Origin of the sequence: Sphaerotilus uruguayifluvii (assembly GCF_013294065.1) — a bacterium.
Lineage (GTDB): Bacteria > Pseudomonadota > Gammaproteobacteria > Burkholderiales > Burkholderiaceae_C > Sphaerotilus > Sphaerotilus uruguayifluvii.
Genome location: NZ_JABSNM010000005.1, coordinates 167,427 through 220,717 on the forward strand (window position 1 = coordinate 167,427; position 53,291 = coordinate 220,717).

Annotated in this window: 55 protein-coding genes (1 of these 55 only partly in view); 16 read left to right on the forward strand and 39 right to left on the reverse strand. The window is 71.7% G+C overall.

Annotated elements, in window-relative coordinates:
* The 5 genes from HNQ01_RS07660 to HNQ01_RS07680 all read right to left on the reverse strand — a co-directional run.
* Positions 1-609 carry the 5' portion of a branched-chain amino acid ABC transporter permease gene (locus HNQ01_RS07660; RefSeq protein WP_173804771.1) on the reverse strand. 429 nt of this gene lie to the left of the window's left edge, so 609 of the gene's 1,038 nt are visible here — the first part of the coding sequence; the start codon lies at positions 607-609; its stop codon lies beyond the left edge, outside the window.
* A 51-nt stretch (positions 610-660) separates the two neighbouring features.
* A complete protein-coding gene (locus HNQ01_RS07665) occupies positions 661-1,824 on the reverse strand; it encodes an ABC transporter substrate-binding protein (protein ID WP_173804772.1) in 1,164 nt (387 codons plus the stop codon).
* A 151-nt stretch (positions 1,825-1,975) separates the two neighbouring features.
* Positions 1,976-2,746, reverse strand: a complete 771-nt coding sequence (locus HNQ01_RS07670; RefSeq protein WP_173804773.1) for an SDR family NAD(P)-dependent oxidoreductase — start codon at positions 2,744-2,746, stop codon at positions 1,976-1,978.
* Positions 2,747-2,792: 46 nt separating this feature from the next.
* A complete protein-coding gene (locus HNQ01_RS07675; protein ID WP_173804774.1) occupies positions 2,793-4,685 on the reverse strand; it encodes a feruloyl-CoA synthase in 1,893 nt (630 codons plus the stop codon).
* Positions 4,686-4,690: 5 nt separating this feature from the next.
* Complete coding sequence (locus tag HNQ01_RS07680) at positions 4,691-5,515, reverse strand: crotonase/enoyl-CoA hydratase family protein (protein WP_173804775.1); 825 nt, start codon at positions 5,513-5,515, stop codon at positions 4,691-4,693.
* 71 nt (positions 5,516-5,586) lie between these two features.
* On the opposite strand from HNQ01_RS07680, the gene HNQ01_RS07685 reads away from it, so the two are divergent.
* From HNQ01_RS07685 to HNQ01_RS07695, 3 genes are all read left to right on the forward strand, one after another.
* On the forward strand, positions 5,587-5,748 hold the full coding sequence (locus tag HNQ01_RS07685; protein ID WP_173804776.1) for a hypothetical protein: 162 nt from the start codon (positions 5,587-5,589) through the stop codon (positions 5,746-5,748).
* Positions 5,735-6,625 carry an amidohydrolase family protein gene (locus tag HNQ01_RS07690; RefSeq protein WP_173804777.1) on the forward strand — a complete coding sequence of 297 codons (891 nt, stop codon included), beginning with the start codon at positions 5,735-5,737 and terminating at the stop codon, positions 6,623-6,625. Before HNQ01_RS07685 ends, HNQ01_RS07690 begins: the two co-directional genes overlap by 14 nt.
* Before the next feature lie 210 nt (positions 6,626-6,835).
* Complete coding sequence (locus HNQ01_RS07695; RefSeq protein WP_173804778.1) at positions 6,836-7,144, forward strand: c-type cytochrome; 309 nt, start codon at positions 6,836-6,838, stop codon at positions 7,142-7,144.
* Positions 7,145-7,379: 235 nt separating this feature from the next.
* Here HNQ01_RS07695 and HNQ01_RS07700 read toward each other — a convergent pair whose 3' ends face one another.
* The 5 genes from HNQ01_RS07700 to xseB all read right to left on the reverse strand — a co-directional run bounded on the left by HNQ01_RS07700 (position 7,380) and on the right by xseB (position 12,752).
* On the reverse strand, positions 7,380-8,150 hold the full coding sequence (locus HNQ01_RS07700; RefSeq protein ID WP_173804779.1) for a ferredoxin--NADP reductase: 771 nt from the start codon (positions 8,148-8,150) through the stop codon (positions 7,380-7,382).
* 257 nt (positions 8,151-8,407) lie between these two features.
* Positions 8,408-9,544 (reverse strand): trypsin-like serine peptidase, encoded by a 1,137-nt coding sequence (locus HNQ01_RS07705; RefSeq protein ID WP_173804780.1) that lies wholly within the window; start codon positions 9,542-9,544, stop codon positions 8,408-8,410.
* Positions 9,545-9,663: 119 nt separating this feature from the next.
* Positions 9,664-11,589 carry a 1-deoxy-D-xylulose-5-phosphate synthase gene (gene dxs, locus HNQ01_RS07710; protein ID WP_173804781.1) on the reverse strand — a complete coding sequence of 642 codons (1,926 nt, stop codon included), beginning with the start codon at positions 11,587-11,589 and terminating at the stop codon, positions 9,664-9,666.
* A 21-nt stretch (positions 11,590-11,610) separates the two neighbouring features.
* Positions 11,611-12,513, reverse strand: a complete 903-nt coding sequence (locus tag HNQ01_RS07715; protein WP_173804782.1) for a polyprenyl synthetase family protein — start codon at positions 12,511-12,513, stop codon at positions 11,611-11,613.
* On the reverse strand, positions 12,510-12,752 hold the full coding sequence (xseB, locus tag HNQ01_RS07720; protein ID WP_173804783.1) for an exodeoxyribonuclease VII small subunit: 243 nt from the start codon (positions 12,750-12,752) through the stop codon (positions 12,510-12,512). The genes HNQ01_RS07715 and xseB overlap by 4 nt, the downstream gene beginning before the upstream one ends.
* A 344-nt stretch (positions 12,753-13,096) precedes the next feature.
* Between xseB and HNQ01_RS07725 the strand changes: the two genes are divergently transcribed.
* From HNQ01_RS07725 to HNQ01_RS07740, 4 genes are all read left to right on the forward strand, one after another.
* Entirely contained in the window at positions 13,097-14,218 is a 1,122-nt protein-coding gene (locus tag HNQ01_RS07725; RefSeq protein WP_173804784.1) for an aromatic ring-hydroxylating oxygenase subunit alpha, read from the forward strand.
* 87 nt (positions 14,219-14,305) lie between these two features.
* The gene (locus HNQ01_RS07730; RefSeq protein ID WP_173804785.1) at positions 14,306-15,217 is read left to right on the forward strand and encodes a DMT family transporter; all 912 of its coding nucleotides are present in this window, start codon (positions 14,306-14,308) and stop codon (positions 15,215-15,217) included.
* A gap of 16 nt (positions 15,218-15,233) precedes the next feature.
* On the forward strand, positions 15,234-16,091 hold the full coding sequence (locus HNQ01_RS07735; protein ID WP_173804786.1) for a sulfurtransferase: 858 nt from the start codon (positions 15,234-15,236) through the stop codon (positions 16,089-16,091).
* A 105-nt stretch (positions 16,092-16,196) separates the two neighbouring features.
* Positions 16,197-16,631, forward strand: coding sequence for a universal stress protein (locus HNQ01_RS07740; RefSeq protein WP_173804787.1), 435 nt, complete (start codon positions 16,197-16,199; stop codon positions 16,629-16,631).
* A gap of 17 nt (positions 16,632-16,648) precedes the next feature.
* Here HNQ01_RS07740 and HNQ01_RS07745 read toward each other — a convergent pair whose 3' ends face one another.
* From HNQ01_RS07745 to HNQ01_RS07755, 3 genes are all read right to left on the reverse strand, one after another.
* Positions 16,649-17,461 (reverse strand): TIGR00266 family protein, encoded by an 813-nt coding sequence (locus HNQ01_RS07745; RefSeq protein WP_173804878.1) that lies wholly within the window; start codon positions 17,459-17,461, stop codon positions 16,649-16,651.
* A gap of 107 nt (positions 17,462-17,568) precedes the next feature.
* On the reverse strand, positions 17,569-18,285 hold the full coding sequence (locus HNQ01_RS07750; protein WP_173804788.1) for a hypothetical protein: 717 nt from the start codon (positions 18,283-18,285) through the stop codon (positions 17,569-17,571).
* A 20-nt stretch (positions 18,286-18,305) separates the two neighbouring features.
* Positions 18,306-19,661, reverse strand: a complete 1,356-nt coding sequence (locus tag HNQ01_RS07755; RefSeq protein WP_173804789.1) for a M48 family metalloprotease — start codon at positions 19,659-19,661, stop codon at positions 18,306-18,308.
* Positions 19,662-19,755: 94 nt separating this feature from the next.
* On the opposite strand from HNQ01_RS07755, the gene HNQ01_RS07760 reads away from it, so the two are divergent.
* Positions 19,756-20,565 carry an SDR family NAD(P)-dependent oxidoreductase gene (locus HNQ01_RS07760; protein WP_173804790.1) on the forward strand — a complete coding sequence of 270 codons (810 nt, stop codon included), beginning with the start codon at positions 19,756-19,758 and terminating at the stop codon, positions 20,563-20,565.
* A 3-nt stretch (positions 20,566-20,568) separates the two neighbouring features.
* On the opposite strand, the gene HNQ01_RS07765 is transcribed toward HNQ01_RS07760, so the two are convergent.
* Together HNQ01_RS07765 and HNQ01_RS07770 are read right to left on the reverse strand one after the other, a co-directional pair.
* A complete protein-coding gene (locus tag HNQ01_RS07765; protein ID WP_173804791.1) occupies positions 20,569-21,339 on the reverse strand; it encodes a BPSS1780 family membrane protein in 771 nt (256 codons plus the stop codon).
* A gap of 22 nt (positions 21,340-21,361) precedes the next feature.
* Positions 21,362-22,333 (reverse strand): homoserine kinase, encoded by a 972-nt coding sequence (locus HNQ01_RS07770; RefSeq protein WP_173804792.1) that lies wholly within the window; start codon positions 22,331-22,333, stop codon positions 21,362-21,364.
* A gap of 103 nt (positions 22,334-22,436) precedes the next feature.
* On the opposite strand from HNQ01_RS07770, the gene polA reads away from it, so the two are divergent.
* On the forward strand, positions 22,437-25,271 hold the full coding sequence (polA, locus tag HNQ01_RS07775) for a DNA polymerase I (RefSeq protein ID WP_173804793.1): 2,835 nt from the start codon (positions 22,437-22,439) through the stop codon (positions 25,269-25,271).
* 37 nt (positions 25,272-25,308) lie between these two features.
* Here polA and HNQ01_RS07780 read toward each other — a convergent pair whose 3' ends face one another.
* A complete protein-coding gene (locus HNQ01_RS07780; RefSeq protein ID WP_173804794.1) occupies positions 25,309-26,094 on the reverse strand; it encodes a ParA family protein in 786 nt (261 codons plus the stop codon).
* A gap of 242 nt (positions 26,095-26,336) precedes the next feature.
* Here HNQ01_RS07780 and HNQ01_RS07785 point away from each other — a divergent pair, with 242 nt between their 5' ends.
* From HNQ01_RS07785 to HNQ01_RS07795, 3 genes are all read left to right on the forward strand, one after another.
* Positions 26,337-26,837, forward strand: coding sequence for a hypothetical protein (locus HNQ01_RS07785; protein WP_173804795.1), 501 nt, complete (start codon positions 26,337-26,339; stop codon positions 26,835-26,837).
* 146 nt (positions 26,838-26,983) lie between these two features.
* Positions 26,984-27,370: a hypothetical protein gene (locus HNQ01_RS07790; RefSeq protein WP_173804796.1), complete on the forward strand. Its 387-nt coding sequence runs from the start codon at positions 26,984-26,986 to the stop codon at positions 27,368-27,370.
* A 42-nt stretch (positions 27,371-27,412) separates the two neighbouring features.
* A complete protein-coding gene (locus tag HNQ01_RS07795; RefSeq protein WP_173804797.1) occupies positions 27,413-28,042 on the forward strand; it encodes a hypothetical protein in 630 nt (209 codons plus the stop codon).
* 31 nt (positions 28,043-28,073) lie between these two features.
* Here the strand turns inward: HNQ01_RS07795 and HNQ01_RS07800 are convergent, their stop codons facing one another.
* The 9 genes from HNQ01_RS07800 to HNQ01_RS07840 form a co-directional block, all read right to left on the reverse strand.
* Complete coding sequence (locus tag HNQ01_RS07800) at positions 28,074-29,303, reverse strand: MFS transporter (protein WP_173804798.1); 1,230 nt, start codon at positions 29,301-29,303, stop codon at positions 28,074-28,076.
* Positions 29,300-30,022, reverse strand: a complete 723-nt coding sequence (locus tag HNQ01_RS07805; protein WP_173804799.1) for an urease accessory protein UreF — start codon at positions 30,020-30,022, stop codon at positions 29,300-29,302. The genes HNQ01_RS07800 and HNQ01_RS07805 overlap by 4 nt, the downstream gene beginning before the upstream one ends.
* Before the next feature lie 12 nt (positions 30,023-30,034).
* Positions 30,035-30,685 (reverse strand): urease accessory protein UreE, encoded by a 651-nt coding sequence (gene ureE, locus HNQ01_RS07810; protein ID WP_173804879.1) that lies wholly within the window; start codon positions 30,683-30,685, stop codon positions 30,035-30,037.
* A 51-nt stretch (positions 30,686-30,736) separates the two neighbouring features.
* The gene (locus HNQ01_RS07815) at positions 30,737-31,045 is read right to left on the reverse strand and encodes a hypothetical protein (protein WP_173804800.1); all 309 of its coding nucleotides are present in this window, start codon (positions 31,043-31,045) and stop codon (positions 30,737-30,739) included.
* Between the two features lie 201 nt (positions 31,046-31,246).
* Positions 31,247-31,642 carry a c-type cytochrome gene (locus HNQ01_RS07820; protein ID WP_286180577.1) on the reverse strand — a complete coding sequence of 132 codons (396 nt, stop codon included), beginning with the start codon at positions 31,640-31,642 and terminating at the stop codon, positions 31,247-31,249.
* A 107-nt stretch (positions 31,643-31,749) separates the two neighbouring features.
* Positions 31,750-33,489, reverse strand: coding sequence for an urease subunit alpha (gene ureC / locus HNQ01_RS07825; RefSeq protein ID WP_173804801.1), 1,740 nt, complete (start codon positions 33,487-33,489; stop codon positions 31,750-31,752).
* Position 33,490: 1 nt separating this feature from the next.
* Positions 33,491-33,796 (reverse strand): urease subunit beta, encoded by a 306-nt coding sequence (locus HNQ01_RS07830; RefSeq protein WP_173804802.1) that lies wholly within the window; start codon positions 33,794-33,796, stop codon positions 33,491-33,493.
* Positions 33,797-33,821: 25 nt separating this feature from the next.
* Positions 33,822-33,998: a hypothetical protein gene (locus tag HNQ01_RS07835; protein WP_173804803.1), complete on the reverse strand. Its 177-nt coding sequence runs from the start codon at positions 33,996-33,998 to the stop codon at positions 33,822-33,824.
* A gap of 62 nt (positions 33,999-34,060) precedes the next feature.
* Entirely contained in the window at positions 34,061-34,363 is a 303-nt protein-coding gene (locus HNQ01_RS07840) for an urease subunit gamma (RefSeq protein ID WP_173804804.1), read from the reverse strand.
* 80 nt (positions 34,364-34,443) lie between these two features.
* On the opposite strand from HNQ01_RS07840, the gene HNQ01_RS07845 reads away from it, so the two are divergent.
* The 4 genes from HNQ01_RS07845 (at position 34,444) to HNQ01_RS07860 (ending at position 40,799) form a co-directional block, all read left to right on the forward strand.
* A complete protein-coding gene (locus tag HNQ01_RS07845; RefSeq protein WP_173804805.1) occupies positions 34,444-37,965 on the forward strand; it encodes a hybrid sensor histidine kinase/response regulator in 3,522 nt (1,173 codons plus the stop codon).
* Complete coding sequence (locus HNQ01_RS07850) at positions 37,949-38,902, forward strand: response regulator transcription factor (protein WP_173804806.1); 954 nt, start codon at positions 37,949-37,951, stop codon at positions 38,900-38,902. Before HNQ01_RS07845 ends, HNQ01_RS07850 begins: the two co-directional genes overlap by 17 nt.
* 157 nt (positions 38,903-39,059) lie before the next feature.
* Positions 39,060-39,767: a hypothetical protein gene (locus HNQ01_RS07855; RefSeq protein ID WP_173804807.1), complete on the forward strand. Its 708-nt coding sequence runs from the start codon at positions 39,060-39,062 to the stop codon at positions 39,765-39,767.
* Positions 39,768-40,088: 321 nt separating this feature from the next.
* Entirely contained in the window at positions 40,089-40,799 is a 711-nt protein-coding gene (locus HNQ01_RS07860; protein WP_173804808.1) for a PEP-CTERM sorting domain-containing protein, read from the forward strand.
* A 100-nt stretch (positions 40,800-40,899) separates the two neighbouring features.
* Here the strand turns inward: HNQ01_RS07860 and HNQ01_RS07865 are convergent, their stop codons facing one another.
* The 14 genes from HNQ01_RS07865 to cpaB all read right to left on the reverse strand — a co-directional run bounded on the left by HNQ01_RS07865 (position 40,900) and on the right by cpaB (position 53,256).
* A complete protein-coding gene (locus HNQ01_RS07865) occupies positions 40,900-41,292 on the reverse strand; it encodes a DUF2177 family protein (RefSeq protein ID WP_173804809.1) in 393 nt (130 codons plus the stop codon).
* A 13-nt stretch (positions 41,293-41,305) separates the two neighbouring features.
* Positions 41,306-42,184 (reverse strand): UTP--glucose-1-phosphate uridylyltransferase GalU, encoded by an 879-nt coding sequence (galU, locus tag HNQ01_RS07870; RefSeq protein ID WP_173804810.1) that lies wholly within the window; start codon positions 42,182-42,184, stop codon positions 41,306-41,308.
* Positions 42,185-42,293: 109 nt separating this feature from the next.
* A complete protein-coding gene (locus HNQ01_RS07875) occupies positions 42,294-42,896 on the reverse strand; it encodes a response regulator transcription factor (protein WP_173804811.1) in 603 nt (200 codons plus the stop codon).
* Complete coding sequence (locus tag HNQ01_RS07880; RefSeq protein ID WP_173804812.1) at positions 42,884-43,765, reverse strand: LytR C-terminal domain-containing protein; 882 nt, start codon at positions 43,763-43,765, stop codon at positions 42,884-42,886. Before HNQ01_RS07880 ends, HNQ01_RS07875 begins: the two co-directional genes overlap by 13 nt.
* Before the next feature lie 21 nt (positions 43,766-43,786).
* The gene (locus tag HNQ01_RS07885) at positions 43,787-44,728 is read right to left on the reverse strand and encodes a type II secretion system F family protein (RefSeq protein WP_173804813.1); all 942 of its coding nucleotides are present in this window, start codon (positions 44,726-44,728) and stop codon (positions 43,787-43,789) included.
* Between the two features lie 45 nt (positions 44,729-44,773).
* Positions 44,774-45,745: a type II secretion system F family protein gene (locus tag HNQ01_RS07890; RefSeq protein WP_173804814.1), complete on the reverse strand. Its 972-nt coding sequence runs from the start codon at positions 45,743-45,745 to the stop codon at positions 44,774-44,776.
* Between the two features lie 25 nt (positions 45,746-45,770).
* A complete protein-coding gene (locus HNQ01_RS07895; RefSeq protein WP_173804815.1) occupies positions 45,771-47,135 on the reverse strand; it encodes a TadA family conjugal transfer-associated ATPase in 1,365 nt (454 codons plus the stop codon).
* A 23-nt stretch (positions 47,136-47,158) separates the two neighbouring features.
* Entirely contained in the window at positions 47,159-48,364 is a 1,206-nt protein-coding gene (locus HNQ01_RS07900) for a CpaE/TadZ family protein (protein WP_173804816.1), read from the reverse strand.
* Positions 48,361-48,804, reverse strand: a complete 444-nt coding sequence (locus HNQ01_RS07905; protein ID WP_173804817.1) for a TadE/TadG family type IV pilus assembly protein — start codon at positions 48,802-48,804, stop codon at positions 48,361-48,363. The genes HNQ01_RS07900 and HNQ01_RS07905 overlap by 4 nt, the downstream gene beginning before the upstream one ends.
* Positions 48,804-49,280 carry a TadE/TadG family type IV pilus assembly protein gene (locus HNQ01_RS07910; protein ID WP_286180580.1) on the reverse strand — a complete coding sequence of 159 codons (477 nt, stop codon included), beginning with the start codon at positions 49,278-49,280 and terminating at the stop codon, positions 48,804-48,806. The genes HNQ01_RS07905 and HNQ01_RS07910 overlap by 1 nt, the downstream gene beginning before the upstream one ends.
* Positions 49,281-49,294: 14 nt before the next feature.
* On the reverse strand, positions 49,295-50,587 hold the full coding sequence (locus HNQ01_RS07915; protein ID WP_173804819.1) for a pilus assembly protein TadG-related protein: 1,293 nt from the start codon (positions 50,585-50,587) through the stop codon (positions 49,295-49,297).
* Between the two features lie 10 nt (positions 50,588-50,597).
* A complete protein-coding gene (locus tag HNQ01_RS07920) occupies positions 50,598-50,894 on the reverse strand; it encodes a hypothetical protein (protein WP_173804820.1) in 297 nt (98 codons plus the stop codon).
* Complete coding sequence (locus HNQ01_RS07925) at positions 50,891-52,384, reverse strand: type II and III secretion system protein family protein (protein WP_173804821.1); 1,494 nt, start codon at positions 52,382-52,384, stop codon at positions 50,891-50,893. The genes HNQ01_RS07920 and HNQ01_RS07925 overlap by 4 nt, the downstream gene beginning before the upstream one ends.
* Positions 52,375-53,256 (reverse strand): Flp pilus assembly protein CpaB, encoded by an 882-nt coding sequence (gene cpaB, locus HNQ01_RS07930; protein ID WP_217427453.1) that lies wholly within the window; start codon positions 53,254-53,256, stop codon positions 52,375-52,377. The genes HNQ01_RS07925 and cpaB overlap by 10 nt, the downstream gene beginning before the upstream one ends.
* Positions 53,257-53,291: the final 35 nt, after the last annotated feature.

Here is a 53,291-nt window from a genome sequence, read left to right on the forward strand (position 1 = left end):
GAAGATGATGACCGTCTGCCCCGAGAGCATCAGCGGCCCGGCGGCGAAGCGCTCGTCCCAGAAGCTCGGGTTGCGGAAGCCCTCGGCGCCGAAGAACAGCAGCCCCAGGCCGATCAGCGCGAAATGCACGCCCACCGAGACGATCAGCAGCACCAGCACGGTGGCGTCGGCCAGCGACTCGTAGGCGAGCCGGTAGGTCAGCCCGCCCAGCGGCGTGACGATGGCCAGCGTCAGCAGCGCCTGCGCCACCAGCGGCAGCTGCATCGGCGCGACGACGACGGCCAGCGCCGACACCGCCACCGGCACCGCCAGCGTCAGGGCCGCCTCGCGCAGCAGCAGCGCGGTGGCGCGGCGCTGGCGCAGGCCCTGCACCAGGCCGGTCAGCGCCGCCAGTCCCGCCATGATCAGCAGCAGCCAGACGGTGCCGGGCACCCGGCCGGCCTGCAGCAGCGCCAGCGTGAGCGCCCCGAAGGCGACGAACTCGCCCTGCGGGATGAAGATCACCCGGGTGACGGCGAAGAGCAGCACCGTCGCGGTGGCCAGCAGCGCGTAGACCGCGCCGTTGGTCACCCCGTCGAGTGCGAGGATGCTTGCGATCGAGAGGTCCATGGGTTCGTCTCGTGCGGGCCCGGGCCGGCGGCGGCGCGGGCGGGGCGGTTGTTACTCGACCTTCCAGTCGCCGTTGACCACCTTCAGGATCACGCCGGTCTCGGTGGTGAAGCCCCAGTGGTTGTCCTTCGCGTAGTTCAGGACGCCGTGCGAGACGACGGTGCGGCCCATCGTCTCGGTGGCCTCCTTCAGCGCGGCGCGGAATTCCGGCGTGCCGGGCCTGCCCTTCTTCAGCGCGACCGGGACGATCTTCTCGAGCACCAGCGCGGCGTCGTAGGCGTGGCCGGCGAACTGGTTGCGCGAGTTCGGGCCGTAGACCTTCTCGTACTTCTGCACGAAGTCGAGCGCGACCTTCTTCGACGGATGGCTGTCGGGCAGCTGATCGCCGATCACCGCAGGGCCGGAGACGACGAAGGCGCCCTCGACGTCCTTGCCGCCGACGCGCATCAGGTCGCGGGTGGCCGCGGCGTGGGTCTGGTAGATCCTGCCCTTGTAGCCGCGCTCGACGACGGCCTTGTGCGGCATGGCCGCGCCCGAGCCCGAGGCCACGATCAGCATCGCGTCGGGGTTGGCGGCCGTCAGCTTGAGGGCCTGCGCGGTCACGCTGGTGTCGGAGCGGGCGAAGCGCTCGGTGGCCACCACCTTGATCTCGGGCGCGATCTTCGCGGCCTCGGCCTGGAAGTCCTTCAGCCAGCTCTCGCCGTAGGCGTCGGTGTAGCCGAGAAAGCCGACGGTCTTCACGCCGAGCTTCTTCATGTGCGTCAGCAGCGCATGCGACATCACCGCGTTGGACTGCGGCAGCCGGAAGGCCCAGGCGTCCTTGCCGGCCTGCAGCACCGCCGGCGAGAACATGAAGTGCGGCGTGCTGGCGGCCGCGACGGTGTCGGCCATCGCGATGGCCACCGGCGTGGCGGCCGAGCCCATGACGATGTCGGCCTTGTCCTGGGTGACGAAGCGCTGCGCGTTCTGCACGCCCTTGGTCGGGTCGGTGGCGTCATCGAGCACGATGACGTTGAGCTTCTCGCCGGCGATCGAGGTCGGCCACAGCTTGATGGCATTGCCCATCGGAATGCCCAGGCCGCTGGCCGGCCCGGTCAGCGGCAGCGACACGCCGATGGTGATGTCGGCCATCGCGGCGCCCGACATCGCCCACAGCGCCGCGCTGGCGAGCAGGGTCTTCAGGAGCGGCTTGCTTGCGTTCTTTTGCGTCGTCATGTCTTCCTCCGGGGTCCGGTGAGGTGGGTGGCACTGTGCCGTTGAGCGAAATCAAGGACCATGCGGATATTCCCGACCGTCCGGTCGGTCTATGTGACGCCTCCGCGAAGCGTCGGGTCGCGTCCGGGTCGGCTGCGTCCGAGGCGGGCGATCAGCGCGGCGCCAGCCGCAGCGCGCCGTCGAGGCGGATGACCTCGCCGTTGAGGTGGCCGTTGGCGACGATGTGGGCCGCCAGCATCGCGAACTCGGCCGGGTCGCCCAGCCGCTTCGGGAAGGGAATCGCCGCGGCCAGCGACTGCTGCACCGCCTCGGGCAGCTCGTTCATCAGCGGCGTGGCGAACAGGCCCGGCGCGATCGTGCAAACCCGGATGCCCCACTGCGCCAGGTCGCGCGCCAGCGGCAGCGTCATGCCGACCACGCCGCCCTTGCTGGCCGCGTAGGCCTCCTGGCCGACCTGGCCGTCGAAGGCCGCGACCGAGGCGGTGTTGACGATGACGCCGCGCTCGCCGGCGGCGCCCTCCAGCGGCTCGAGCCGGGCGATGCGCGCGGCCGCCAGCCGGACCATGTTGTAGGTGCCCAGCAGGTTGACGCGCACCACGCGCTCGAAGTCCTCCAGCGGCGCGGGCGAGCCGTCGCGCTGGATCACCCGCTTGGCGGTGCCGATGCCGGCGATGTTCATCAGCATGCGCGCGGGACCCAGCGCGGCCTCGGCGGCATCGAGCGCGGCCGAGACGCTGGCGCTGTCGGTGATGTCGCAGCGCAGCGCCAGGCCGCCGATCTCGGCGGCCACCGCCTCGGCGCCGGCGGCGTTGACGTCGAGCACCGCGACCTTCGCGCCCTGGCGGGCCAGTTCGCGGGCGACCGCGGCGCCGAGGCCGGAGCCGCCGCCGGTGACGAGGGCGGTGTGTCCTGGGATCTGCATGGGAGGGGGTCTTTCGTGGGGCCCCGCCTGCGCGGGGATGACGGAATCAGCGGCGCGGCAGGATCAGGAAGGGATCGCTCTCGCGGCCTTCGTACATCGCCTCGACCAGCGCGTCGCGGTGCTGCAGCACGGCGCGCTGGTTGATCGAGCCCTTGTCGGTGACCTCGCCCTTGTCGATCGAGGGCGGCTCGGCCAGCACATGCAGCCGCGCCGGCCGGTTGGCGCTGCCGGTGCCCTCGCGCCAGAGCCGGTCGGCGAGCTGCTGGAAGAATCCGCGCACCGCGGGCAGGTGCAGCAGCTCCGGCACCGGCAGCGTCGCCGCGGCCGGCTCGCCCAGCTCGGCGGCGAGCCGGCGGCACTCGTCGATGCGGGGGAAGACCAGCAGGCCGATCTCGTCGCGGTTCAGCCCGGTGACGACGACGTCCTGCACGCAGGGCGCGCCGGCCAGCGTGACGCGGGCGCGCAGCGGGCCGACGCTGACGAAGGTGCCGGTCGAGAGCTTGAAGTCCTCGGCGGTGCGGCCGTCGAAGACCAGGCCGCGGTTCGGGTGGGCCGGATCGATGAAGCGCACCGCGTCGCCGGTGCGGTAGAAGCCGTCGGCGTCGAAGGCGTCGCTGGTCTGCTGCGGCGCGCGCCAGTAGGCCGGCATCACGTTGGGGCCGCGGAAGCGGATCTCGGTCTTGGCATGCGGATCGTCGGCCGCGCCGTCGCGCACCAGCTTCACCTCGACGCCGGGCACCGGCAGGCCGATCCAGCCCGAGCGCACGTCGGTGCCGACCGCGAAGGTGCACGACGGGGCCGTCTCGGTCATGCCTAGGCCGGTGATGATGCGGATGCGCTCGCCCACCGTCGCCTCGGCCAGCGTCTCCAGCCGGTCCCAGACCGCCTGCGACAGGCCGGCGCCGGCGAACATGAAGGCGCGCACGCGGGCAAACAGCGTGCGCCGCAGCTGCTCGTCGGTCTCCATCGCCGTGGCGATCTCCTCGAAGCCCTTCGGGACGTTGAAGTAGACCGTCGGCGAGATCTCGCGCAGGTTGCGCAGCGTCTCGGCCATGCCCTTGGGCGTCGGCTTGCCGTCGTCGATGTAGAGCGTGCCGCCGTTGTAGAGCACGATGCCGACGTTGTGGTTGCCGCCGAAGGTGTGGTTCCACGGCAGCCAGTCGACCAGCACCGGCGGCTCCTCGGCGAGGAAGCGCAGGCACTGGCGGATCATCTGCTGGTTGGCGCAGATCATCCGGTTGGTGTTGATGACCGCCTTGGGCAGCTTGGTCGAGCCGGAGGTGAACAGGAACTTGGCGATGGTGTCTGCGCCGACCGCCGCATGCGCGGCCTCGCCCGAGGCCTGCGGCGCGGTCGCCAGCAGGTCGTCGAAGGGCGTGACCTCGCGGCCTTCGAGCGTGCCGGCGCCGAGCACCACCTCGACGTCGGGCGCGAACACCGCCTCGATGGCGCGGCCGTAGGCGGCGCTGGCGGCGAACACCAGGCCCGGCGTGACGGTCGCGGCGATGTGGCGCAGCTTGCCGTGGTCCTGCGACACCAGCGAGTAGGCCGGCGACACCGGCACGTAGGGCACGCCGGCCCACATCGCGCCCAGCGCCAGCGTCAGGTACTCGATGTCGTTGTCCGACAGGATCATCACCGGCCGCTCGGCCGACAGGCCGCGGTCGGTCAGCGCCTGGCCGATGGCGCGCACCCGCGCCAGCATCGTCGCGTAGCTGATGCGGCGCCAGTCGCCGCCGTGGACGCGCCGGGCGACGAAGATGCGCGACGGCGCCTCGGCGGCCCACTGCTCCAGGCAGTCGGTCAGCCGGTCGGGAAACCAGCCCAGCGCCTCGGTCGAGCGCAGCACGGTCGTGCCGTCGGCGCGGGCCTCGATCGTCGCGTCGACGCAGCCGCCGACCTCGGCGTGGCGGTAGCGGGCAGGGGTGTCGACATGCATCGCGTTCACTCCTTCACGACCTTGCCGGCCCGGCCTTCGAGGAAGGCGCGCAGCCGCGCCTGCGCCTCGGGCGTGTTGCTGGCCGAGGCGGCCATCAGCGATTCGGCGAACAGGCCCTCCGACGGGCTCATCTCGACGATGCGCGGCAGCGCGTGCATCACCGCGAACGCCGTCATCGGCGCGTTGCCGGCGATCTTCCGGGCCAGCTCGATGCCCTTGGCCAGGCCGGCGCCGTCGCCGACGCGGTAGTTGACGACGCCGTAGCGCTCGCCCTGGTCGGCGTCGAAGACGCGGCCGGTCAGCATCATGTCGGTCATGCGCGCCGCGCCCATCAGGCGCGGGATGCGCACCGAGCCGCCGCCGCCGACGAAGATGCCGCGCTGGCCTTCGGGCAGGCCGAAGTAGGCCGAGTCCTCGGCGACGCGGATGTGGCAGGACGCCGCCAGCTCCAGCCCGCCGCCGACCACCGCGCCGTGCAGCACCGCGATCACCGGCACGCGGCCGTACTGGATCGCGTCGAAGGCGGCGTGCCAGCCGCGCGAGTGCAGGATCGCGGCGTGGATGTCGCGCTCGACCAGCTCGGAGAGGTCCAGCCCGGCGCAGAAGTGCGCGCCCTCGCCGCTGACCACCACCGCACGCACGTCGGCGGGCAGGTTGACGAAGGCGGTGTGCAGCTGTGCGATCAGGCCGTCGTTGATGGCGTTGCGCTTGACCGGGCGGTTCAGGCGGATGTGCAGCACCGCGCCGTCCTGGCTGACCTGCAGCAGGTCCAGGCCGGCCAGCAGGCCGGTGGCGGGGATGAAGGTGGCGTCGGGGGCAGGCGTGCTCATGTCGTGAGGACTCGTTTCGCTGTCGCTTGATGCTTAGGAAATATAAGTATCTGGCTGCGATGAACACCCCCATGGAAACCCTTGATCTGCAATCTTTAGCCTTGATGAGTCGTGTTCTTGCGGGTAAACCCTCGGTGCGGGATGCTTTTTTGATTACAGAATTTAAGCAAATTTCCCGTGACACCGCCCGCAAGACTGCCCCAGGACTGGACCCCGCCGATGAACACCGATGACCTGATCGCGATCGACATCCACACCCATGCCGAGGTGTCGTGCTGGAATCCGTTCGACAACTACGGCGAGGAGTACGACCGCGCCGCCGACAAGTACTTCGGCTCGAACCGGCGCCCGACCATCGCCGAGACGGTCGCCTACTACCGCGAGCGCAGGATCGGCCTGGTGATGTTCACCGTCGACAGCGAGAGCAAGCTGGGCCGCCGGCGCATTCCCAACGAGGAGATCTGCGAGGCGGCGAAGGCCAACGCGGACATGATGGTGGCCTTCGCCTCGATCGACCCGCACAAGGGGAAGATGGGCGCGCGCGAGGCGCGTCGCCTGATCGAGGAGCATGGCGTGCGCGGCTTCAAGTTCCATCCGACGGTGCAGGACTTCCTGCCCTACGACCGCATGGCCTGGCCGATCTACGAGGTCATCGCCGAGCACAAGCTGCCGGCGATCTTCCACTCGGGCCACTCGGGCATCGGCTCCGGGATGCGCTGCGGCGGCGGCCTGCGTCTGCAGAACTCCAACCCGATGCTGCTGGAGGACGTGGCGATCGACTTCCCCGACATGGAGATCGTCATCGCCCACCCGAGCTGGCCGTGGCAGGACGAGGCGCTGTCGCTGGCGCTGCACAAGCCCAACGTCTGGATCGACCTCTCGGGCTGGAGCCCGAAGTACTTCCCGCAGCAGCTGGTGCAGTACGCCAACACGCTTTTGCGCGACCGCATGCTCTTCGGCTCGGACTATCCCCTCATCACGCCCGAGCGCTGGATGAAGGACTTCGACGAGGCCGGCTTCAAGGACCGCGTCAAGCCGCTGATCCTCAAGGACAACGCGATGCGGCTGCTGCGCATGGGACCGTACCGGGACGGCGCAGCCTCCGCCTGAGCGCATCTGTCACGGAGTTGCGCACTGCCCGGGCCGGGTGTTCCAGCGCGGACGGCTCGGGCCTTTCCGGTACAGGGTTAGCACTGTCACCACGGCGGTGGCGGTCGCGTTGAATCACGGCACGCGGCTTGCTGTTGAGGCCGCGGCGCGGACGGCTTGCCGACCGGTCCCGTCCGCTCTCTGATCAACGCCCCGTACCGAGGAGACTCCATGAAGTTCTTTGCCCTGCCCGTGCTGGCTGCTGCCCTGACGATGACCGCCGGCCTGGCCCATGCCAATGCCGACGGCAAGGAGGTCTACAACCAGAACTGCGCGATGTGCCACGCCGCCGGCCTGGCCAACGCGCCGAAGTTCGGTGACAAGGCCGCCTGGGAGCCGCGCATCAAGACCGGCAAGGACGCGCTGCTGAAGTCGGCGCTCAATGGCAAGAACGCCATGCCGGCCAAGGGCGGCAACCCGAAGCTGAGCGACGAGCAGATCAGCGCCGCGATCGACTTCATGGTCGCCGCCGCGAAGTGATCCTTCCCTGACGGGGACCCGTTCCGGGCGGCCAGGCCGCCATGCTGCTGAAATATCGGGCATTCCAGAAGAATGCCTTTCAGATCAAGGGCTTGTAGGGCCGATGGGCGGGTCATCCCCAGGGTTATCCACAGGGATTGTGGACACCCTGGTCCGGCATGACGAAAAAAAGCGCGACACCGGGTCGCGCTTTTTTCGTTTCAGGCGAGCCTGATGCGGCGTGGGGTGCGTGGGATCACTGCTCGGCGAAGGCGCGCTCGATGACGAAGTCGCCCGGCTTGGTGGTGTTGCCCTCGGCGAAGCCGCGTTCTTCCAGCATCTTCTTCAGGTCGCGCAGCATGGCCGGGCTGCCGCAGATCATCACGCGGTCGTCCGTCGGGTTCAGCGCCGGCAGACCGAAGTCGGTCCACAGGCGGCCGTCGTTGATCAGGTCGGTGATGCGGCCCTGGCGCTCGAAGGGCTCGCGGGTCACGGTCGGGCAGTAGATCAGCTTGTCGCCGATGATCTCGCCGAGGAACTCGTGCTGGGGCAGGCTCTTGAACAGGTCCTGGTAGGCCAGCTCGGCGACCTCGCGGCAGCCGTGGACCAGGATGACCTTCTCGAAGCGCTCGTAGGTTTCCGGATCCTGGATGATCGACAGCCACGGAGCCAGGCCCGTGCCGGTGCCGAACAGGTAGAGGTGCTTGCCGGGGTTCAGGTAGTCGAGCAGCAGCGTGCCGGTCGGCTTGCGGCCGACCAGGATCTTGTCGCCCGGCTGCAGGTGCTGCAGACGCGAGGTCAGCGGGCCGTCCGGCACCTTGATCGAGAAGAAGTGCAGCGTCTCTTCCCAGTTCGGGCTGGCGATCGAGTAGGCGCGCAGCAGCGGCTTGCCATCGACCGGCAGGCCGATCATCACGAAGTGACCGTTGGAGAACCGGAACGCGGTGTCGCGGGTGGTGGTGAAGCTGAACAGGCGGTCGGTCCAGTGATGCACCGAGAGCACGGTCTCTTCGTTGAAGGCTTTCATGGCGGCAGGTCAGGGGGCTGGGGCAGATCAGAGCGGATCGGACCGCGCGGCGCCCCAGGCCCCGTCCGGTCCGTCACCGGATCTCGGCGCGGGGCTCGGAACCGGTTATGGCATTCGATACCCCAAGCAGTATCACAACCGGGCGGTCGGTGCAAGCGGGGCATGCGAGGGCGCCAAGGATACCCGATCTGCCGGCGCCGCCGCAGGCGCTGGCCGACCGGATGTCCCGGCCCGTTTCCTGATCTGGCCGGGCCGGTTCAGCAGGCCCAGGGATAGGCGGTGCAGGCGGACGTCAGCATCGACCCGAGCGTGCTGTCGAACTGCGAGCCGCCCTGGACCTTGACCGCGGCATTCGTGTAGCCCCACGAGACGACCGAGACGGCCATGTTGGCGCTGTTGTCCTGCGGCAGGGACGAGCTGTCGGCGTAGTTGACGCGGTAGTTGAGAACGACCGGGCCGCCGCTGGAGCCGCCCTGCATGTCCGATCCCCAGATGCCGTTGTTCAGCGAGCCGTAGTTGTTGACCATGCTGTCGACCCGGTGCATCACCCCGCCGGAGTCGAGGTTGCCGGGATAGCCGATCACGGTCGCATGCTTGCCGATCATCGCCGGGTACTGGACGCCCAGCGTGCCGGTGTAGTCGCCGACCCGCTTCAGGCTGGCGTTGCGGTTCAGGACGATCAGCGCCCAGTCGCGGGTGTTGGGCACGCCGCCGCCGCCGCTGAACCAGTTTGTCGTCGTGTAGACGTTCGCCCAGCTCGACCAGGTGCCGAACGGCGCCGAGCCGCTGCGGAAGGACGGGATGTACTGGAAGCTGTTGTACCAGCCCGAGGCCAGGCCGTTGCCGCTGTGCACGCAGTGGCCGGCCGTCAGCACGATGCCCGGCTTGATCAGCGAGGCGGTGCACATGTAGCTGCCGGTGCCGATCTTGAAGTAGAGCTTGCCGGCGGCGCTGCGCGGCCAGGCGGCTTCTTCCCCGGCGGTCGCGGCCACGCGCGAGGAGGTGAACTGGATCGCGCCGGTGCCGACGGCCGACGGCGTGATGCCGCCGCTCGTGTCGACCGACGAGGTGAAGGGCAGGATCTGCTGCAGGCCGCGTGCGCCGAGCGTCGGCGGCAGCGCCGGCGAGCTGGAGACGACCGGCGTGGTGGCTGCGGTCGAGACCGCCGCGTTGTAGTCGAAGGCCTGGGCCGGCAGGAAGCCGACCGTGGGGGTGACCGAGCGGGCCGACGCATAGTCGGCCGCCGACCAGGTGCCCGACGACTGCGCGGCCACGGCCGGCGCATCCATCGAGACGACGTCACCGACGCGCGCGGCGCCGGCGTTCAGGGCGAGACCGGCGCCGGCCAGCAGCAGGGCCAGAGGGCGCATCGGATTCGGGGCGTGACGGGTCATGTGAGCCTCCTGTCTTTGTGACGGATGTCATGGATGAACCCGGTCAGTGTGCCTCCCGAATCATGAAAATCTGCTCAAGTCGGAAAAACTTCGTCATCAGTTCTGATGACGGACGAGCCTCAGCCGTTGGCCACCGGGCGCAGGTGCGCCTGGGCCGCGGGCGCCAGGAAGCGCTCGGTGATCGAGGCCTCGATGCCGGCGGCGTCCAGGCCGCACTGCGCCAGCAGCGCCGCCGGATCGCCGTGGTCGACGAAGCGGTCGGGCAGGCCGAGCTGCAGCACCGGCACGGTCAGGCCGACGGCGTTGAGGTGCTCGGTGACGGCGGAGCCGGCGCCGCCCATCGTGCAGCCTTCCTCGATCGTCACCAGCGCGTCGTGGCTGCGGGCGAGCTGCTCGACGAGCGCGCCGTCGAGCGGCTTGACGAAGCGCATGTCGGCCACCGTCGCGTCGAGCTTCTCGGCCGCGGCCAGCGCGGGGTGCAGCAGCGTGCCGAAGGCGAGAATGGCCACGCGGCGGCGGCCCGCGGGCAGCGTCGACTCGCGGCGCACCACGCCCTTGCCCCACTCGATCTCGTCGAACTCGCGGCCGGCCTCGGCACCGACGCCGCTGCCGCGCGGGTAGCGCACCGCCACCGGGCCGCCGTGGCGGTAGGCGGTGGTCAGCGCGCGGCGCAGCTCGGCCTCGTCGGAGGGCGTCAGCATCGCCATCTTCGGGATGCAGCGCACGAAGGCGATGTCGTAGGCGCCGGCGTGCGTCGGGCCGTCGGCGCCGACCAGGCCGGCGCGGTCCAGCGCGAAGACCACGTCGAGGTCCTGCAGCGCCACGTCGTGGATCAGCTGGTCGTAGGCGCGCTGCAGGAAGGTCGAGTAGATCGCCACCACCGGCTTCAGGCCCTCGCAGGCCAGGCCGCCGGCGAAGGTGACCGCGTGCTGCTCGGCGATGCCGACATCGTGGTAGCGGTCGGGAAAGCGGCGGTGGAACTCGACCATGCCCGAGCCCTCGCGCATCGCCGGCGTGATGCCGACGAGCTTCATGTCGGCGGCGGCCATGTCGCACAGCCACTGGCCGAAGACCTGCGTGAAGGTGGGCTTCGGGGCGACGGCCGGCTTGACCAGGCCGACGGCCGGGTCGAACTTGCCCGGGCCGTGGTAGGCGATCGGGTCGGCCTCGGCGAGGCGGTAGCCGTAGCCCTTCTTGGTGACGACGTGCAGGAACTGCGCGCCCTTCTTGTCGCGCAGGTTCTCCAGCGTCGGGATCAGCGCGTCGAGGTCGTGGCCGTCGATCGGGCCGACGTAGTTGAAGCCGAACTCCTCGAAGATCGTGCCGGGCACGACCATGCCCTTGGCGTGCTCCTCGAAGCGGCGCGCCAGCTCCAGCAGCGGCGGCGCGTTCCTCAGCACCTGCTTGGCGCTCTCGCGCGCGGCCGTGTAGAAGCGCCCGCTCATCAGGCGCGCGAGGTACTTGTTCAGCGCGCCCACCGGCGGGCTGATCGACATGTCGTTGTCGTTGAGCACCACCAGCAGGTTGGGTACGCGGCCGGCGTGCGGCATGCCGCCGTTGTTCAGCGCCTCGAAGGCCATGCCGGCGGTCATCGCGCCGTCGCCGATGATGGCCACGCAGTGGCGGCTCTCGCCCTTGAGCTGCGCGCCCAGCGCCATGCCCAGCGCCGCCGAGATCGAGGTCGAGGAGTGCGCGGTGCCGAAGGTGTCGTACTCGCTCTCGTCGCGCTTGGGGAAGCCCGACAGGCCGCCGGCCTGGCGCAGCGTCGGGAAGCGCTCCTTGCGGCCGGTCAGGATCTTGTGCGGATAGGTCTGGTGGCCGACGTCCCAGACCAGGCGGTCGTCCGGCGTGTCGAAGACATGGTGCAGCGCGATCGTCAGCTCGACGGTGCCGAGGTTGGACGACAGGTGGCCGCCGGTGCGGGCCACGTTGCGCAGCAGGTAGTCGCGCACCTCGGTGGCGAGCTGCTTGAGCTCGAGCCGGGAGAGGTGGCGCACGTCGGCGGGAGACTGGATGCGGTCGAGCAGCGGAGTGGGCAGGTTCATCGCGGGGTGTCCGTCGTGCGCTCAGGAGACGCGGTCGATGACGCGGTCGGCCAGCACCGCCAGCGTCGAGGTGTCGGCCAGGCCGCTGGCCTCGAGCGCGGCGCGGGCCCGCGCGTGCAGCGTCGCGGCGCGTTCGCGTGCGCCGTCGAGGCCGAGCAGCGAGACATAGGTCGGCTTGTTCTGGTCGGCGTCCTTGCCGGCGGTCTTGCCCAGCACCTCGGAGTCCTGGGTGCAGTCGAGGATGTCGTCGACCACCTGGAAGGCCAGGCCGATCGCCCAGCCGTAGTCCGACAGCGCCTTCGCCGCCGCGGGCGAGAGCTCGCCGCAGGCCGCGCCCATCATCACGCTGGCCTGCAGCAGCGCGCCGGTCTTGCGCCGGTGCATGTCCTGCAGCTGCGGCTCGGCGAGCGGACGGCCGACGCTGGCCAGGTCGATCGCCTGGCCGCCGGCCATGCCCTCGACGCCGGAGGCGCGTGCCAGCAGGCTGCACAGCCGCGCCTGCAGCGCCGGGGGCACCACCTCGCGGCCGTGCTCGTCAGGCGGAGTCAGCACCTCGAAGGCCAGCGCCTGCATCGCGTCGCCGGCCAGCATGGCCTGGGCCTCGCCGAACTCGACATGGACCGTCGGCTTGCCGCGGCGCAGCACGTCGTTGTCCATGCACGGCATGTCGTCGTGGATCAGCGAGTAGGCGTGGATCAGCTCGACCGCGCAGGCCGCGCGCATCGCCGCCTCGGCGTGGCCGCCGACGGCTTCGGCCGCGGCCAGCACGAGCAGCGGGCGCAGGCGCTTGCCGCCGTCGAGCACGCCGTAGCGCATCGCCAGTCCGAGGCTGGCCGGGGCATCTGCGCGGACATGGGTGCTCAGCGCGGTCTCGACCGCCGACAGCTGCGCAGCCACCCAGTCATCGAAGGCAGGGCGCTTCATGAGGGATCGCTCCAGGGTTTGAGCTGCCCTTCGTCGAGCATCCGCACCTGGGTCTCCACCGCGTCGAGCCGGGTGCGACAGAAACCGAGCAGCTCGGCGCCGCGGCGGTAGCCGTCGAGCAGCTGGTCGAGCGGGAGCTGGGCGGACTCCATCGACTGCACCAGCCGTTCGAGTTCGGCCAGCGCGCTTTCGTAGCTTTCGGGCTCGTTGGAGGAGGGTTCGGGGGCGCTCTTGGGCATGGCGTCTGGGGAAAGGCCTCGATTGTAGGGCGCGCGCACCCCCGTCATGGTGCATTGCCGCGAAGATGCCCCGGCGTCCGGTCGGCCGACTCAGCGGAAATGAAATTTCCGCCGATGTTGTTCCCGATCAACATCCTGCCCGCGCGACACCTTCGAGCTGCACCCCGTCGACCCGCAACGGCGGGCTCGGCTACAATGCGCGGTTCGCCCTGGGCAGACCCGCCCACCCCGGTCCTGCAGCATCCGCTGCGATTTCGTGCCTTCCATACGGCAAGCGCCCAGTGGCCTGGGACCGTTCCAAGGGGGTGGTGGTTCGACATGGATTTTTGGAGATCCTGGGGATCATGTCCGACCTGAGCACACAGCAAGCTCTCCTTCGCAGCCGCACCCAACTTCCGGTGACCAGCTATTTCGACCCGGTGCTCCACGAGCGGGAGATGAAACTCATCTTCGATGCCGGTCCCCGCTATGTCGGGCACGAGCTGATGGTCCCGGCGCGGGGTGACTTCCATGCGCTTGCGCAGGAACGGGAGGGCCGTGCGCTGATCCGCACCGACAAGGGCGTCGAGCTGGTCTCCAACGTCTGCCGGCACCGCCAGGCCGTCATGCTCAAGGGGCGCGGCAACACCGGCAGCAACGTCGTCTGCCCGCTCCACCGCTGGACCTACGACCTGGCCGGCAAGCTGATCGGCGCGCCGCACTTCAGCGACGATCCGTGCCTGAACCTGCGCAACTATCCGGTGCGCACCTGGAACGGCCTGATCTTCGAGGACAACGGCCGCGACGTCGCCGCCGATCTGGCGGACCTGGGCCCGAAGGACGTCCTCGACTTCGAGGGCTACCAGTTCCACAACGTCATCCAGCACGAGTGCAACTACAACTGGAAGACCTTCATCGAGGTCTATCTGGAGGACTACCACGTCGTGCCCTTCCATCCCGGCCTGGGCAACTTCGTCACCTGCGACGACCTGCGCTGGGAGATGGGCCGCGAGTACTCGGTGCAGACGGTGGGCACCGCGCCGGGCATCGGCCAGGCGCTGGGCAAGCCCGGCTCCAAGGTCTACGAGCGCTGGCACGAGCAGGTCATGCGCTACCAGGACGGCGTCGCGCCGAAGCACGGCGCGGTCTGGCTGACCTACTACCCGCACATCATGATCGAGTGGTATCCGAACGTGATGACGGTGTCGACGGTGTTCCCGCTGGGCCCGCAGAAGACGCTCAACACGGTGGAGTTCTACTACCCCGAGGAGATCATCGCCTTCGAGCCCGAGTACATCGAGGCCCAGCAGGCCGCCTACATGGAGACCTGCATCGAGGACGACGAGATCGCCGAGCGCATGGACGCCGGCCGCCGCGCGCTGATGGAGCGCGGCGACAACGAGGTCGGCCCCTACCAGAGCCCGATGGAGGACGGCATGCAGCACTTCCACGAGTGGTATCGCCGCGTCATGGACTTCAAGGACTGATGTTCGCGCACTGATCGCCGCCGGCGGCCCCTGACGGCCGCCGCGCGTCGCCGACCCGGGGAGGCCCGGGCCGTTAGCATGCCGGGCATGAACGCCCCGCTGCTGATGGTCCTGGCCTCCCTTCTCTTTTCGCTGATGGGCGTGTGCGTCAAGCTCGCCAGCACGCAGTTCGGCACCGGCGAGATCGTGATGTACCGCGGCCTGGTCGGCGCGGTGGTGATGGCGGTGCTGGTGCGCGTGCGCGGCGAGTCGCTGCGCACCGCCGTGCCGGGCATGCACCTGTGGCGCAGCATCGTCGGCGTGTCGGCGCTGTGCCTGTGGTTCTACGCGATCGGCGGCCTGCCGCTGGCCACCGCGATGACGCTCAACTACATGTCGCCGATCTGGATGGCGATGTTCCTGATCGGCGGCTCGGTGCTGCTGGGCGGCGCGCGGGTGGACGCGCGGCTGGTGGCGACCGTGCTGGCCGGCTTCGTCGGCGTGGCGGCGATCCTGCGCCCGAGCATCGACCGCGACCAGCTCTGGTTCGGCGTCGTGGGCCTGTTCTCGGGCATGCTCTCGGCGCTGGCCTATCTGCAGATCACCGCGCTGGGCCGTGCCGGCGAGCCCGAGACGCGGGTGGTCTTCTATTTCTCCTGCGCCGGCACGCTCGCCGGTCTGGTGCTGACGCTGCTGCAGGGCGGCGCCAGCGGCGGCCACGACCTGCGCGGCCTGCTGCTGGTGCTGGCGGTGGGCGTGTTCGCCACCGCCGCGCAGCTGGCGATGACGCGCGCCTTCTCCATCGGCCGGCCGCTGGTCAATGCCAGCCTGCAGTACCTGGGCATCGCCTTCTCCTTCGCCTGGGGCGTGCTGCTGTTCGACGATCCGGTGCATCCGCTGGCGCTGCTGGGCATGGTGATGGTGATCGGCGCGGGCATCGCCGCGACCCGTCTGCGCCATGCCGGGGCCGCGCCGCGCCAGAATGCGTCCGATACGCTGCCGCCCGATCTCGAGTCCTGACCTGCCGCTCCACACCATGACGACTTCCCCCGACTCCTCCTCCCCGCTGATCTCCGCCGAGGCGCTGAAGGCCGCGCTGGGCACGGTGCGCGTGTTCGACGTGCGCTTCGACCTGGCCCGGCCGGAGGCCGGCGAGGCCGCCTGGCGCGAGGGCCATCTGCCCGGCGCGCACTACCTGCACCTGGACCGCGACCTGAGCGCCAAGGACGGCGTGCCCGCGCTGTGCGGCGGGCGCCATCCGCTGCCGACGCGCGAAGTCTTCGCCGCCACCGCCGCACGGCTCGGCCTGACGCCGGACACGCCGGTGGTGCTGGTCGACGCGCAGGGCGGCATGTTCGCCGCGCGCGCCTGGTGGATGCTGCGCTGGATCGGCGCGCGCGACGTGCGGGTGCTCGACGGCGGCCTGGCCGCATGGCGCGCGGCCGGCGGCGCGCTGGAGCCTGGCGAGGTCGCCCCCCCCGCGGCCGCGCCCGCCTGGCCGCTCGAGCCCGAGCCGGCGGGCCTGCGCCTGACCGCCGACGCGCTGGCGGCGCAGCTGGGCCGCGTCGCGCTGCTGGATGCGCGCGCGCCCGAGCGCTACCGCGGCGATGTCGAGCCGCTCGATCCGGTGGCCGGCCACATTCCCGGCGCGCTGAACCGTCCCTTCAGCGCCAACCTCGGGCCGGACGGCCGCTTCCTGCCGCCCGAGGCGCTGCGCGCGGCCTTCCAGGGCCTGGCCGGTGCGCGTGCGGTGGTGCACCAGTGCGGCTCGGGCGTGACCGCCTGCCACAACCTGCTGGCGATGGCGGTGGCCGGCCTGCCCGGCGGCGCGCTCTACGCGGGCTCGTGGAGCGAGTGGTGCCGCGATCCGGCGCGGCCGGTGGCCCGAGGCTGACGCCGTCCTTGCAGTCGGCGTGGTTCTTGACGTTGCTCAAGCCGCGCCCGGCGGCGCGGCGCATGATCGGTCCATCCCTTTTTTGCGTCTGCAGGAGTTCCGATCATGTACAAGAGCATTCTGGTGCCGACCGACGGCTCGGAGATCACCGCCAAGGCGATCGAGACCGCGGTGGCGATGGCCAAGGCCTTCGGCGCGAAGCTGGTGACGCTGGCGGTCAAGGAACCCTTCCCGTACAGCGCGATCACCGAGATGCAGCCGATCCCGCCGCAGGAGTTCTTCGACGCGCAGGAGCGCATCGCCGTCAAGCACATCGACCAGGTCAAGGCGACCTGCGCGGCCGCCGGCGTCGAATGCCATGCCGCCACCGTCGAGGCCGCCCATCCCTGGGAGGCGATCATCGACTTCGGCAAGGACCAGGGCGCCGACCTGATCGTCATGGCCTCGCACGGCCGCCGCGGCGTGGCCGCGCTGCTGCTGGGCAGCGAGACCCAGAAGGTGCTGACCCACAGCACCGTGCCGGTGCTGGTGGTGCGCTGAAGGCCGGACGGCGACGGTCAGTCGTCGTCGCCGCCGCCGAGCAGGCCGCCGAGCAGCGTGCCACCGGCCAGACCGCCCAGCATCGAGCCTTCCTCGCGGCTGCCGCCCATCTGCGGCGCCGCGGCGAACACCCGGCTCGCCAGGCGCGAGAACGGCAGGCTCTGCAGCCACACCGTGCCCGGCCCGGTCATCTTCGCGAAGAACAGGCCCTCGCCGCCGAAGAGGGCCGTCTTGATCTTGCCGACGTACTGGATCTCGAAGTTCACGTTCGGCGTGAACGCGACGACGCAGCCGGTGTCGATCAGCAGCGTCTCGCCGGGCTGGAGCTCGCGGCGCACCACGGTGCCGCCGGCGTGCACGAAGGCCAGGCCGTCGCCGTCGAGCTTCTGCATGATGAAGCCCTCGCCGCCGAAGAAGCCCACCGACAGCTTCTGCTGGAAGAAGATGCCCAGCGAGACGCCGCGCGCCGCGCACAGGAAGGCGTCCTTCTGGCAGATCAGCGTACCGCCGAGCTGGCGCAGGTCCATCGGGATGATCTTGCCGGGGTAGGGCGCGGCGAAGGCGACGCGCTGCTTGCGCGCGGCGCCGTTGGTGTAGACGGTGGTGAACAGCGACTCGCCGGTGATCAGGCGCTTGCCCGCGCCGAGCAGCTTGCTCATGAAGCCGCCGCCCTGCTGCCTGCCGCCGTCGCCGAAGACGGTGTCCATCTGGATGCCGCCCTCCATGAACATCAGGCTGCCGGCCTCGCCGATGGCCGCCTCGCCGGGGTCGAGCTCGACCTCGACGAACTGCATCTCGGAGCCCTTGATCTCGTAGTCGACGACATCCATCGCGGAGGTCGAGCCGGAGCCGGCCGGCGAGGACGACGGGCCGGAGAACGAATCGAACAGTGACATGGCGCGGAAGTGGGGTGGATGGAGCGCCGATTCTCGCCGACTCAGGCGCCCGGACGGGGCGCCTGCAGCAGCGGCGCGCGCAGGCGCGTGGCGAAGTCGCGCGGCGCGACGTACTGCAGCACCGGCTTGCCGCGCCCCTGCGGATCGAGCGAGATCGACAGGCCCCGGGCCGGGTAGAGCAGGTTCACCATGCCGTCCGGGCCGGCGATGCGCTCGGCCGGCGCGCCGAAGCGCTCGGTCGCGGCGGCCTCGTCGATGCGCGCCGCCGGCAGGAAGGCCAGCGCGACGAGCGTCGCGCCGCGGGCCTGCGCCTCGTCCTCGGCCCGCAGCGTCAGCCGGTAGCTGCCGCTGGGCTGGGGCTCGCGTGCGCTGGCGCGCGATTCCCAGCGCCGCAGCGTCGCGTCGTCCGCCTGGCCGGTCAGCACGACGCGGCCCTGCACGAAGCCGGCGCGCACGTTCTCCAGATAGGCCTCCAGCGTCAGCCGCCCCTGCGGATCGCGCACCAGCGCGACCTTCATGTCGGCGGTCTCGGCCGGCCAGGTCGAGGCGATGCTCGCGATCGTGTCCTGGCCCGGACGCACCCCGAAGACCCGCGTGCCGCCGTCCTCGAGCGTCTCGATCTGCCAGGGCAGGTCGCGCGTGGCCACGGTGGCCGCGCCGTCGCCGACCGGGCCCGGGTGCAGCATCTGCCACAGCGCCGGTCCGGTCAGCGCGATCACCAGGAACAGCAGCGTGCCCGTCAGCAGGCCCGCGATCATCCGCCCGTTGCCGCGCGCGCTCACAGCGTGTACCCCATCGACTGCAGCCGCGCCGCGGAGAAGCGTGCGGCCTCGCCCTGGCGGCTGACCTGCAGACAGCGCGCGTAGTGCTCGGCCGCGCGCCGGCCCTGGCCCATGCCGTCGAGCGCGACGGCCTTCATGAACAGCACGCCCGGATCGCCCGGCAGCACCCGGTCGTGCTGCTCCAGCGCGTCGAGCGCGGCACCGGGCTCGCGCAGGCCCAGGTGCAGCGCGGCCGCCAGCCGGTGCGCCTGCGCCTCCTGCGGACAGATCGCGCGGGCCGTCTCGGCCACGGCCAGCGCCTCGCGCGGGCGCTCCTGCGCCTGCAGGCACTGCGCCATGCGCAGGTGCGCGGCGTAGTCGCGCGGCGCGGTCTTCAGCGCCAGCGCGAACTGCTCGCCGGCCTCGGCGTGGGCGCGGCGGCTCATCGCCAGCTCGCCGTTCCTGCAGGCCTGGATCGCCGGGGCGATGCGGCGCAGGCTGGCGATCGAGTCCATGAAGCGCTCGCGCCGGGCCGGGGCCTTCAGCGTGGCCGCATGCAGCGTCTCGGCCCGCTCGCGGCTGCGCTCCAGGCGCTCCTCGCTCATCGGATGCGACACGAACATCGTCTCGAGCAGCCCGGGACGCTCGCGGTGGCGCGCCACCAGCCGCTGCTGCAGCTGCACCATGCCGGAGGCCGGATAGCCCGCCGCGGCCATGCCGGCCTGGCCGAGCGCATCGGCCAGGCGTTCCTGCTCGCGCGAGTAGCCCGGCAGCAGCGCGCTGGCGCCGATCTGCGTGCCCGGGCCGAGGGGCGGCGAGCCGGCGGCGTTCTGCGCCGCCGCGTTCAGCGAGGTCGCGGCGGCCCGGGCCATCGGCGTCTGGCCCGGCGACGGGCCGGCGTGGCGGGCATTGACGTGGCCGAGCTCGTGACCGAGCAGCGCCGCCAGCTCCGCCTCGTCCTGCAGGTCGACCAGCAGGCCGCGCGTCACCCCGGTGGCGCCGCCGGGAAAGGTGTAGGCGTTGTCGTGGTGGGCGTTGAGCACGCGGCCGCTGTAGGCCAGGTCCTGGCGCGGCATGCGCGCCATCAGCGCGAGCCCGACCTGGGCGATGTAGTCGCTGACCGCGTCGTCCTGCACCGCGCCGAGGTCCTGCGAGAACTGCCAGGCGGCCTGCTGCGTGTCGGTCTGGCGCTCCTGCGCCTCGCCCGCGCCGCCGGCCGGCAGCGCCGCGCAGCCGGGCAGCGCGGCCGCGACCGTGCCGGCACCGAGCAGCCACAGCAGGTCGCGCCGCTCGAGCCGGTTGCGGCGCAGCCGCGTCGCCAGCGCGTCATGCGCGCAGGCAGGAGGGGAAGGGGAGCGTGAGGTCGGCGTCATGGCGGCGGTCGGTGACAGGCGAGGTCGGACGTGTCGAGGATTCTAGGCAGGCGATGCTTAACGGCGGCAGCGCTCGCGCGGACAATGCCGGCGCATGACTGCCCGCGAACCGCTTCCGACCCCGTCCGCCCCGGCCTGCGAGGCCGGGCACCTCGTCATCCTGACCGGCGCCTCGCGCGGGCTCGGTGCGGCGATGCTGCGCCGGCTGCTCGCCGATCCCGATCCGGCGCTGCACCTGATCGCCATCGCGCGCGGCGCCGTGTCGCCGACGCCGGCCGACGGCCGCTGCGAGGCCTGGCCGCTGGATCTGTCCGACCCGCCAGCGGCGGCCGCGCGGCTGTCGGCCTGGCTGGCCGCGCAGCCGCCGGTGCGCTGGCGCCGCGTCACGCTGATCAACAATGCCGGCGTGATCCCGCGCATCGGCCCGCTCGGCGAGGACACGGCTGCAGCGCTGTCGGCCGCGCTGCGCGTCGGCCTGGAGGCGCCGATGCTGCTGACGGCCGCGCTGCTGGGCGCGACCGCCGGCTGGGCGGCGCGTGCTGGTGGCGAGGTGCGGGTGCTCAACCTCTCGTCCGGCCTGGGCCGGCGCGCGATGGCCGGCAGCGCCGCCTACTGCGCCGCCAAGGCCGGCATGGACCACTTCAGCCGCGCGGTCGCGCTGGAGGAGGCCGCCGGCGCACACCCGGCGCGCATCGTCTCGCTGGCGCCGGGCGTGATCGACACCGACATGCAGGTGCAGCTGCGCGGCGCCGACCCGGCCGGCTTCCCCGACCACGGCCGCTTCGTGCATCTGCAGTCGGCCGGCCTGCTCGACAGCGCCGACGCGGCCGCCGCCAAGGTGCTGGCCTGGCTGGAGCGGCCGGACTTCGGCGCGCAGCCGGTGGCGGACGTGCGCGAGGGCTGAGGTTCAATCCTCGAAATCGATGCAGCCGTCGATGCTGGCCTGCAGCGAGGCGTAGAAGGCGGCCGAGAACATCAGTGCCGCGGGCATCACCAGCACCATGCCGGCCGGGCCCAGGCCGAGCAGCGTCACCAGCGCGGCCAGCACCGCCGACAGCAGCAGGTCCGCGCCGATCCAGCACAGGCCGTAGACCACCATCGCGCCGAGGTGGCGCAGCGTGGCGGTGGCGCTGACGAACAGCGACTTGGCCAGGCCGGCCTGGGTGCGGGTGGCCACCACCGGGGCATGCCAGAACAGCAGCACCAGCGGGATCAGCAGCGCCGCGCGCAGCACCATGCCCTGCTGCAGCGTCGCCACCGTCGCCAGCATCGCGTCGCTGGCCGCCTCGCTGTCGTGGAAGGCTTCCCAGGCCTCGGCCATGCCGGGGTCGAGCAGGTCGCCCAGCGCCAGCAGCATCCAGGCGCCGAAGGCGTGCAGCAGGCCCAGGCCGAGCAGCGTCGGCCGGGCCGGGCCGCGCAGCGGCACCAGCAGCTGCGTCAGCCGCGGCATCTCGCCGGACTGCATCGCCCGGCCGACCTCGTGCCAGCCGGCGGTCAGCGCCGGCATCAGCGCCGCCACCAGCAGCCCGCCCAGCCCGGGCAGGCCCAGCAGCAGCGACAGCGTGAACATCGCCGCGGCGAACAGGCCGGTCAGCGCCATCGGCGCAGCGCGCAGCCGGCTCACGCCGGCGAGCATCCAGCGCAGGCCGTCGCGCGGCGTGGTCTGGCGCAGCTTCATCGTCGCGGCTCCGGTGCGGCGTTCAGCCGCGCACCCAGTGCCACGGGTTGGCCACGCGCTCGCGCAGCACCCGCTCGAAGTGGGTCGGGTCGTGCGGCTTGAGCATCGAGGCCTCGCGCGGCAGGTGGAAGTCCCACAGCCGCGAGGTCCAGAAGCGCAGCGCGCCGGCGCGCATCATCGCCGGCAGCAGACGCAGCTCGTCGGCGCTCAGCGGGCATTCGGCGTCGTAGGCGGCGACCATCGCGCTGGCGCGGTCCTCGTCGAGGCGGCCGGTGGGCAGGTCGATGCACCAGTCGTTCAGGCACACGGCCAGGTCGAACAGCCAGGTGTCGACGCCGGCGAAGTAGAAGTCGAAGAAGCCGGTGAGCTTCTCGTGGCCGGGCAGGCCGTCGAACATCACGTTGTCGCGGAACAGGTCGGCGTGGATCGGGCCGCGCGGCAGCGCCTGGTAGCCGGCGGTCTCGGCCAGATGGCGCTGGAAGGCCAGCTCGTCCTCGATGAGCCGGCGGGCGCTCTCGTCCATGTGCGGCACCACCACCGGCACCGTCTCGATCCACCAGGACAGGCCGCGCAGGTTGGGCTGGTGGCGCGGGTAGTCGCGCCCGGCCAAGTGCATGCGTGCCAGCATCTGGCCGACCTGGCGGCAGTGCCAGACCGAGGGCGCGAGCTGGTGGCCGCCGGAGAGCCGGTCCACCAGCGCCGCGGGCTTGCCGCAGACGGTGTGCAGGATCTCGCCGCTGGCGTCGGCCTGCGGATCGGGCACCGGGATGCCGCGCCCGGCCAGGTGCTTCATCAGGTGCAGGTAGAAGGGCAGCTGCTCGTGCGTCAGGCGCTCGAACAGCGTCAGCACCCACTCGCCGCGCTCGGTCGTCACGAAGTAGTTGGTGTTCTCGATGCCCGAGGCGATGCCGCGCAGCGCGGTGACGGGCCCCAGGCCCAGACGGTCGACGAGCGCCTGGGCGTCGGCGAGGGAGACTTCGGTGAAGACGGCCATCGGAGAACAGTGCAGCGAGCAGCGGAGGAGCGGGCGAAACGCGGATTGTAGGCGGCGCCGTCCGTGAGCCACGTCACGCCGGGCGATCGCCGACAATTCCGCCATGAACGATGCCCCCGCCTGCGCCGACCGCCCGACGATGCTGCTGATCGACGGCTCGAGCTATCTCTACCGCGCCTACCACGCCATGGCCGACCTGCGCGGCCCCGACGGCGAGCCCACCGGCGCGATCCACGGCTTCGTGGCGATGCTGCGCCGCATCGCCAAGGACATTCCGAGCGAGCACGCGGTCTGCGTCTTCGACGCCAAGGGCCCGACCTTCCGCGACGAGATCTATCCCGAGTACAAGGCGCACCGCGCGCCGATGCCCGACGACCTGCGCGCGCAGGTCGCGCCTATCCACGAGGTGGTGCGGCTGCTGGGCTGGCCGGTGCTGGAGGTGCCCGGCATCGAGGCCGACGACGCCATCGGCACGCTGGCGCGGGTGGCCGCGGCCAGCGGTCACCGGGTGGTCGTCTCCACCGGCGACAAGGACCTGGCGCAGCTGGTCACGCCGGAGGTCACGCTGGTCAACACGATGACGAACGAGACGCTCGACGAGGCCGGCGTGCTGGCCAAGTTCGGCGTGCGCCCCGAGCGCATCATCGACTACCTGACCCTCATCGGCGACGCGGTCGACAACGTGCCCGGCGTGGCCAAGGTCGGACCGAAGACGGCCGTGAAGTGGCTGCAGGAGCACGGCTCGCTCGAGGGCGTGATGGCCGCGGCCGCCACGATCAAGGGCGTGACCGGCGAGAACCTGCGCCAGGCGCTGGGCTGGCTGCCCACCGGGCGCGAGCTGATCACGGTGCGCACCGACTGCGACCTGTCGGCGCAGGTGGCGGGCTGGCCGGGGCTCGACGCGCTGGCGCTCCGGCCGGTGGACCGCGCCGGCCTGCTGGACTTCCTGGTGCGCCACGGCTTCCGCACCTGGCGCACCGAGATCGAGCGCGAGATCGCCGCAGAGGCGGCCGCGCAGGCGGCAGCCTCGGCGGCGTCCCCGGGCCCGCGTGCCGGCGAGACTGGCGACCTGTTCGCCTTCGACGACGCGCCCGCCGACGCCCCGGCCGCCGAGGCCGCTGCTGCCGCGCCCGAGTACGAGACGGTGCTGACCCGCGAGGCGCTGGCCGTCTGGCTGGACAAGGTGCGTGCGGCCGAGCTGGTCGCGCTCGACACCGAGACCGATTCGCTCGACCCGATGCGCGCGCGCGTGGTCGGCATCAGCCTGGCGGTGCAGCCGCGCGAGGCCGCCTACATCCCGCTGGCGCATGACGGGCTGGATGCGCCCGCGCAGCTGCCGCTCGACGAGGTGCTGGCCCTGCTGCGGCCGTGGCTGGAGGATGCCGGCGCGGCCAAGGTCGGCCAGAACGTCAAGTACGACACCCATGTCTTCGCCAACCACGGCATCGCGGTGCGCGGCTGGCAGCACGACACGATGCTGCAGAGCTATGTGCTCGAGGCGCACCGGCCGCACTCGCTCGAGAGCCTGGCGCAGCGCCACCTCGGCCGCAGCGGCCTGAGCTACGAGGACCTGTGCGGCAAGGGCGTCAAGCAGATCCCGTTCTCGCAGGTGGCGGTCGATCTGGCCACGCGCTACTCGGGCGAGGACAGCGAGATGACGCTGGAGGTGCACCGCACGCTGTGGCCGCAGCTGGTCGAGCCCGGCGCCGAAGGCCTGCGTGCGATCTACGAGACGCTGGAAATGCCGGTGTCGGCGCTCCTGGCGCGCATCGAGCGCCACGGCGTGTGCATCGACGCCGAGGTGCTGGAGGCGCAGAGCCGCGAGCTGGCCGAGCGCCTGGTCGAGCTGGAGGCCAAGGCGCACGAGATCGCCGGCCAGCCCTTCAACCTCGGCAGCCCGAAGCAGCTCGGCGAGATCCTGTTCGGCAAGCTCGGCCTGCCGGTGAAGAAGAAGACCGCCAGCGGCGCGCCCAGCACCGACGAGGAGGTGCTGCAGGAACTGGCCGCCGACTATCCGCTGCCGGCCGTGCTGCTCGAGCACCGCAGCCTGGCCAAGCTGCGCAGCACCTACACCGACAAGCTGCCGCAGATGGTCAACCCCGCCACCGGCCGGGTGCACACCAATTACGCGCAGGCGGTGGCGGTGACCGGCCGGCTGGCCAGCAACGAGCCCAATCTGCAGAACATCCCCGTGCGCACGCCCGAGGGCCGGCGGGTGCGCGAGGCCTTCGTGGCGCCGCCGGGCCATGTGCTGGTCAGCGCCGACTACTCGCAGATCGAGCTGCGCATCATGGCGCACCTGTCGGACGATCCGGCGCTGCTGCACGCCTTCGCCGAGGGCCTGGACGTGCACCGCGCCACCGCGGCGGAGGTCTTCGGCGTGCCGCTGGCCGAGGTCACACCTGAGCAGCGCCGCTACGCCAAGACCATCAACTTCGGCCTGATCTACGGCATGGGTGCCTTCGGCCTGGCGCAGAGCCTGGGCATCGAGCCGAAGGCTGCGCGCGACTACATCGAGCGCTACTTCGCCCGCTACCCCGGCGTGCGCCGCTTCATGGACGAGACGCGCGCGCAGGCGGCCGAGCGCGGCTATGTCGAGACGCTGTTCGGCCGGCGCATCCATCTGGTCGACATCCGCGGCGGCAGCGGCCCGCGCCGCGCAGCCGCCGAGCGCCAGGCGATCAACGCGCCGATGCAGGGCACCGCCTCCGACCTGATCAAGCGCGCGATGCTGGCGGTGCAGGACGCGATCGACACCCAGGGCCGCGCCACCCGCATCGTCATGCAGGTGCACGACGAGCTGGTGCTGGAGGTGCCCGAGGCCGAGCTGGACTGGGTGCGCGCCGAGGTGCCTGCGCGCATGGCCGGCGTGGCCGCGCTGAAGGTGCCGCTGCTGGCCGAGGTGGGCGTCGGGCGCAACTGGGACGAGGCGCACTGAGCGGGGCGGCGGCGCCCGCCTTGGCGTCTGTGCCGGCTCAGCCGGCGGCGGCCAGCCCCGGCTCCAGCCGCGCGTGCAGCGCGACGAATTCCTGCGTCAGCCGGTGCTTCGGGTCGAGGTGGATCAGCGGCAGCGACTGCTCGTGCGATTCCTTCACCCGCACCGTCGACGACAGGTAGGGCTCGAGCACCGGCAGGCCCTCGGCCACCAGCTCGCCGACGATCTTGCGCGGCAGCGTCGCGCGCGGCTGGAACTGGTTGACGACGATGCCCTCGACCGTCAGGCCGCGGTTGTGGTCGGCCTGCAGCTCGCGCACGTTCTCCAGCAGCGCGTAGAGCGCGCGGCGCGAGAAGTCGTCGCAGTCGAACGGGATCAGGCAGCGCTCCGAGGCGATCAGCGCCGAGCGGGTGTAGAAGTTCAGCGCCGGCGGCGTGTCGATCCAGATGCGGTCATAGCGGTCGGCCAGCTCGTCGAGCGCGTCGCGCAGCTTGTAGATCTTGTAGCGCGACTCCAGCTTGCCCTGCAGCTCCTCCAGCGCCGGGCTGGAGGGCATCAGGTGCAGATGCTCGAAGGGCGTGGGCACGACGAAGCCCTCGGCGCCTTTCGGGTTCACCGTGAAGCGCAGCGTCTGCTCGAAGAAGGCCGCCAGGTCGGTGCCGGGTGCATCCGCTCCGGCGCCGAGCAGGTAGCGGGTGCTGTTGCCCTGCGCATCGAGATCGAGCAGCAGCGTGCGCAGCCCGCGGCTGGCGCTGATCGCGGCGAGATTGCAGGCGATGGTGGACTTGCCGACCCCGCCCTTCTGGTTGAAGACGACGCGACGCATCGCAGGACTCCTCGGTGCTGTTTGCCATGTGGCCTGAGCCGGAGCCGCGATTGTCGCAGGTCCGTCCCGCGGGTCTGCGGGGGCGTGTTGCGTTGCAGCATCCCGACGCCGCCCCCTGGACATCCCGCGACCCCGGGGGGCGGCCACCCCTCGGACCATCCGGTATCGCACCAGAATCCCCCGCATCCCGAAATGAACATCTGTCGTCAAGAGAACGCATCGCGAGGGGGAGTTCGCGCAACATGGCCGTACCGCATGTGAACATCCGGTTTTCCGGATACTGGAGCGATTTCAACATCGGCCTGATGCCGCGCCGGCCGGGCCTGTTCTGCGTCTACCGGGCGCGCTTCGACGATCTGGACAAGACGACGACGATGCTCGAGCTGCTGCACGTCGGCGCGTCGGCCAACGTGCACCAGAGCGTCTCGCAGCACCGCGATCACGGCCGCTGGCGCACCCGGCTCGGACCGGGCGAGTCGCTGTCCTTCAGCTTCGGTTCGGTCGCCGAGGACGATCTGGCCGCCTGCGAGCTGGCGATGCTGATGCGCCACCGCCCGCCGCTGAGCGGTTCCGTGCCCGACCACTTCCCCTTCGGCGGCATGACGGTCTCGCTCGACGGCCGCACGCCGCTGCTCGACCGCCAGTTCACCGTCGGCACCGCGACCGTCGGCGGCTTTTCCGGGCGCGGCTCGGCCTGGCTGCGCCGCGGCATCGAGCGGCTGCGCACCAGCGTCAGCGGCTGAGGGCGTGCGGTCGATTGCACTCTGTTTCCACCTGGAAACATTTCCAAGGGATGACGCAGATGTGAACAAGTTGAAAAATCGGGGCTTTTCCCGTGAGGATTCCTGCATCCTGCCGGTTGCCCTGATTCTTTTCCGCTGCCGATTGCATGACTGACGCCCTGGCTCTGCTGACCGACCGCCTCCGCGAGGCCCTCGGCACCGAATTCGGAGAGATCCGCTTCTGGGGCTTTGCCGTGGTCAGGCCGAACGACCGCGCCTGGCGGCTGGAGTCGGTCAGCCGCGAGGGCGAGTCGGTGCTGCTGGGCCTGTGCGATGCCGGCGGCACGCCGGTGCCGGCGCTGCTGTGCATCGAGCAGCCGGTCGGGCTGACGCTGTCGGCGCACGGGCTGACCCTCGAGCGCGCGGCGCGGCTGGGCTTCGATGGCCATGAGGCCTGGCCCGAGCCCGACGGGCGCAGCTACGGTCTGGCCACGCCGCGCGGCACCGGCCGCTTCGAGATCCAGGGCCTGCCGGCGCTGACGCTGCAGGTCTGATCCCCGCGGGAGCGGTTCGACGGTTCAAGCGAGGAGATGGAGATGGCAATGGGTTTTTCCGGCGGCCTGCGGGTCGCGGCGATGGGCTGCGCGCTGCTGCTGGCCGCCTGCGGCGGCGGCGATGACGGCAACGGCCTGCAGCCGCAGATCGCCGCCAGCGCCGAGGTGCTGCAGTCCGGCGACGCGGGCTACGAGCGCGCGGTGATCGGCTCGGCGGTCAAGGCGGCCGGCCAGGGCGGCGTGTCCGAGGGCTTCGTGATCCGCATCGTGCAGGACATCCCGGTCTGGCGCATGTGGAGCGGCCCGGCCAAGATCGATTCCCGCGGCAACACCAACCGCATGGGCGGCTGGTGGTCCTACGACGCGCCGAAGGGCACGGTGCAGCAGTACCGCGCCGCCTACGAGATCTGCAATGGCTGGAACGACCTGAAGTGGGTCGTCAAGTGCACGCTGAAGGCCGGCTCGGTCGTCGTCGTCGGTCCCGGCCAGTCGGTCTCGGCGCAGACCTGCGGCGATGTCACCGGCCTCGAGAACTACGCGGCCAATCCGGTCGACTGGCAGCTCTACATCGACAAGCCGTGGAACCGCGGCGCCGAGCTGGTCTGCCCGGACGTGTCGGCCGACTACGAGGCCGACCCGGCCGACATCTCGCGCGCGAAGACCGCGTCCTGAGCCGGGTTCGCGCGCCGGTGCGGGGCTGGCGTCATGCCGGTCCGGCCGGTCCGGCGTGCAGCCGGTCGCGGGCCCACAGCGCCGGAAAGAGCCGGGTCCACAGCCCGGCCACCAGCAGCACGCCCACGCCGCCCAGCAGCACCGAGCCCACCGGCCCGAGCAGCGCGGCGGTGGCGCCCGACTCGAACTCGCCGAGCTGGTTGCTCGCGCCGATGAAGACCGAGTTGACCGCGCTGACCCGGCCGCGCATCTCGTCGGGCGTGCCCAGCTGCACCAGCGTCTGGCGGATCACCACGCTGACCATGTCCGCCGCGCCCGAGACCGCCAGCGCGATCAGCGACAGCCAGAACGACGCCGACAGCGCGAACACCAGCATCGCCACGCCGAAGACCGCGACCGCGCCGATCAGCGTGCGCCCGACGCGGCGCTCGAGCGGGTGGCGCGCCAGCCAGACCGACAGCAGCAGCGCGCCGACGGCCGGCGCCGCGCGCAGCAGCCCCAGTCCCCACGGGCCGACATGCAGGATGTCCTTCGCGAACATCGGCAGCAGCGCGGTCGCGCCGCCCAGCAGCACCGCGAACAGGTCGAGCGAGATCGCGCCCAGCATCACCGGCTGGCCGCGCAGGAAGCCGATGCCGGCCAGCACGCTGCGCCAGCTCGCCGGCTCCTTCGGGGGCGGCACGCGCTGGTAGCGCACGGTCGCGGCGCAGGCGCAGGCCGCCAGCAGCAGCGCCGTGCCGGCCGCATGCACGGTGGCGGCGCCCTGAACGTACAGCAGCCCGCCCAGCGCCGGGCCGCCGATGATGGCCATCTGCATGCCGCTCGAGCCGAGCGCGACGGCCTGCGCCAGCAGCGTCGGCGGCACCAGCAGCGCCGGCAGCGCCTGGGTCGCCGGCATCTGGAAGGCCTTGGCGACGCCCAGCAGCACCGACACCGCCAGGATCAGCTCCCGGTTCATCCAGCCGCCGTGCGTGCCCAGCGCCAGCGCGAGCGCGGCCAGCGCCTGCAGCGCGGTGGCGGCCAGCATGATCCGGCCGCGATGGAGGCGGTCGGCGACATGGCCGGCGGGCAGCGTCAGCAGCAGCGCCGGCGCGAACTGCGCCAGGCCGACCAGGCCGAGGTCCCAGGCGCTGCCGGTCAGGTCGTACATCTGCCAGCCCAGCGCCACCATCAGCATCTGCGAGGCCGTCTGCGTCAGCACCCGGGCCAGCCAGTAGCCGACATAGGCCGGCCGCGCCATCAGCTCGCGCATCGCGCTCATGAGCGGAACAGCCGCGAGTACTGCGCCTCGTGCCGGGCCGACAGGATGGCCAGCATCGGCGCATGCGCCTGGCGCTCGCCGTCGGTGCAGGCCAGCGCGAGATCGACCGCTTCCGGCGCTGCCTCGACCAGCCGGGCGAGCATGCGCTGGCCAGCGCTCTGGCCCAGCGGCACGGCCTTGATCGCCGCCTGCACCATGTTCTCGGCCCAGCCGAAGGCCTGCGCCAGCAGCGCCTCGCGCAGCGGCGCGCCGCTGCGCTCGACCGCCAGCGCGAACGCGACCGGCCAGGTCGGTGCGGGCCTGAGCGCCGCCAGCTGGGCGATGCGTGCGTCGGGCGCCTCGGCGCCGGCGTCGCGGGTGCGCAGCCACTCGAGCAGCGAGCGGCCCATCTGCTCGGTCTGCAGGCGCATCTCCATCGTCTCGCGGGTCATGCGCACCCAGTCGTTGAGCTCGGCGATGCGCGCGGCATCGCCCCGGGCCCAGGCCCGGTGCGCCGCGGCGCTGACGGCCAGGTCGGCGCGGGCCTGCGCCAGCCGGAGCTGGTCGACCAGCCAGGTGCCGGCCGAGGCCTCGCCGTCGATGCGGCCGGACTCGACCGCCGCCTCGAGGCCCTCGGAATAGCTGAAGCCGCCGACCGGCAGCGCCGGCGAGGCCAGCCACATCAGCTGCAGCAGTGCCGACGCCGTCAGCGGCGCCGGGCGGGAAATCACCTTCGGCATCGGGGCGCGGCGTCAGTGATCGTGGTGGCCATGCCCGTGGTCGTGACCGCAGCCGGGGCCGTGCACATGCGGCGCGGCCTCGGCGCGCACCGCGATGCCGATCGGGCGGCCGCGGACGGGGGCCGGTGCCGGGGCGTGCGCGTGCCCATGGTCGTGCGGATGGCCGTGCCCGTGATCGTGAGCATGTCCGTGGCCGTGGGCATGGGAGCCTGCGGCGTAGGCGCCGCCCTCGGGCTCGAAGGCGGCCTGCGTCTCGGTGACGATCAGGTGCATCTGGCGCAGCATGTCGGCCAGCACATGGTCAGGCTCGAGCTTGAGGTGGTCGGGCTGCAGCTCGAGCTGCACATGGCGGTTGCCGAGGTGGTAGGCCGCGCGCAGCAGGTCGAAGGGCGTGCCGTGCTCGGCGCAGATGCGCACCTCCAGCACCGGCTGGGCCGCGGCGACGACCTTCACCATCGAGCCGTCCTCGGCCACCAGCACGTCGCCGCCGCGCACCAGCGTGCCGCGCGGCAGGAAGACGCCGAGATGGCGACCGGTGCTGTCGGTGATGTCGAAGCGGCTCTTCTGGCGCACGTCCCAGTCGAGCTCGACGCTCGGCGCGCGGTTGAGCAGCACGCGGGCGAGGCCGCGCCCCTGGGGCAGGATCTTGTTGACGGTCAGCATGATCGCCGCATTGTGCGGCAAGGCCGTCCTCCGTGCCGGCGCGGCCGGCGCTCAGCCGCGCAGCCGGATCATCAGGCGCTGGTGCCACGGCCGCTCGTGCCACGCGGCCAGCGCGCGGTCGGCGAACTGCGCGCCCACCGCCGTCAGCCGGAAATAGCGCAGCCCGGCAAAGCCGTCCGGATTGTCGAACTCGGCCACCAGGCCGTACTCGTGCAGCGTGCGGAAGGACCAGTGCAGTCCGGAGCCGTCGAGCACGCAGGTGCGTGCATCCCGGTCGAGCGCGACGATGACATGGCCGCGACGCAGGGCGGCGAGCGCGTCGACGAACTCGCCGCAGTGGATCAGGGAAGGGGTGCTCATGCTGCGCTCCCGTTGGCAGCCTTCTGCATCGGTCCCGATCCCGCACCGGTCCTCGCGCAGCCACTGCGAGCCAGGGACGATAGCGAAGCCCCGGTCCGGCCATCCGTCGAACTGGGGTGCCTTCGTCACGCAGAGGGACAAATGATGGAGAAAGCCGGCACGTGCCGGCATTTGTGCCACCCCCGCGACGGCCTCCGGGGCTCAGGGCACCAGCACGAGGATCCAGTCGACCAGCACCCGCGCGTCCTCGGCGCTCAGCGCGTCGGCGTTCGGCGGCATCGCCTCGGCGCCGACCTTGCCGGCCCAGTGGCGACGCTTCGGGTCGGAGCCGTCGAGCACGGTGCGCACCAGCGTGTCGTGCGCGCGCACGTCGTCGCGGTACTTGATCGCGATGTCACGCCAGGCCGGCGCGATCGGCGGCAGCCCGTCGGCGCGCTTCGGCGCCGGCAGCACGGAGTGACAGCGCATGCAGCCGCTGTCGGTGGCCAGGCGGATCATCGCCGCATCGTTCTCGGCCGGCGTGGCCTGGACGGTGCCCGCCAGCGCGGCGCCAGCCAGCAGCATCGCGATCCGGGAAAGGAGAGGGCGCAGAAGCATCGGAACAGCCTTGTCCGTCAGTGAGGATCCGGCCGAGCTTATGCAATGGTCCTGATCGCAGATTGACGATCGTCATGCCGGATGCTTCTGGCTCGCCTTCGACCGGCTCAGAACAGGAAGTAGCGCTGCGCCATCGGCAGGCTCGTCGCCGGCTCGCAGGTCAGCAGCAGGCCGTCGGCGCGCACCGAGTAGGTCTGCGCGTCGATCTCCATCACCGGCGTGTAGCCGTTGTGGACCATGTCCGCCTTCTGCACGGTGCGGCAGCCCTTGACCGTGGCGGTCTGCTTGCGCAGGCCCAGCCGCTCGGGCACGCCGCCGGCCTGTGCGGCCTGCGACAGGAAGGTGAGCGAGGTGCGCGCGAGCGCGCCGCCGAAGCTGCCGAACATCGGCCGGTAGTGCACCGGCTGCGGCGTCGGGATCGAGGCGTTCGGGTCGCCCATCGCGGCCATCGCGATGAAGCCGCCCTTGAGCACCAGGCTGGGCTTGACGCCGAAGAAGGCCGGGCGCCAGAACACCAGATCGGCCCATTTGCCGACCTCGACCGAGCCGACCTCGTGGCTGATGCCGTGCGTGATCGCCGGGTTGATCGTCAGCTTGGCCAGGTAGCGCTTGACGCGGGCGTTGTCGTGGCGGTCGGTGTCGCCGGGCAGCTTGCCGCGCTGCGTCTTCATCTTGTGGGCGGTCTGCCAGCAGCGCAGGATGACCTCGCCGACCCGGCCCATCGCCTGCGAGTCCGACGAGAACATGCTGATCGCGCCCAGGTCATGCAGGATGTCCTCGGCGGCGATGGTCTCGCGGCGGATGCGCGATTCGGCGAAGGCCAGGTCCTCGGCGAGCGACGCGTCGAGGTGGTGGCACACCATCAGCATGTCCAGGTGCTCGTCCAGCGTGTTGACGGTGTACGGGCGCGTGGGGTTGGTGGACGAGGGCAGCACGTTGGCCTCGCCCACCACCTTCATGATGTCGGGCGCGTGGCCGCCGCCGGCGCCTTCGGTGTGGAAGCTGTGGATGGTGCGGCCCTTGAAGGCGGCGACCGTGTCCTCGACGAAGCCCGATTCGTTCAGCGTGTCGGTGTGGATCGCGACCTGGATGTCGGTCTCCTCGGCCACGCTCAGGCAGTTGTCGATCGCCGCCGGCGTCGTGCCCCAGTCCTCGTGCAGCTTGAGACCGATCGCGCCGGCCTCGGCCTGCTGGCGCAGGGCCTCGGGGCGGCTGGCGTTGCCCTTGCCGAGGAAGCCGATGTTCATCGCGAAGGCGTCGGCCGCCTGCAGCATGCGCGCGAGGTTCTCGGGGCCGGGCGTGCAGGTGGTGGCAAACGTCCCGGTGGCCGGGCCGGTGCCGCCGCCGATCATCGTGGTCACGCCCGAGGTCAGCGCCTCCTCGATCTGCTGCGGGCAGATCCAGTGGATGTGCGTGTCGATGCCGCCGGCGGTGACGATCATGCCCTCGCCCGCGATCACCTCGGTGCCGGGGCCGATGACGATGTCGACGCCGGGCTGCACGTCCGGGTTGCCCGCCTTGCCGATCGCGGCGATGCGCGAGCCCCGCAGGCCGATGTCGGCCTTGACGATGCCCCAGTGGTCGAGGATCAGCGCGTTGGTGATGACGCAGTCGACCGCGTCGCCGGGGCCGGGGCCGTTCGGGCGCTGGCTCTGGCCCATGCCGTCGCGGATGGTCTTGCCGCCGCCGAACTTGACCTCCTCGCCGTAGCCGCCGGCGCGCAGGGTCAGGTCCTGCTCGACCTCGATGATCAGGTCGGTGTCGGCCAGGCGCAGGCGGTCGCCCACCGTCGGGCCGAACATCTCGGCATAGGCGCGGCGGGGGAAGGTGGCTTTCGATGTCGTCATGTCAGAGCGCTCCCTGCACCAGGCCGCGGAAGCCCCAGACCTGGCGGTCGCCGGCGAAATCGCACAGCTCGACGGTGCGCTGCTGGCCGGGCTCGAAACGCACCGCCAGTCCGCTGGCGATGTTCAGCCGCATGCCGTGCGCGGCCGCGCGGTCGAAGCGCAGGCCGGCGTTGGTCTCGGCGAAGTGATAGTGCGATCCGACCTGGATCGGGCGGTCGCTGGCGTTCTCGACCACCAGCGTCAGCGTGCGCCGGCCCGGGTTGAGCAGGTGCTCGCCTGCGTCGGTGAAGAGTTCTCCGGGAATCATCGGGGGTCTCCGCAGACAGGCCGCATCACTTGCGGGTGAACCACAGCGCCGCGCCGATGCCGGCGGCCAGCACATACCCGATCGCGTCGGTCGCGTGCCAGTGGGCGCTGCCGGGCAGGCCGTGGCCCTCGTGGGCGAAGGCGGGCAGCGCGGCGCCGAGACTCAGCAGCGCGGTGGACAGCAGGGAGGCGGTCTTCTTCATGGTCAAGGGCAGGGCGGTGAAGGAAGAGCGTGATGCGCAAAATTGGTGCGCACCGACGTGGTTCATGCGATCGGCTGGTGCACGGTCACCAGCTTGGTGCCGTCGGGGAAGGTCGCCTCGACCTGGATCTCGGGGATCATCTCGGCGATGCCGTCCATCACGTCGGCGCGGGCGAGCACGGTCTTGCCCTCGCTCATCAGCGCGGCGACCGACTTGCCGTCGCGCGCGCCTTCCATGATCGCGGCGGTGATCAGCGCCACCGCCTCCGGGTAGTTGAGCTTCAGGCCGCGGGCCCGGCGACGCTCGGCCAGCAGCGCGGCGGTGAAGATCAGCAGCTTGTCCTTCTCGCGAGGGGTGAGTTCCATGGTGCAGGTGCGGACGTGACTTCGGCCGGCCTGACGGGCGACAGACCGGGCTGGTGCGTTTCTTGAGTGCCTCCGCCCCCATGAGCGAGGACGGAGACCCATCGGCAGCAGGCCTGCAGGCAGAAATCGGGCCAGCCCGCGGGCTGGGCCCGGCGGGCGAGGCCGGCGAACCGGTGCAGCGCGTCATCAAGATCCGGCGCGACTACAACGACTGGGTCGCCAGCGAGACGCTGGAGGACTACGCGCTGCGCTTCGCCCCGCGCAGCGCGCGGCGCTGGAGCATCGGCCGCGTCGCGGTGACCGCGCTGGGCGGCGCGGCCTCCTTCCTGGTGCTGGAGGCGGTGGGCGCGACGCTGCTGGTGCAGCACGGCTTCGTCAACGCCGCGCTGGCCATCCTGGCCACCGGGCTGATCATCTTCCTGGCGGGCCTGCCGATCAGCGCCTACGCCGCGCGCCACGGCGTCGACATGGACCTGCTGACCCGCGGCGCGGGCTTCGGCTACATCGGCTCGACGCTGACCTCGCTGATCTACGCGAGCTTCACCTTCATCTTCTTCGCGCTCGAGGCGGCGGTGATGGCCTACGCGCTGGAGCTGGCCTTCGACATTCCGCCGGCCTGGGGCTATCTGGTCTGCGCGGCGGTGGTGCTGCCGCTGGTCACGCACGGCGTGACGATGATCAGCCGGCTGCAGGTCTGGACCCAGCCGCTGTGGGCGCTGATGCTGGTGCTGCCCTATGCCTTCGTGCTGCACGAGAACCCGGGCGTGCTCGACGCGCTGCGTTCCTATGGCGGCGAGTCCGACCTGACCGGCTTCGACCCCCATGCCTTCGGTGCGGCGATGACGGTGGGCATCGCGCTGTTCACGCAGATGGGCGAGCAGGCCGACTACCTGCGCTTCATGCCCGAGCGCACGCGCGAGAACCGGCTGCGCTGGTGGGCCGGCGTGGTCACCGGCGGTCCCGGCTGGGTGGTGTTCGGCGTGCTGAAGATGCTGGGCGGCGCGCTGCTGGCCTCGCTGGCGATCGGCCACATGGTGCCGATCGAGCGCGCGGTCGATCCGAACCAGATGTACCTGGCCGCCTACGAGTACGTCTTCCCGCACTACGGCTGGGCGATCGCGGCCACCGCGCTCTTCGTGGTCATCTCGCAGCTGAAGATCAACGTCACCAACGCCTACGCCGGCTCGCTGGCCTGGTCGAACTTCTTCTCGCGCATCACGCACAGCCATCCGGGGCGGGTGGTCTGGGTGGTGTTCAACACCGGCATCGCGCTGATGCTGATGGAGATGGAGGTCTTCCAGGCGCTCGGCGGCGTGCTGAGCCTGTACTCCAACATCGCCATCAGCTGGATGATGGCGGTGGTGGCCGACCTGGTCGTCAACAAGCCGCTGGGCCTGAGCCCGAAGGGCATCGAGTTCCGCCGCGCGCATCTCTACGACATCAATCCGGTCGGCGTCGGCGCGATGGGCGCGGCCTCGCTGGTGTCGGTGGCGGCCTATCTGGGCATCTTCGGCGCGATGGCGCAGGCCTGGTCGGCGCCGATCGCGCTGGTGACGGCGCTGCTCGTCTCGCCGCTGCTGGCCTGGGCCACGCGCGGGCGCTTCTACCTGGCGCCGCGGGTGGGCGAGGGCACGGGCGTCTATCGCCGCTATGCCTCGCCGCAGCGCTGCACCGTCTGCGAGCGCGAGTACGAGGGCGAGGACATGACGCACTGCCCCGCCTACCGCGGCGCGATCTGCTCGCTGTGCTGCACGCTCGACGTGCGCTGCCACGACCTGTGCAAGCCGCCGCAGGCGCATCTGTCGGCGCAGTGGGTGGCGGTGCTGCGCCGGCTGCTGCCGCGCCCGGTCTGGCCGTCGCTGGAGCGCGGCCTGGGCCACTACCTGCTGATGATGGCCGGGCTGCTGCCGCTGCTGGCGCTGCTGGCCGGCATGCGCCGCGAGCTGGTGCTGCCGACGCTGGCGCTGGTGTCGGGCGTGGTCGCCTGGTGGCTGGTGCTGGCGCACAAGAGCCGCCAGGTGGCGCAGGAGGAGGCCAACCGCCAGACGCAGGCGCTGCACGCGCAGACCCAGGCGCTGCGCCGCGAGATCGAGTCGCACCGCCAGACCGATCTGGCGCTGCAGCAGGCCAAGCAGGCGGCCGAGTCGGCCAATCTCGCCAAGAGCCGCTACATCACCACGATCAGCCACGAGCTGCGCACGCCGCTGAACTCCATCCTCGGCTACGCCCAGCTGCTGGAGGAGGACGAGACGATGCCGCCGCAGCGCCGCCAGGCGGTGAGCGTCATCCGCCGCGGCGGCGACCACCTGCTGTCGCTGATCGAGGGCACGCTCGATCTGGCGCGCATCGAGAGCGGGCGCCTGCGCCTGGACGTGCGCCCGATGCGCTTCGCCGAGACGCTGGGCGAGATCACCCGGCTGCTGGAGCTGCAGGCCGCCGCCAAGGGCCTGGTCTTCCGCAGCGAGATCGCCGGCGCGCCGGCCTGCGTGCGTGCCGACGACAAGCGGCTGCGCCAGATCCTGATCAACATCGTCGGCAACGCGATCAAGTTCACCCGCGAGGGCGAGGTGGTGCTGCGGCTGCAGTACGCGCGCGAGATCGCCCGCTTCGAGATCGCCGACACCGGCCCGGGCATGACGGCCGAGGAGATGGCGCGCATCTTCGAGCCCTTCGAGCGCGGCTCGGCGGCGGCCGGCGGCAGCGTCAGCGGCGGCGCCGGCCTGGGGCTGACGATCAGCCGCATGCTCGCCGACCTGATGGGCGGCGAGCTGACGGTCGACAGCCAGCCCGGCCGCGGCACCACCTTCCGGCTGCGGCTGTTCCTGCCGGAGGTGCACGACGGCGCGGCCGGCCGGCCGGCGCCGGTGCGCCGGCGCATCGGGGTGGCCGGTCCGCCGCGCTGCATCTGGGTGGTCGACAACGAGGAGGTCGACCGTGGTCTGATCGTCAGCCTGCTGCAACCGCTGGGCTTCACGATCCGCCAGGCCGCCAGCGGCGAGGAATGCCTGCGCGCGCTGCAGGAGGCGGGCGGGGCCCTGCCCGACGCGATCTTCATGGACCTGGCCATGCCCGGCATCGACGGCTGGGAGACGCTGCGCCGCATCCGCGCCCAGGGCCTGCTGCTGGCGGGCACGCCGGCGGCGATCGTCTCGGCCAACGCCTTCGACAAGGGCCTGGACAACGACGTGGGCATCGAGCCGGGCGACTTCCTGGTCAAGCCGGTGCGGGTCAGCGAGCTGCTCGACTGGCTGGGCCGGCGCCTGGCGCTGCAGTGGATCGAGGCCGAGGCGCCGGCCGCGGAGCCGGCCCTGTCCGCGCCGGGCGCACCGGCCCGGCCGCCGGCGCCGGAGGTGCCGCTGCGCATCGACCCGGAGCGGCTGCGCGCGCTGCGGGACGCGATCGGCATCGGACATGTGCGCGGCGTGATGCGCGAGCTCGACCGCATCGAGGCCGCGCAGCCCGAATGCGCCGCGCTGGTCGGGCGGCTGCGCGCGCTGGCGCGCCAGTTCCAGCTCGACGCGATGAACGGACTGCTGCGCAGGACGCTGGATGAGAACGACCCACGCGATGGCCATGACGACACCGATGAACGCTCCCGCTGAACGCCGCGCCGATGTGGTGCTGATCGTCGACGATGTGCCCGACAACCTCGCGGTGCTGCACGACACGCTCGACGAGTCGGGCTACACCGTGCTGGTGGCCACCGACGGCCCCAGCGCGCTCGAGCGTGCGCTGCGCGCCCGGCCCGACGTGATCCTGCTCGACGCGATGATGCCGGGCATGGACGGCTTCGAGGTCGCGCGCCGGCTCAAGGCCGATGCGCGCACCGCCGCGATTCCGATCATCTTCATGACCGGCCTGACCGAGACCGAGCATGTGGTGGCCGCCTTCGCCGCCGGCGGCACCGACTATGTGACCAAGCCGATCCGCGCCCGCGAGGTGATCGCGCGCATCACCGCGCACTCGCTGGCCGCGCGCGAGCAGCAGCAGGCGCGCAACGCGCTCGACGCCTTCGGCCACGCCACGCTGATGGTGCGCATGCACGACGGGCGCATCGTCTGGCAGACCTCGCTGGCGCGGCAGATGCTCGAGCAGCATTTCGTCTTCGACGGCCGGCGCGCGCCGGTCGAGGTGCTGTCCTGGCTGCAGCGCGAGACGGTGCGCCACGCCGGGCTCGACGAGGGGCCGGTGCCGGGCTCGCCCTCGCTGGTGCTGGAGGCCTCGCTGAGCGGGCGGCGGCTGCGCTTCACGCTGCACGAGGCCGCCGGCGACGGCCAGTGGCTGCTGGTGCTGCGCGAGGCCGACGATGCGGCCGCGCTGGAGGCGCTGGCGCTGGCCTTCGCGCTGACGCCGCGCGAGGCCGAGGCGCTGTACTGGGTCGCGCGCGGCAAGACCAACCGCGACATCGGCGAGATCGTCGGCGCCAGTCCCGCGACGGTCAAGAAACACCTCGAGCATGTCTACGAGAAACTCGGCGTCGAAACCCGCAACGCGGCTGCGGCGCTGGCGGTGGCGCGGGTCCCCCAGATCGGGCGCTGAACCTCGGTCGGGTCGGCACGAAACTTGAATTGGACGCGCCGCTGCAGGTATTCGACCCTTCGTGGTGCATGGCTTCCTCCTAGACTTCACTGCATGCCGGGAAAACCCCGCCGGCATGCATAGCGGACCTTTCCATTCCGTTCAGGAGGATCCTTCGATGTTCAAGAATCTTGCCGTGGCGCTGGCCCTGACCGCAGGCCTGGGCGCACCGGTGTGGGCCGCCAGCGACCTCGGCTTCGAGTCCGGCGACACCAGCGGCTGGACGCTGTCGGGCGGCGCGACGCTGTCGGCGGTCGGCTCCTACTCGACCAATGTGGTCGACGAGTACGATCCGGGCTTCGTCATGCCGGTGTCGCTGTCGCCGGTCGAGGGCAGCCAGTTCGGCGTGCTGCAGATGGGCCCCGCGCCGGCGACCAGCTCGCTGCTGCCGGTCAGCCACGACAGCACCGCGACGCTCTCGCTCGGCGCCGCGTCCCGCTACGGCGACGTGCTGTATCTGCGCCTGCTCACCGCGGACTATTTCTATTCGGTGGCACCTTCGCCGGGCATTCCGACCTACAACGACCGCGTCAGCGTCGTGTATGACGGCAACGTCGCCAGTCCGGACGTGCTGAGCGCCGCCGACATCCTGAATTCCGGCTATACCGCGGATTCCGGCTGGCTCGGCTATGCGCTGCGTCCCGGCACGCAGCAGGTCAGCATCACGCTGACCAATTTCCACGACATCGGTGGCAGCAATCCTCCGACGCTGGCGATCGATTTCAGCGCGGCGCCGGTGCCGGAAAACTCCTCCTTTGCGCTGATGGCCGCCGGCCTCGGCGTGCTGGCCCTGGTCGGGCGCCGTCGCCAGACGTCGCGCGCCTGACCGTCCCTCAGGCCGGTCCCCCTGCCGGCCCTTTCGTTCTTTGGTCTCGTTTCGTACTCATCCTTGATGCCGCCCTTCGGGGCGGCTTTTTTTTGCCCGACCGGATTCTTCCGAGATCTTTGTCCCCCGATGCTTCGCTCCCCCTGAACGAGTTTCATTATTTTCATAAATTCACCTAGTTTCATTTGGATCGCCAGAACAGCACATGATCGGGGGTGCAAACCCTGAGCGGACCCGCCCTACACTGGATCGAAGCAATCAGCCACCGGCCTGCGGCGGCGGATTCTTCAGATCATCCTAAATCAGGAAAGGGCCTCCCCCATGTTCAAGAAGATCGCCTTCGCTGCCGCTCTGGCAGCTGTCTCGGCCTCGCCGGCCTTCGCCGTGACGGACGCCGGCTTCGAGACCGGCACCAGCGGCTGGATCACCCTGCCGACGCCGGACGGCGCGCTGCTCAGCGCCGTCGACAGCGGCACGACGCTGCACACCATCAACGACGAGACCGGCACGCCGTTCTCCTACGCCCACGATGATGGCGTGCCCGGCACCGGCGTGCTGGCCGCCGACGGCAGCAAGTTCGGCCTTCTGGAGATCTGCGCCGCCTCGACCGTGACCTGCGGCAGCAATTCGGCCTACACGCTGAACCTGGCCGGCCCGGTGTCGAAGTACGGCGACGTGCTGTGGCTGCGCCTGATGACCGAGGACTACACCGCCGGCGCGCTGTACAACGACTCGATCAAGGTGTCGTACTACGGTGCCGGCTCGACCTCGGCGCTGGGTGCCGATTCGATCTCGGTGGCCTCGATGATCGCCTCGGGTCTCAACTACGACTCGGGCTGGCAGGGCTTCGCGGTGCCGGTCGGCACGCAGAACATGCTGATCACGCTGACCAACGCCGATCCGTACAACCGCCCGCTGGGCCTGATCGACTACACGGCTGCTCCGGTGCCGGAAGCCGACTCGATCGCGATGATGCTGGCCGGCCTGGGCGTGCTGGGCTTCGTGTCGCGCCGTCGCCAGGTGCGCGGCTGATCGACGCCGCAGGATGACCGGCCCCCGCGGCCGGTCGTCTCCGGCACGACGCCCGGAGGGAGCGATCCCGTCCGGGCGTCGTCGTCTCTGGCGGGGCGGGTCAGGCCGCCGGGCGGGTGGCCAGATGGGCTGCGGCGCCGGCGGCCGCGCTGACCAGCGTGCCCCAGGCCACGTCGACCAGCGCCAGGCGCAGGCTCCAGTGGCGCAGCGTCGCCATGTTGGTCAGGTCGTAGGTGCCGTAGACCAGCAGGCCGACCAGCGCGGCGCGCAGCACCGCCTCGGGCAGCGCCTCGGGCCGCGGCCACAGCACCAGCGCCGCGACGCCGGCCGGGTAGCCGACGTAGAACAGCAGCGCCGGCAGCGTGCGAACCTGCGCGGCCATCAGGTCGCCCATCTCGCGCACGTAGAAGCCCCGCGCGATCCAGCCCAGCCACAGCGCGTCGAGCAGGCCCACGGCCAGCAGCGCTGCCCCCCAGCCCTTCAGCCAGAGCATCGCCCGGTCGCCTTCAGGCCACGCCGTAGCGGGCGTCGAGATAGCGCTTGAACTCGGCGCCCAGCGTCGGGTGCGTCAGCGCCAGCTCGACGTTGGCCTGCAGGAAGCCTTCCTTGCTGCCGCAGTCGTAGCGCTGGCCCTGGTAGGTGTAGGCGAAGACCTTCTCGCGGCGCAGCAGGCCGGCGATGCCGTCGGTGAGCTGGATCTCGCCGCCGACGCCGCGCGGCTGGTTGCGGATCTCCTTGAAGATGCCCGGCGTCAGGATGTAGCGTCCGGCCACGCCCAGGCGCGAGGGCGCGACCTCGGGCGCCGGCTTCTCGACGATGCCGGTCAGGTCGAGCATGCGCTCGCCCACCGGGCGGCCGGAGACGATGCCGTAGCGCTTGGTGTGCTCGGCCGGAACTTCCTGCACCGCCAGGATCGAGGTGCGCCATTCGCGGAACTGCTCGACCATCTGTGCCAGCACCGGCGGCTCGCCGACCATCAGGTCGTCGGCCAGCAGCACCGCGAAGGGCTCCTCGCGCACCACCGGCTCGGCGCACAGCACCGCGTGGCCCAGGCCCAGGGCCTTGGGCTGGCGCAGGTAGATGCAGTGCATGTCGTCGGGCTTGATCGAGCGCACCGTCTCCAGCAGCTCGGTCTTGCCGGCGGCCTCCATCTCGGTCTCGAGCTCGTAGGCGGTGTCGAAGTGGTCGGGAATGGCGCGCTTGTTGCGTCCGTTGACGAAGATCATCTCGCGGATGCCGGCGGCATAGGCCTCCTCGACCGCGTACTGGATCAGCGGCTTGTCCACCACCGGCAGCATTTCCTTGGGCAGGGCCTTGGTGGCGGGCAGGAAGCGGGTTCCCAGACCCGCCACGGGAAAGATGGCCTTGGTGATCTTGGTGGTCATCGCGTGTTCGCTCCGTGGGTGACTGTGGTGTTGAAAGGATCAGGCGATCTGGCCGCAGTCTGCACCAGATCCCGGCCTGCCGGCATCACCCGGAATGAAGCGCTTCACGTCAGCCGTGTCCGGCCGTGCCTGACAGATGTCTTCTCACCACATGCAGGCTCATGCCGAGCGTGCGGCTGATCTCCTTGTGGCTGAGCCCTCCGCGCTGGAGCGCCCGGATCTGCTGCTCGCGCGCGTCCTGCGCCTCGTCGCTGTCGCGCGCCCGGCCGGCCAGCGCCATCAGCGCCTGCGTGTGGGCCTGGCGGGCGCGCAGGTACAGCGTCTGCAGCACCGAGCGCGGCAGCCACAGGTCGCCGCTGTCCAGCGCCCGCAGCACCCGCCCGAGCGCCAGCTCGTCGATGTCGGGCGAGACCGCCGCCTGGACGCGATAGCGCTCGAGCTGCTCGAGCAGCGCCGGCGCGGTCGACGGGCAGCGCCAGGTCACGATCCAGCAGGTCTGCGGCTGGTGCAGGCGCAGCTCGAGCAGCCGCGTGGCATCGCCATCGCCGGCGTCGAAGCCGTGCTCGTCGACGACGAGCACATCGACCTTGGGCAGCCTGGCCACCTCCGCGCTGTCGGGCAGCCGCGCCCAGCGCTCGGTGCGCCAGCCCGCCGGCGCCACGGGCGCGCGCTGCGCGTCGGCGCCGCCCAGCCAGACGATCAGGCCTTCCATGTCGACACCCGCGACGATCCGGCCGGCATGCGTGCCAGGCCCTTGCGCGCGATGGCCGGGCTCGCGCTGTCCTGCAGGTCGCGGCCGACGACGATGCGCACGTCGGTCTCGCCCAGGTCGGGCATCTCGCGCAGCCGCACCGGCACCGGCATCTGCCGCGCCAGCGCCTGGGCGCGGTCCGCATGGCCGGGCCGGTAGCCGATCTCGGTGCGGTCGGCATCGAAGCGGCCCAGGTTGGACAGTCGCACCCTGGGCAGGCCGAGCCACCGGCCCAGCCGGGCGGCGGCGCCGGCGCGGCCGTTGCCGTTGACGATGCGCACGCGGGCCTCTGCCTGCCGCGGGTCGGGGCCCAGGCCGGGAGAGACCGCGGCTTCGGGCGTCTCCCGCGGGGCGGCGCCGGGCGTGGCGACAGCCGGCGCGGTCGGCGCGGCAGGCGCGGGCAGCCGCTCGAGATTGACCTGCGCGCGTCGCATCGACGGATCGATCTCCAGCGCGGCGAGCAGATGGGGGCGTGCCTCGTCCGCGCGGCCGGACTGCATCAGCAGGAAGCCGAGGTTGTTGCGCATCGCCGCCTGCCGCGGCGCCAGCCGGACGGCCTGCTGCAGCTGCGCGATCGCCGCGTCGAGGCTGCCGGCCGCGGCCAGCAGCAGCGCCTGCCGGTGCAGGCGGTCGGCGGGCGCGGTGGCCTGGGGCTCGCCGGCCTCCAGCGCGTGTCGGACCTGCTGCAGCGGCTCGATCCGCCAGGGGGGCGTGCGTGCCGGTGCGGCCGCGGTGTCCGGCGGGGCGCTGGCGGGCAGCACCGCGCAGCCGCCCAGCGTCGTCGATGCGAGCATCGCCAGACCGGACGATGCGATCAGGGGGCGTGTCATCAGGATCTCCGGGTGGGGGGCTCAGCCCATGCTGCGCAGCGCGCGCACCAGCTGCAGGCCGGCGGGGCCGACCAGCACGACCAGCAGCGCGGGAAAGATGCAGAACATCAGCGGGAACAGCAGCTTCAGGCCGATCTTGGCGGCGGCCTCCTCGGCGCGCTGGCGCCGGCGCGTGCGCAGCAGGTCGGACTGGATGCGCAGCGAGGCGGCGATGCTGGTGCCGAAGCGCTCGGCCTGGATCATCATCGTCGCGAAGCCGTCGATCTCGTCGACGCCGGTGCGGAAGGCCAGGTTGCGCAGCGCCCGCGGCCGGTCCATGCCGGCGCGCAGCTCCAGGTTGAGCAGGCGCATCTCCTCGGCCAGCACCGGGCTCTTGATGGCGATGTCGTCGGCCACCCGCAGCATCGCGGCCTCGATGCCCAGGCCGGCCTCGACGCAGACCGTCATCAGGTCGAGCGCGTCCGGGAAGGCCTCGAACAGCTCGCGCTGGCGCTGCTGGATGCGCCGTGCCAGCAGCAGGTTCGGCGCGTAGTAGCCGGTCGCCGCCAGCAGCAGCGGCACCAGCAGCTGCAGGCTGCCGTCCTGCCGGCCCGCGCCGCCGCTCAGGTGCCGGGCCAGCAGCATGAGCAGCGGCAGGCCCAGCGTCAGCACCGTCTTGATCGCGAAGAAGGTGCGCGGCGCCGAGGCGTCGCGCAGGCCTGCCTGCACGAAGCGGCGCTTCAGGGCCGAGGCCTCGAAGCCTTCCTCGGGCGTCGAGAGCCGGCCGGCCGGCTCGATCCACCGCAGCAGCGTGCGCAGCCAGCCCGGCATCGCGGCATCGTCGCGCGGGGCCAGCGTGTCGCCGGCCAGGCGGTCCAGGCGCTGCCGCGTCCGGCGCCGCTCGATCAGCCAGCCGGCGGCTGCGGTGCTCGCGGTCACGACCGCGAACACCAGTCCCAGGAAGATCAGCTGCTCGATGTCCATCGTCAGAGTCCGCAGTCCAGTCGGTTCGGGGGGAGCACGGCGGGTTCAGGCCCGCAGGCGGATGATGTGGCGCATCCAGAGCTGGCCGATGGCCACCAGCAGCAGCGCCGTGCCCGACAGCATCCGGCCGGTCGGATCGGTCCACAGCACCGACAGGAAGTCCGGGTTGACCAGATGCACCATCAGGCCGACGCCCAGCGGCAGCAGCGTCAGGATGCGCGCCGACAGCCGGCCCTCGGCCGAGAGGGTGCGCACCTGGCCGTGCAGCTTCATGCGCTGGCGCACCAGCGTGCCGATGCCGTCGATCAGCTCGGCCAGGTTGCCGCCGGCTTCGCGCTGGATCGTCACCGCCGCGACGAAGTAGCCGATGTCGGGCAGCGGCACCCGCTCGCTCAGCCCGCGCAGCGCCTCGTCGAAGGACACGCCGTAGTGCGTCTCGTCGGCCAGCAGCGCGAACTCCGGGCCGAGCGGCGTCGGCAGCTCGTCGCCGCACATCCGGATCGCCACCGGCAGCGCATGGCCGGCGCGCAGCGCGCGCGCCATCAGGTCCAGCGCCTCCGGGAACTGGTTCTCGAGGCGCTGCAGGCGCTGCTCGCGCTGCCGGCTCATGCGCAGCCAGGGCAGGGCGCCCAGTGCCGCGCCCAGCAGCAGGCCGGCGAGCAGGCCGCGCTCGAGCAGCGCCGCCACCAGCAGGCCGGCACCGGTCAGCAGCCCGGACAGCGCCAGCAGCTCGCTGGCCGCCAGCGTGCTGCCGCCGGCGCGCACGTGGCGCTCCAGCCGCAGGCCGGCCGGGGTCGCGCGCAGCAGCCGGTCCAGCGCCGGCAGCCGGGTCTCCTCCTCGACCCGCTCGAGGCGGCTGACGTCCCATTCGGCGTCGCCGGCCAGCGTCGACAGCCGGCTGGCGATGCGCCGGGCCTCGGCGCTGCGCCGGCTGGCCCAGAGGTTGTAGAGCCCCTCCAGGCCGAGCACGACCGCCAGGAAGGCCAGCAGCGAGAACAGGACGAAGGTGGTGTCCATCGGCGGAGTCCGCGGCGGTGCCGGTTCAGATCACCCGGCGCACCGGATGGAAGAGCGCCTCGGCGAGCCGGATGCCGCGCGAGCTCAGGCGCTCCCAGCAGCGCGGGCGCACGCCGGTGGCATGGAAATGCCCCTGCACCAGCCCGTCCGCGCCGACGCCGGTCTGACGGAACGCGAAGATCTCCTGCATCGTGACCACCTCGCCTTCCATGCCGGTGATCTCCTGGATGCTGGTGATGCGGCGCGAGCCGTCGGCCAGCCGGTTGGCCTGCACGACCAGCGACACCGCCGAGGCGATCTGCGCCCGCGCGGCGCGCATCGGCAGGTCGACGCCGCCCATCGCGATCATGCTTTCGAGGCGCGCGAGCGCGTCGCGGGCGGTGTTGGCGTGAATGGTCGTCATCGAGCCTTCGTGGCCGGTGTTCATCGCCTGGAGCATGTCCAGGGCTTCGGCGCCGCGGGTCTCGCCCAGGATGATGCGGTCCGGGCGCATGCGCAGCGCGTTGCGCACCAGCGCGTTCTGGCCGATGGCGCCGCGGCCCTCGATGTTGGGCGGGCGGGTCTCCAGCCGCACCACATGGGGCTGCTGCAGCCGCAGCTCGGCCGCGTCCTCGATGGTGACGATGCGCTCGCCGGCCGGGATGAAGCCGCTCAGGATGTTGAGCAGCGTGGTCTTGCCCGAGCCGGTGCCGCCGGAGATCAGGATGTTGAGCTGCGCCTCGGCCGCGGCCGCGAGGAACTGCGCCATCTCCTCCGACAGCGAGCGCAGCCCGACCAGGTTGTCCATGCGCAGCGGCGTGGCCGGAAAGCGCCTGATCGACACCACCGGGCCGTCGAGCGCCAGCGGCGGGATGATGGCGTTGACCCGGCTGCCGTCGGGCAGCCGCGCGTCGACCATCGGGCTGGACTCGTCGATGCGCCGCCCCACCCGCGACACGATGCGGTCGAGCACCTTCATCAGGTGGTCGTCGTCGACGAAGCTGACATCGGTCAGCTCCAGCCGGCCGCCGCGCTCGATGTAGATGCGGTGCGCGCCGTTGATCAGGATGTCGGAAATGCCGGGATCGGCCAGCAGCGGCTCGAGCGGGCCGTGGCCGAGCATCTCGTTCTGCACGTCGCGCACCAGGTTGCGCCGCTCGGTGGCGTTCAGCACCAGGTTCTCCTCGGCGAGCTGGCGCTCGACGAGCAGGCGCAGCTCGTCGCGCATGCGCTCGGCCGGGAGGTTCTCGAGCGCGCTCAGGTCGATGCGGCGCAGCAGGCTCTGGTGCATCTGCGCCTTGATCGTCTGGTAGGGCCGCAGCGGCATCGCGGCGGCCTCGCCGGTCTCGTTCTGGCCGCTCAGTCCCTGGGGCGGGACCGACGGGGCGCCGAGGCGTTCTCTCAGGCTCATGGGGGGCTCCGGGCGGGATGGGGTCAGGGCGAGGGCGTGGCGGACGATCCGCCGAGGATCTGGCGCAGCCAGCCGCCCCGCGGGCGGCCGGCGGCCGGGGCGGCCTGCGGCACCAGCCGCGCGGCCAGATCCCCCAGCGCGCGCGACAGCGGGCTCGACGGCGCCACCTGCGCCACCGGCAGGCCCTGGTTGACCGCGGCGGCGGCGGCGGCGTAGTGGTTCGGCAGCGTCAGCACCTCGTCGATGCCCAGCGTGCGGCGCAGGTCGTCGAGCGTGATCTGGCCGCCCTTCTCGTGGCGGTTGACGATCCAGGCGGTCTTGTCGTCGGCATAGCCGAGCGAGCGGAAGACCTCGCGCAGGCGCCGGCCGTCGCGCACGAAGGGCAGCGTCAGCTGCAGCACCGCGCAGACCCGGTCGGCCATGTCCAGCGCCTGCAGCGTCACGCCGGTCAGCGCGCGGCCGGCGTCGATGACGACGACGTCGAACATCGTGCGCGCGAGCTGCACGATCGCCTCGACCTGCGCCGGCGTGACCGCGCTGCCGCGCGAGGGGTCCTCGGGCGCGGCGAGCACCATCAGCCCCGGCGACACCTCGGTCATCGCCGCGCGCAGCAGGTCGGCATCGAGCCGCTCCAGCGAGGTCGCCACCGTGGCGACGTCGCTGGACGCGCGGGTGCTGCCGAGAAAGAGCAGCGCGTCGCCGAACTGCATGTTCAGGTCGATCAGGCCGACCCGGCGCCGTCCGCCGTCGGCCAGCCGGTGCGCGATGTTGGCGGCGACGAAGGTCGCGCCGCTGCCGCCCTTGCAGCTGATGAAGGCCAGCACGCGGGCTGCCGCGCTCGGCTGGGCCGCCGCGGGAAAGGCGGCGCGGCGCTTGCGCGCGATGCGGCGCACCGCCTCGACGAGGGCCTCGGTCGCGGTGGGAGCGGGCACGACCTCGCGCACGCCGGCGCGCATCGCGCGCAGCAGCATGTCCTGCGTCAGCGCGTTGCCGATCAGCACGAAGTCGATCTCGGGATGCTGCGCGGCCAGCCGTTCCAGCGCCTCGAAGTCCCGCGAGGCCACGGTCTCGACGATCACCAGGTCCGGCCGGCTGCCGTTGACCAGCACCAGGACCTGGTGCAGCGGCAGCACGATGGCCTCGGGCTGCAGCGTGGCGTCGCCGGCGCCCAGCGCGGCACTCCAGGTGTCGGCGTGGCGGGCGATCGGCGAGATGACCTTGATCTTCATGGCTGGCACAGCGTGTTGTCGGTGCTGGAGAGGGATTCGCGCGGCAGCGTGGTGCGCTGCGGCGGCAGCACCGGGGCGAAATCGACGAAGGGAATGAAGGTGGTGACGCTGCGGGCCTGGAGCGTCACCTGCACCCGCTGGCAGGTGTCGCGGTCGCAGCCGGCGGGCTCGAGGCTGATCTGCGGCACGATCACGCTGGCGGCACCGGCGCCGAGGCTGTCGGCCACGCGCCCGGCGATGTCGGCGTCGCCGATGTCGCAGACCACCGCCAGCCGGGCGGCCAGACGCGAGGCCTCGCCGCCGGCGTTCCACAGCCACATCACGCGGCCGACCTCGATGGTGCCGATCAGCAGCGGCAGCAGCACGCTGGCCACCAGCGCGAACTCGATGGCGGTCGCGCCGCGCTGGCGCTTCAGGGCGGACAGGCGGGCGCGTCTCATCACAGCCCCTGGCGCATGGTCGCCGAGATCGGCGAGAAGGTGAAGGCGGGCACCAGCCAGCTCGCCAGCGGCTGGAAGTCCAGGCCGCTGATGCGCACCTCCACGAGGTTGATCACGCCGCGGCCGGTGGACTGCAGCCTGTGCGCGCCGCTGCTGCTGGCGTCGAGCACCGTCACCTGGGCGGTCGTCAGGCCGCTCACCAGTGCGGTGGTGCCGGCGCTGGTGCTGCCGTAGACGGCCAGATTCGTGGCTTCGGCGATCGCGCCGGCATCGCCCGGCGCCTTCTCCGAGAGATGGCGCACCGCGTCGCGCGTGCTGCGGGTCAGCGCGGCGTACTGGTTCATCGCGCGGCCGAACTCCACCGCGCCCAGCAGCAGCGTGATCAGCACCATCGCCACCAGGCCGAACTCGACCGCGGCGACGCCGCGCTGGCGCGTGCGCAAGGGCAGTCGCGGATGGGCGGATCGTGTCGTCATCGCGGGCTCCCGGTTCATTGCTCGAGCATCGGCACCCTCGGGCCGCTGCTGGTGCTGCCGCCGGGCGTGCCGGTGCTGCCGCAGGGCGTCGTGCCGCTTGATGCGTTGCCGAGGTACTGGAAATGGAGGTCGCTGGTCGCGCCGTCGCCCATCGGGTTGAGCATCAGCAGGCAGGCGACGCCGCTGATCCTGGGCGTGCCGGCCGTGCAGTCGGTGACGGCCACGCTGATCAGGCGCCGGTCGGTGCCGTATTGCTGGTGCGCGGCCTGGGTGATCGGGTTGCCGGAGTAGCTGCCGCCGGCATTGCCGTTCCCGTTTCCGTTGCCATTCCCTTTGCCGTTGCCTGGCGGATTGCCCTTGTAGTCGTTCGGCGTGAAGGGCGTGAAGCTGGCGCGCCGGCTCAGGTAGTCGCCGTAGACGTCGGTGCCGATGCCCAGGGTCTTGCTGGGGTAGGCGTAGCCGGTGCGGTCGGGCGGGACGGTGGACGGGGTCGCGGCACCGGCGCCGTTCGGGTACAGGCCGAAACGGGTGTTGTAGGCGCTCTTCGTGCCTTGCTGCGTGCCGTTCGACAGCGTCACGGTGCTGCCCTGCGCCTTGCCGCAGGCCGGGGTCGAACCCTCCAGCTGGTCGCGGATCGCGTTCGTGCTGGTGTTGCCGGTGATGCTCGCCCAGCGCAGACTGCCGCCCAGGCTGGCATCCTGGCCGCTGGCCGTGGAGGTCACGGTGATCCACTGGTTGACCGTGTAGCCGAAGTTGCTGCCTGCGCCGCTGCTGCACAGCGCCATCGGTGTCGACAGGCAGAAGTCCTGCGCCGGCGCGGTGGTGGCCACCGCGCTGGCCGCCACCGTGCTGTTGCCCGCGCCCAGCACGCCCATCAGCCACGGCTGGATGCCGCCGACCTGCGCGGTGCAGCGCACATGGCGGGCGGTGGCCGCGGCGCCGGCGGTCCGGGCCGCATAGCTGCCCGACAGCGTCGAGGCGAAGGTGACGCTGGCGCTGACGGCGGCGGCCTGCAGGTCGGCCTTGTGGCGGGCGGCGACCGTCTGGCCGGCGGCTTCCGCATTGGCCAGGCAGCTGGTGTCGGTGCCGGTGCAGACCAGCTCGCGCGCTGCCGCCAGCGCGCAGGCGTCCACCGCCGACTGCAGCTCCGACTTGGCGACGTAGAGCCGGCCGGCGTCGATCGACAGGCCCGCCGCGCCGATCAGCACCACCAGCGACAGGCCGACCATGATCGCGACCGCACCCTGCTGGGCGGCGCGCGGGCGGGGCGGCTGGCGGAGACGGCGCGGGGCGCGGAGCGTGCTCATGGCCGCAGCCTCACTGGCCGGCGCCGCTGCCCGCGCCGCCGCTCACGCCCAGCGTGATCTGCTGCGGCACCGGCGGCGCGCGGAAGCTCTCGAGCTGGCGCGCGCCCGCCTCGCGCACGGTGCGGCCGTCGGCCGCGGGCTGGCTGTCGGCATGGCGCAGGCCGGCGCGCGGGTCGGCGGCCTGCTGCAGCAGCAGCGTGCGCGCGGTGTCGCCGAAGCGGCTGTCGTAGTCGGGCGAGGTGCTGGCGCAGCCGGTGCACAGCAGCGCAAGCAGCGTCAGGGCGGCAGGGCGAGGGAAGAACATCATCGGCGGACCTCGTTCGGTGCGGGCGGCTCCAGGCCGCCGTCTTCCGGGGACGTGCGCGCGGCCGGCGCGGTCGCGGCGGTCTCGGGCAGCGGTCGTTCGCTGCGGCCTTGCAGCATCAGCTCCTGGCGCGTCGGCGGCAGGTAGGCGTCGGTCGGCAGCCGGTAGCCCGGCTCCAGCGGCTTGACCAGGCGCGGCGTCACGACGAACACCAGCTCGCTGCGGTCGTTCTGGAACTCGGTGCTGCGGAACAGCGCGCCCAGCACCGGCAGCTCGCCCAGGAAGGGGAAGGCCTTGATGCTGGTGGTGGTGTTGTTCTTGATCAGGCCGCCGATGGCGAAGCTCTGGCCGTCCATCAGCTGCACGGTGGTCTCGGCCTTGCGCGAGGTGAAGGCCGGCAGGATGGCGGTGCCCGACACGCCCGAGGCGGTGATGCCCACGCCCTCGCGGTTGAGCTCCGACACCTCCGGGCGCACGCGCAGGTGGATGCGCCCGCCGCCGAGCACCGTCGGCGTGAAGCGCAGCGACACGCCGAACTCCTTCTCCTCCAGCGTCACCTCGCGGGTGCCGTTGCTGCTGGTCGAGGCCACCGGGATGAAGATCTTGCCGCCGGCCAGGAAGCTGCCGGTCTGGCCGCTGATGGCCATCACGTTCGGCTCGGCCAGCACCTTCACCAGGCCGTCGGTCTTCTGCGCGTCGATCGACAGCGACAGGTTGCCCGCGCGCAGCGCCGACAGCGCGGCGTTGCCGCTGCTGAGGAAGTCGGCCAGCAGCGCATAGGTCCAGTTGCCGTTGGTGCGGCTGGCGCCGAACTGCGCGCCCAGCTTGTCGATCAGCGACTTGGACACCTCGGCGACCTTCACCTCCAGCATCACCTGCTGCGGCGCGGCCACGCTGGTCATGTTGACGATGCGCGGGTTGGCGGCTGCGCCGCCCTGCGCGCCGCTGCCCTGCTGGCTGCGCACGAAGGCGTTGGCCAGGTCGGTGACGCGGATCAGCGCCTCGCTGTCGCTGACGCTGCCCGACAGCACGATCGAGTCGAAGGCGGCGGCCACGCGCACGTCCTTCTCCTCGGGCAGCAGCTGCGCGATCAGCGCCTGCAGCGCCGAGACGTCCATGCCGACGACGACGTCGAAGCTGGTGCAGCGGCCCTGGCGGTCCATCATGACGACATTGGTCGTGCCCAGCGCCTTGCCCAGCAGGTGGACCTCGCCGGGGCCGAGCAGCACCACGTCGACCTCGGCGACGCCGGGTCGGCTGGCGGCGGCCGCGCCCGCGCCGGAGGCCGCGGCCTGGCCGGGGTTGCCGAGCACGATGCGCGCCACCGGTGCGGCCGGGCGCAGCAGCGTCGACTTGCCGACGGCGACCTGCACCGCCGGGCCCGGACGGACGTCGCTGCAGGACGGCGCGGCGGCCGGCGCCGGGGCGGCGTTCGCCCCGCTCGACAGCGCGCCCAGGACCAGGGCGCTCAGGAGAGACGTCTTCAGAAGCATTCGGTCACCTTGCTGGAGCCGCGGATGATGTCCACGCAGTGGGTGCGATCCGGCACGGGCGCCGGAGCCGGCGCTGGCGCCGGCCGGGGGGCGGGCGTCGCCCGGGACGGGGCGGGGGCTGGCGCGGCGGCGACCTGCGGTGCGGTCGCGGCCGGACGCGGCGCCGGCGTGACGGTGCCCAGCAGCGTGTCCTTGGTGACGCCGCTGGAGGCCTCGCCGCGGGCCTCGGCCGGGTTGCGCAGCACCAGCGAGAGCGTGCCGACATTGCGGGCGAGGTCGAGGATCTCGGCCTCGCGCGGCGTGACCTCCAGCGTCACCGCGTTGACCACCTTCGGCCGGGTCGGGTCGCGGTCGACGTCCTGCGCGACCGCCAGCACCAGCATGCGCTCGAGCACGATCTTCGAGATCGGCCGCTCGCGGCTGCCGTCGCCGCGATCTTCCTGGGTGCTGACGATCACGTCGACATGGGTGCCCGGCAGCGCGAAGCCGGCCACGCCGACGACGTCGTTGACCCGCACCGTCATCGCGCGCTTGCCCGGCGTGACCAGGGCGGTCAGGCCCGCCTGGGCGCCGACCGGCGCCAGCCGTGCGGCCAGCACCGGCTCGCCGCGCACCAGCGCCGTGGTGACCACCCGGCCCTGGAGCGCCGCGGCCTGCTCGAAGGTGCCGGCCGGACGCTCGCCGCGCGGCCAGTCGACCACGCTCAGCATGTCGGCGTTCAGCGCGGTGCCGATCGGAATGTCCTGCCGGGCCACCAGGACCGGCTGGGCGGCTTGGCCCTGGCGCTGGACCCAGCGGGCGGCCAGCACCGTGGCGGCCAGGCCGGCGAGCAGGGCCACCACCAGCATCAGGATTGCGCGGGATCGCATCAGGCAGGTCCTCGGGGCGTGAGAAGTGAGAAGGAAGG

What these genes read in the sequence shown, in the direction of transcription:
- HNQ01_RS07765 (WP_173804791.1), bottom strand. Translation starts at nt 21,339, where the DNA reads ATGAAGCTGCGCCAGACCACGCCGCGCGACGGCCTGCGCTGGATGCTC.
- HNQ01_RS07830 (WP_173804802.1), bottom strand. Translation starts at nt 33,796, where the DNA reads ATGATTCCCGGAGAACTCTTCACCGACGCAGGCGAGCACCTGCTCAAC.
- HNQ01_RS07690 (WP_173804777.1), top strand. Translation starts at nt 5,735, where the DNA reads ATGAACACCGATGACCTGATCGCGATCGACATCCACACCCATGCCGAG.
- dxs (WP_173804781.1), bottom strand. Translation starts at nt 11,589, where the DNA reads ATGAACCTGCCCACTCCGCTGCTCGACCGCATCCAGTCTCCCGCCGAC.
- HNQ01_RS07805 (WP_173804799.1), bottom strand. Translation starts at nt 30,022, where the DNA reads ATGCCGAAGGTGATTTCCCGCCCGGCGCCGCTGACGGCGTCGGCACTG.
- HNQ01_RS07785 (WP_173804795.1), top strand. Translation starts at nt 26,337, where the DNA reads ATGGCCGTACCGCATGTGAACATCCGGTTTTCCGGATACTGGAGCGAT.
- galU (WP_173804810.1), bottom strand. Translation starts at nt 42,184, where the DNA reads ATGACCACCAAGATCACCAAGGCCATCTTTCCCGTGGCGGGTCTGGGA.
- HNQ01_RS07790 (WP_173804796.1), top strand. Translation starts at nt 26,984, where the DNA reads ATGACTGACGCCCTGGCTCTGCTGACCGACCGCCTCCGCGAGGCCCTC.
- HNQ01_RS07910 (WP_286180580.1), bottom strand. Translation starts at nt 49,280, where the DNA reads ATGACGACACGATCCGCCCATCCGCGACTGCCCTTGCGCACGCGCCAG.
- xseB (WP_173804783.1), bottom strand. Translation starts at nt 12,752, where the DNA reads ATGCCCAAGAGCGCCCCCGAACCCTCCTCCAACGAGCCCGAAAGCTAC.
- HNQ01_RS07845 (WP_173804805.1), top strand. Translation starts at nt 34,444, where the DNA reads ATGAGCGAGGACGGAGACCCATCGGCAGCAGGCCTGCAGGCAGAAATC.
- HNQ01_RS07875 (WP_173804811.1), bottom strand. Translation starts at nt 42,896, where the DNA reads ATGGAAGGCCTGATCGTCTGGCTGGGCGGCGCCGACGCGCAGCGCGCG.
- HNQ01_RS07715 (WP_173804782.1), bottom strand. Translation starts at nt 12,513, where the DNA reads ATGAAGCGCCCTGCCTTCGATGACTGGGTGGCTGCGCAGCTGTCGGCG.
- HNQ01_RS07890 (WP_173804814.1), bottom strand. Translation starts at nt 45,745, where the DNA reads ATGGACACCACCTTCGTCCTGTTCTCGCTGCTGGCCTTCCTGGCGGTC.
- HNQ01_RS07900 (WP_173804816.1), bottom strand. Translation starts at nt 48,364, where the DNA reads ATGAAGATCAAGGTCATCTCGCCGATCGCCCGCCACGCCGACACCTGG.
- HNQ01_RS07760 (WP_173804790.1), top strand. Translation starts at nt 19,756, where the DNA reads ATGACTGCCCGCGAACCGCTTCCGACCCCGTCCGCCCCGGCCTGCGAG.
- HNQ01_RS07915 (WP_173804819.1), bottom strand. Translation starts at nt 50,587, where the DNA reads ATGAGCACGCTCCGCGCCCCGCGCCGTCTCCGCCAGCCGCCCCGCCCG.
- HNQ01_RS07740 (WP_173804787.1), top strand. Translation starts at nt 16,197, where the DNA reads ATGTACAAGAGCATTCTGGTGCCGACCGACGGCTCGGAGATCACCGCC.
- ureC (WP_173804801.1), bottom strand. Translation starts at nt 33,489, where the DNA reads ATGACGACATCGAAAGCCACCTTCCCCCGCCGCGCCTATGCCGAGATG.
- HNQ01_RS07820 (WP_286180577.1), bottom strand. Translation starts at nt 31,642, where the DNA reads ATGCTTCTGCGCCCTCTCCTTTCCCGGATCGCGATGCTGCTGGCTGGC.
- HNQ01_RS07895 (WP_173804815.1), bottom strand. Translation starts at nt 47,135, where the DNA reads ATGAGCCTGAGAGAACGCCTCGGCGCCCCGTCGGTCCCGCCCCAGGGA.
- HNQ01_RS07880 (WP_173804812.1), bottom strand. Translation starts at nt 43,765, where the DNA reads ATGACACGCCCCCTGATCGCATCGTCCGGTCTGGCGATGCTCGCATCG.
- HNQ01_RS07925 (WP_173804821.1), bottom strand. Translation starts at nt 52,384, where the DNA reads ATGCTTCTGAAGACGTCTCTCCTGAGCGCCCTGGTCCTGGGCGCGCTG.
- HNQ01_RS07795 (WP_173804797.1), top strand. Translation starts at nt 27,413, where the DNA reads ATGGCAATGGGTTTTTCCGGCGGCCTGCGGGTCGCGGCGATGGGCTGC.
- ureE (WP_173804879.1), bottom strand. Translation starts at nt 30,685, where the DNA reads ATGCTGACCGTCAACAAGATCCTGCCCCAGGGGCGCGGCCTCGCCCGC.
- HNQ01_RS07780 (WP_173804794.1), bottom strand. Translation starts at nt 26,094, where the DNA reads ATGCGTCGCGTCGTCTTCAACCAGAAGGGCGGGGTCGGCAAGTCCACC.
- HNQ01_RS07855 (WP_173804807.1), top strand. Translation starts at nt 39,060, where the DNA reads ATGTTCAAGAATCTTGCCGTGGCGCTGGCCCTGACCGCAGGCCTGGGC.
- HNQ01_RS07665 (WP_173804772.1), bottom strand. Translation starts at nt 1,824, where the DNA reads ATGACGACGCAAAAGAACGCAAGCAAGCCGCTCCTGAAGACCCTGCTC.
- HNQ01_RS07685 (WP_173804776.1), top strand. Translation starts at nt 5,587, where the DNA reads ATGGAAACCCTTGATCTGCAATCTTTAGCCTTGATGAGTCGTGTTCTT.
- HNQ01_RS07730 (WP_173804785.1), top strand. Translation starts at nt 14,306, where the DNA reads ATGAACGCCCCGCTGCTGATGGTCCTGGCCTCCCTTCTCTTTTCGCTG.
- HNQ01_RS07835 (WP_173804803.1), bottom strand. Translation starts at nt 33,998, where the DNA reads ATGAAGAAGACCGCCTCCCTGCTGTCCACCGCGCTGCTGAGTCTCGGC.
- HNQ01_RS07865 (WP_173804809.1), bottom strand. Translation starts at nt 41,292, where the DNA reads ATGCTCTGGCTGAAGGGCTGGGGGGCAGCGCTGCTGGCCGTGGGCCTG.
- HNQ01_RS07745 (WP_173804878.1), bottom strand. Translation starts at nt 17,461, where the DNA reads ATGGATGTCGTCGACTACGAGATCAAGGGCTCCGAGATGCAGTTCGTC.
- HNQ01_RS07850 (WP_173804806.1), top strand. Translation starts at nt 37,949, where the DNA reads ATGAACGCTCCCGCTGAACGCCGCGCCGATGTGGTGCTGATCGTCGAC.
- HNQ01_RS07705 (WP_173804780.1), bottom strand. Translation starts at nt 9,544, where the DNA reads ATGACCCGTCACGCCCCGAATCCGATGCGCCCTCTGGCCCTGCTGCTG.
- HNQ01_RS07700 (WP_173804779.1), bottom strand. Translation starts at nt 8,150, where the DNA reads ATGAAAGCCTTCAACGAAGAGACCGTGCTCTCGGTGCATCACTGGACC.
- HNQ01_RS07860 (WP_173804808.1), top strand. Translation starts at nt 40,089, where the DNA reads ATGTTCAAGAAGATCGCCTTCGCTGCCGCTCTGGCAGCTGTCTCGGCC.
- HNQ01_RS07750 (WP_173804788.1), bottom strand. Translation starts at nt 18,285, where the DNA reads ATGATCGCGGGCCTGCTGACGGGCACGCTGCTGTTCCTGGTGATCGCG.
- HNQ01_RS07905 (WP_173804817.1), bottom strand. Translation starts at nt 48,804, where the DNA reads ATGAGACGCGCCCGCCTGTCCGCCCTGAAGCGCCAGCGCGGCGCGACC.
- HNQ01_RS07675 (WP_173804774.1), bottom strand. Translation starts at nt 4,685, where the DNA reads ATGCATGTCGACACCCCTGCCCGCTACCGCCACGCCGAGGTCGGCGGC.
- HNQ01_RS07885 (WP_173804813.1), bottom strand. Translation starts at nt 44,728, where the DNA reads ATGGACATCGAGCAGCTGATCTTCCTGGGACTGGTGTTCGCGGTCGTG.
- HNQ01_RS07735 (WP_173804786.1), top strand. Translation starts at nt 15,234, where the DNA reads ATGACGACTTCCCCCGACTCCTCCTCCCCGCTGATCTCCGCCGAGGCG.
- HNQ01_RS07680 (WP_173804775.1), bottom strand. Translation starts at nt 5,515, where the DNA reads ATGAGCACGCCTGCCCCCGACGCCACCTTCATCCCCGCCACCGGCCTG.
- HNQ01_RS07840 (WP_173804804.1), bottom strand. Translation starts at nt 34,363, where the DNA reads ATGGAACTCACCCCTCGCGAGAAGGACAAGCTGCTGATCTTCACCGCC.
- HNQ01_RS07695 (WP_173804778.1), top strand. Translation starts at nt 6,836, where the DNA reads ATGAAGTTCTTTGCCCTGCCCGTGCTGGCTGCTGCCCTGACGATGACC.
- HNQ01_RS07920 (WP_173804820.1), bottom strand. Translation starts at nt 50,894, where the DNA reads ATGATGTTCTTCCCTCGCCCTGCCGCCCTGACGCTGCTTGCGCTGCTG.
- HNQ01_RS07800 (WP_173804798.1), bottom strand. Translation starts at nt 29,303, where the DNA reads ATGAGCGCGATGCGCGAGCTGATGGCGCGGCCGGCCTATGTCGGCTAC.
- HNQ01_RS07815 (WP_173804800.1), bottom strand. Translation starts at nt 31,045, where the DNA reads ATGAGCACCCCTTCCCTGATCCACTGCGGCGAGTTCGTCGACGCGCTC.
- HNQ01_RS07755 (WP_173804789.1), bottom strand. Translation starts at nt 19,661, where the DNA reads ATGACGCCGACCTCACGCTCCCCTTCCCCTCCTGCCTGCGCGCATGAC.
- polA (WP_173804793.1), top strand. Translation starts at nt 22,437, where the DNA reads ATGAACGATGCCCCCGCCTGCGCCGACCGCCCGACGATGCTGCTGATC.
- HNQ01_RS07770 (WP_173804792.1), bottom strand. Translation starts at nt 22,333, where the DNA reads ATGGCCGTCTTCACCGAAGTCTCCCTCGCCGACGCCCAGGCGCTCGTC.
- HNQ01_RS07725 (WP_173804784.1), top strand. Translation starts at nt 13,097, where the DNA reads ATGTCCGACCTGAGCACACAGCAAGCTCTCCTTCGCAGCCGCACCCAA.
- HNQ01_RS07670 (WP_173804773.1), bottom strand. Translation starts at nt 2,746, where the DNA reads ATGCAGATCCCAGGACACACCGCCCTCGTCACCGGCGGCGGCTCCGGC.